The organism is Actinomadura rifamycini DSM 43936, from assembly GCF_000425065.1.
GTDB classification, from domain to species: Bacteria; Actinomycetota; Actinomycetes; order Streptosporangiales; family Streptosporangiaceae; genus Spirillospora; species Spirillospora rifamycini.
Map to the genome: position 1 here is coordinate 1 of NZ_AULB01000043.1, position 43,507 is coordinate 43,507.

Annotated in this window: 42 protein-coding genes and 1 riboswitch; of the genes, 16 read left to right on the plus strand and 26 right to left on the minus strand. The window is 72.1% G+C overall.

The annotated features are described in order from the left end of the window. Nucleotides 1-662 precede the first annotated feature (662 nt). From H505_RS0131280 to H505_RS0131290, 3 genes are read right to left on the minus strand one after another with little or no spacing between them, the layout of a single operon-like run. Nucleotides 663-1,022: a hypothetical protein gene (locus H505_RS0131280; RefSeq protein ID WP_125621307.1), complete on the minus strand. Its 360-nt coding sequence runs from the start codon at nucleotides 1,020-1,022 to the stop codon at nucleotides 663-665. A 6-nt stretch (nucleotides 1,023-1,028) separates the two neighbouring features. Then, nucleotides 1,029-1,862, minus strand: coding sequence for a polyphosphate polymerase domain-containing protein (locus H505_RS45470; protein ID WP_051301372.1), 834 nt, complete (start codon nucleotides 1,860-1,862; stop codon nucleotides 1,029-1,031). Beyond that, a complete protein-coding gene (locus tag H505_RS0131290; protein ID WP_026405122.1) occupies nucleotides 1,859-2,485 on the minus strand; it encodes a DUF4956 domain-containing protein in 627 nt (208 codons plus the stop codon). The genes H505_RS45470 and H505_RS0131290 overlap by 4 nt, the downstream gene beginning before the upstream one ends. A gap of 184 nt (nucleotides 2,486-2,669) precedes the next feature. On the opposite strand from H505_RS0131290, the gene H505_RS45475 reads away from it, so the two are divergent. The 3 genes from H505_RS45475 to H505_RS0131305 are packed head-to-tail and all read left to right on the plus strand — an operon-like array spanning nucleotide 2,670 to nucleotide 5,177. Continuing rightward, nucleotides 2,670-3,074: a hypothetical protein gene (locus H505_RS45475; RefSeq protein ID WP_157433202.1), complete on the plus strand. Its 405-nt coding sequence runs from the start codon at nucleotides 2,670-2,672 to the stop codon at nucleotides 3,072-3,074. After that, nucleotides 3,064-4,521, plus strand: a complete 1,458-nt coding sequence (locus tag H505_RS45480; protein WP_051301374.1) for a sensor histidine kinase — start codon at nucleotides 3,064-3,066, stop codon at nucleotides 4,519-4,521. The genes H505_RS45475 and H505_RS45480 overlap by 11 nt, the downstream gene beginning before the upstream one ends. Then, the gene (locus H505_RS0131305; protein WP_026405123.1) at nucleotides 4,518-5,177 is read left to right on the plus strand and encodes a response regulator transcription factor; all 660 of its coding nucleotides are present in this window, start codon (nucleotides 4,518-4,520) and stop codon (nucleotides 5,175-5,177) included. Before H505_RS45480 ends, H505_RS0131305 begins: the two co-directional genes overlap by 4 nt. 25 nt (nucleotides 5,178-5,202) lie before the next feature. Here H505_RS0131305 and H505_RS0131310 read toward each other — a convergent pair whose 3' ends face one another. The 5 genes from H505_RS0131310 to H505_RS50275 form a co-directional block, all read right to left on the minus strand. Beyond that, complete coding sequence (locus H505_RS0131310) at nucleotides 5,203-5,790, minus strand: LURP-one-related family protein (protein WP_026405124.1); 588 nt, start codon at nucleotides 5,788-5,790, stop codon at nucleotides 5,203-5,205. 140 nt (nucleotides 5,791-5,930) lie between these two features. Further along, nucleotides 5,931-6,518, minus strand: coding sequence for an LURP-one-related family protein (locus H505_RS45485; protein ID WP_051301375.1), 588 nt, complete (start codon nucleotides 6,516-6,518; stop codon nucleotides 5,931-5,933). A gap of 27 nt (nucleotides 6,519-6,545) precedes the next feature. Next, the gene (locus H505_RS45490; RefSeq protein ID WP_051301376.1) at nucleotides 6,546-8,744 is read right to left on the minus strand and encodes a DUF4132 domain-containing protein; all 2,199 of its coding nucleotides are present in this window, start codon (nucleotides 8,742-8,744) and stop codon (nucleotides 6,546-6,548) included. 147 nt (nucleotides 8,745-8,891) lie between these two features. Next, nucleotides 8,892-10,520 carry a chaperonin GroEL gene (groL, locus tag H505_RS0131325; RefSeq protein WP_026405125.1) on the minus strand — a complete coding sequence of 543 codons (1,629 nt, stop codon included), beginning with the start codon at nucleotides 10,518-10,520 and terminating at the stop codon, nucleotides 8,892-8,894. Nucleotides 10,521-11,405: 885 nt separating this feature from the next. Next, complete coding sequence (locus H505_RS50275; RefSeq protein WP_157433203.1) at nucleotides 11,406-12,002, minus strand: DUF6193 family natural product biosynthesis protein; 597 nt, start codon at nucleotides 12,000-12,002, stop codon at nucleotides 11,406-11,408. A 787-nt stretch (nucleotides 12,003-12,789) separates the two neighbouring features. On the opposite strand from H505_RS50275, the gene H505_RS49420 reads away from it, so the two are divergent. After that, nucleotides 12,790-13,029 carry an Lsr2 family DNA-binding protein gene (locus H505_RS49420; RefSeq protein WP_245592673.1) on the plus strand — a complete coding sequence of 80 codons (240 nt, stop codon included), beginning with the start codon at nucleotides 12,790-12,792 and terminating at the stop codon, nucleotides 13,027-13,029. 975 nt (nucleotides 13,030-14,004) lie between these two features. Beyond that, nucleotides 14,005-14,853 carry a DUF6881 domain-containing protein gene (locus H505_RS50280; RefSeq protein WP_051301378.1) on the plus strand — a complete coding sequence of 283 codons (849 nt, stop codon included), beginning with the start codon at nucleotides 14,005-14,007 and terminating at the stop codon, nucleotides 14,851-14,853. A gap of 339 nt (nucleotides 14,854-15,192) precedes the next feature. Here the strand turns inward: H505_RS50280 and H505_RS0131340 are convergent, their stop codons facing one another. Further along, a complete protein-coding gene (locus tag H505_RS0131340; RefSeq protein ID WP_157433204.1) occupies nucleotides 15,193-15,444 on the minus strand; it encodes a hypothetical protein in 252 nt (83 codons plus the stop codon). 117 nt (nucleotides 15,445-15,561) lie between these two features. Between H505_RS0131340 and H505_RS0131345 the strand changes: the two genes are divergently transcribed. Next, nucleotides 15,562-16,035 (plus strand): NUDIX hydrolase, encoded by a 474-nt coding sequence (locus H505_RS0131345; RefSeq protein WP_026405127.1) that lies wholly within the window; start codon nucleotides 15,562-15,564, stop codon nucleotides 16,033-16,035. Between the two features lie 156 nt (nucleotides 16,036-16,191). Here the strand turns inward: H505_RS0131345 and H505_RS0131350 are convergent, their stop codons facing one another. From H505_RS0131350 to H505_RS45505, 5 genes are all read right to left on the minus strand, one after another. Continuing rightward, nucleotides 16,192-17,127, minus strand: a complete 936-nt coding sequence (locus tag H505_RS0131350) for a hypothetical protein (protein WP_157433205.1) — start codon at nucleotides 17,125-17,127, stop codon at nucleotides 16,192-16,194. A gap of 314 nt (nucleotides 17,128-17,441) precedes the next feature. Continuing rightward, the gene (locus tag H505_RS0131355) at nucleotides 17,442-17,825 is read right to left on the minus strand and encodes a hypothetical protein (protein ID WP_026405129.1); all 384 of its coding nucleotides are present in this window, start codon (nucleotides 17,823-17,825) and stop codon (nucleotides 17,442-17,444) included. Nucleotides 17,826-17,901: 76 nt separating this feature from the next. Further along, nucleotides 17,902-18,180 carry a MoaD/ThiS family protein gene (locus H505_RS0131360; protein ID WP_026405130.1) on the minus strand — a complete coding sequence of 93 codons (279 nt, stop codon included), beginning with the start codon at nucleotides 18,178-18,180 and terminating at the stop codon, nucleotides 17,902-17,904. Nucleotides 18,181-18,200: 20 nt separating this feature from the next. Continuing rightward, on the minus strand, nucleotides 18,201-19,448 hold the full coding sequence (gene thrC, locus H505_RS0131365; protein ID WP_026405131.1) for a threonine synthase: 1,248 nt from the start codon (nucleotides 19,446-19,448) through the stop codon (nucleotides 18,201-18,203). 16 nt (nucleotides 19,449-19,464) lie between these two features. Beyond that, a riboswitch (SAM riboswitch) is annotated at nucleotides 19,465-19,607 on the minus strand. A 123-nt stretch (nucleotides 19,608-19,730) separates the two neighbouring features. Next, nucleotides 19,731-20,693: a cation diffusion facilitator family transporter gene (locus H505_RS45505; RefSeq protein ID WP_051301380.1), complete on the minus strand. Its 963-nt coding sequence runs from the start codon at nucleotides 20,691-20,693 to the stop codon at nucleotides 19,731-19,733. A 110-nt stretch (nucleotides 20,694-20,803) separates the two neighbouring features. Between H505_RS45505 and H505_RS0131375 the strand changes: the two genes are divergently transcribed. Continuing rightward, on the plus strand, nucleotides 20,804-22,282 hold the full coding sequence (locus H505_RS0131375; protein WP_034520774.1) for an alpha,alpha-trehalose-phosphate synthase (UDP-forming): 1,479 nt from the start codon (nucleotides 20,804-20,806) through the stop codon (nucleotides 22,280-22,282). A gap of 36 nt (nucleotides 22,283-22,318) precedes the next feature. Here the strand turns inward: H505_RS0131375 and H505_RS0131380 are convergent, their stop codons facing one another. Together H505_RS0131380 and H505_RS0131385 are read right to left on the minus strand one after the other, a co-directional pair. Then, nucleotides 22,319-23,347: a sulfotransferase family protein gene (locus H505_RS0131380; protein WP_026405133.1), complete on the minus strand. Its 1,029-nt coding sequence runs from the start codon at nucleotides 23,345-23,347 to the stop codon at nucleotides 22,319-22,321. A 160-nt stretch (nucleotides 23,348-23,507) separates the two neighbouring features. Then, nucleotides 23,508-24,059 carry an RNA polymerase sigma factor gene (locus tag H505_RS0131385; RefSeq protein ID WP_026405134.1) on the minus strand — a complete coding sequence of 184 codons (552 nt, stop codon included), beginning with the start codon at nucleotides 24,057-24,059 and terminating at the stop codon, nucleotides 23,508-23,510. 11 nt (nucleotides 24,060-24,070) lie between these two features. On the opposite strand from H505_RS0131385, the gene H505_RS0131390 reads away from it, so the two are divergent. Both H505_RS0131390 and H505_RS0131395 read left to right on the plus strand, forming a co-directional pair. Further along, nucleotides 24,071-26,182 (plus strand): serine/threonine-protein kinase, encoded by a 2,112-nt coding sequence (locus tag H505_RS0131390; protein ID WP_084551036.1) that lies wholly within the window; start codon nucleotides 24,071-24,073, stop codon nucleotides 26,180-26,182. A 178-nt stretch (nucleotides 26,183-26,360) separates the two neighbouring features. Beyond that, nucleotides 26,361-26,987 (plus strand): PadR family transcriptional regulator, encoded by a 627-nt coding sequence (locus H505_RS0131395; protein ID WP_051301381.1) that lies wholly within the window; start codon nucleotides 26,361-26,363, stop codon nucleotides 26,985-26,987. Nucleotides 26,988-27,051: 64 nt separating this feature from the next. Here H505_RS0131395 and H505_RS48240 read toward each other — a convergent pair whose 3' ends face one another. The 3 genes from H505_RS48240 to H505_RS52095 form a co-directional block, all read right to left on the minus strand. Further along, nucleotides 27,052-27,870: a hypothetical protein gene (locus H505_RS48240; RefSeq protein WP_051301382.1), complete on the minus strand. Its 819-nt coding sequence runs from the start codon at nucleotides 27,868-27,870 to the stop codon at nucleotides 27,052-27,054. Between the two features lie 1,078 nt (nucleotides 27,871-28,948). Further along, the gene (gene otsB / locus H505_RS0131410) at nucleotides 28,949-29,752 is read right to left on the minus strand and encodes a trehalose-phosphatase (protein WP_026405138.1); all 804 of its coding nucleotides are present in this window, start codon (nucleotides 29,750-29,752) and stop codon (nucleotides 28,949-28,951) included. A 61-nt stretch (nucleotides 29,753-29,813) separates the two neighbouring features. Further along, nucleotides 29,814-30,059 (minus strand): DUF3263 domain-containing protein, encoded by a 246-nt coding sequence (locus H505_RS52095; RefSeq protein WP_051301387.1) that lies wholly within the window; start codon nucleotides 30,057-30,059, stop codon nucleotides 29,814-29,816. 665 nt (nucleotides 30,060-30,724) lie between these two features. Here H505_RS52095 and H505_RS45520 point away from each other — a divergent pair. Then, nucleotides 30,725-31,336 (plus strand): MarR family winged helix-turn-helix transcriptional regulator, encoded by a 612-nt coding sequence (locus H505_RS45520; RefSeq protein WP_034520776.1) that lies wholly within the window; start codon nucleotides 30,725-30,727, stop codon nucleotides 31,334-31,336. Between the two features lie 3 nt (nucleotides 31,337-31,339). Here the strand turns inward: H505_RS45520 and H505_RS0131425 are convergent, their stop codons facing one another. The 4 genes from H505_RS0131425 to H505_RS45530 form a co-directional block, all read right to left on the minus strand. Then, nucleotides 31,340-31,645 (minus strand): SHOCT domain-containing protein, encoded by a 306-nt coding sequence (locus tag H505_RS0131425; RefSeq protein ID WP_051301384.1) that lies wholly within the window; start codon nucleotides 31,643-31,645, stop codon nucleotides 31,340-31,342. Nucleotides 31,646-31,826: 181 nt separating this feature from the next. Next, complete coding sequence (locus H505_RS48245; RefSeq protein ID WP_169528879.1) at nucleotides 31,827-33,878, minus strand: S8 family peptidase; 2,052 nt, start codon at nucleotides 33,876-33,878, stop codon at nucleotides 31,827-31,829. 210 nt (nucleotides 33,879-34,088) lie between these two features. Then, complete coding sequence (locus tag H505_RS0131435; protein WP_245592674.1) at nucleotides 34,089-35,747, minus strand: solute symporter family protein; 1,659 nt, start codon at nucleotides 35,745-35,747, stop codon at nucleotides 34,089-34,091. Further along, nucleotides 35,744-36,277: a DUF485 domain-containing protein gene (locus H505_RS45530; protein WP_064743749.1), complete on the minus strand. Its 534-nt coding sequence runs from the start codon at nucleotides 36,275-36,277 to the stop codon at nucleotides 35,744-35,746. The genes H505_RS0131435 and H505_RS45530 overlap by 4 nt, the downstream gene beginning before the upstream one ends. Nucleotides 36,278-36,468: 191 nt before the next feature. On the opposite strand from H505_RS45530, the gene H505_RS45535 reads away from it, so the two are divergent. Genes H505_RS45535 through H505_RS0131455 form a run of 3 tightly spaced genes read left to right on the plus strand, consistent with a single transcriptional unit; the run spans nucleotide 36,469 to nucleotide 39,592 of the window. Continuing rightward, the gene (locus H505_RS45535; RefSeq protein WP_034520778.1) at nucleotides 36,469-37,119 is read left to right on the plus strand and encodes a TetR/AcrR family transcriptional regulator; all 651 of its coding nucleotides are present in this window, start codon (nucleotides 36,469-36,471) and stop codon (nucleotides 37,117-37,119) included. Continuing rightward, nucleotides 37,116-38,009 carry an ABC transporter ATP-binding protein gene (locus H505_RS0131450; RefSeq protein ID WP_026405141.1) on the plus strand — a complete coding sequence of 298 codons (894 nt, stop codon included), beginning with the start codon at nucleotides 37,116-37,118 and terminating at the stop codon, nucleotides 38,007-38,009. Before H505_RS45535 ends, H505_RS0131450 begins: the two co-directional genes overlap by 4 nt. Then, nucleotides 38,006-39,592, plus strand: coding sequence for an ABC transporter permease (locus tag H505_RS0131455; protein WP_026405142.1), 1,587 nt, complete (start codon nucleotides 38,006-38,008; stop codon nucleotides 39,590-39,592). The genes H505_RS0131450 and H505_RS0131455 overlap by 4 nt, the downstream gene beginning before the upstream one ends. 186 nt (nucleotides 39,593-39,778) lie before the next feature. On the opposite strand, the gene H505_RS0131460 is transcribed toward H505_RS0131455, so the two are convergent. Then, entirely contained in the window at nucleotides 39,779-40,360 is a 582-nt protein-coding gene (locus tag H505_RS0131460; protein ID WP_341849576.1) for a GNAT family N-acetyltransferase, read from the minus strand. Continuing rightward, a complete protein-coding gene (locus tag H505_RS45540; RefSeq protein ID WP_034520781.1) occupies nucleotides 40,350-40,676 on the minus strand; it encodes a hypothetical protein in 327 nt (108 codons plus the stop codon). The genes H505_RS0131460 and H505_RS45540 overlap by 11 nt, the downstream gene beginning before the upstream one ends. Nucleotides 40,677-40,926: 250 nt before the next feature. Here H505_RS45540 and H505_RS0131470 point away from each other — a divergent pair, with 250 nt between their 5' ends. Continuing rightward, entirely contained in the window at nucleotides 40,927-41,355 is a 429-nt protein-coding gene (locus tag H505_RS0131470) for a hypothetical protein (RefSeq protein ID WP_026405144.1), read from the plus strand. A gap of 74 nt (nucleotides 41,356-41,429) precedes the next feature. Next, complete coding sequence (locus H505_RS0131475; RefSeq protein ID WP_026405145.1) at nucleotides 41,430-41,768, plus strand: Imm51 family immunity protein; 339 nt, start codon at nucleotides 41,430-41,432, stop codon at nucleotides 41,766-41,768. Nucleotides 41,769-41,789: 21 nt separating this feature from the next. On the opposite strand, the gene H505_RS0131480 is transcribed toward H505_RS0131475, so the two are convergent. Continuing rightward, nucleotides 41,790-42,215 carry a MerR family transcriptional regulator gene (locus H505_RS0131480; protein WP_034520783.1) on the minus strand — a complete coding sequence of 142 codons (426 nt, stop codon included), beginning with the start codon at nucleotides 42,213-42,215 and terminating at the stop codon, nucleotides 41,790-41,792. Nucleotides 42,216-42,261: 46 nt separating this feature from the next. On the opposite strand from H505_RS0131480, the gene H505_RS0131485 reads away from it, so the two are divergent. Next, nucleotides 42,262-43,233: an SDR family NAD(P)-dependent oxidoreductase gene (locus H505_RS0131485; RefSeq protein WP_026405147.1), complete on the plus strand. Its 972-nt coding sequence runs from the start codon at nucleotides 42,262-42,264 to the stop codon at nucleotides 43,231-43,233. The last annotated feature ends 274 nt before the right edge of the window (nucleotides 43,234-43,507 follow it).

Consider the following 43,507-nt stretch of genomic DNA (forward strand, 5'->3'; position numbering starts at 1 on the left):
TTCGTCCTGAGCCAGGATCAAACTCTCCATTAAGGTCTTACCGACCCTTCGGGGGCGAACCCGAAGAGCCAAACCTTGGAAACAATCCCGGCAATGCACCACTCGGGTGCTTGCCTCAAAGAAATCCCCAGCCTCACATCCCCTGACGGGGATGCAGGGCCTCGGGGGTGATCCGGCCTGCCGGCCGAATCGTTAAAGGCACTGGCTTTTAACACGCTGTTGAGTTCTCAAGAAACGGACACCCACCGTGCTCGACCGGCTTTCGCTGGTCTCGCCCCGGGGCGACTGTTCTTACTTTATCGGTTCCGGCCGGCTTGTCAATTTCCGGCTTTTCCCGATGCCTTTCGGGTTCCGCTTGCGCGGTTCCTTCCGGGCGGTGGTGCTATTTCATCAGATCCGGCCGGTTTGTCAAAATCGGCTGTTTCCGACCCACCACCGATCGGCGGACACGGCGGAGCCGCATCTGCTTGGTCGGGTGTGGTTCCCCTTCGGGCCGGCCGCCTCTCGGCGTCCTGGCTCCCCTGTGGGGCGGAGAGAACATTATGCCCCCGGGGTCGGAACGTCAAACCAGCGCGCGGGGATTTTTCTCCGGGCCGGTCGGCGGGTGCCGGAAAAGTCCCGGAGGCGGGCCGCTCACCTGCGCTGATGCCCGAAAACGGGCGTCAGGCGGACTGGGCCAAGTAGCCGCCGAGGAACAGGATCCCCTCGGCGCCCACCCAGAGGAACGCGGCGGCGGTCAGCATCATTCCGAGCCGGTCCGGGTGACGCCGGACACGCGGCAGCGCCAGCGCGGCGAGCGTGATGGCGACCGCAGGGATCACGACGGCGAGCGACGCGAGGACGGAGTTCTGGAAGCTCGTCGCGCACGCGGGGTCGTGGACGCCCCCCGCTTCGCAGAACGCCTGCTCGCCCCAGCCGCCGAACGCGGTGAACGTCCAGAGCGCGGCGAGCACCACGTCGGCCACCGCGGGGATCGCGGGCGAGATCCACCACTCGCCGGTACGTCTCGGAGCGACTTGCACGTCGCCTTATCTACCCCGCCACGGCCTGTTCCAAAGGGGGTGCGCGGCACCGAAATAGGCCCGTATCGCGGGCCGCCACGGGTTCGCCGGGACGCCCGGGTAGAGGACGGCCACGGCCACGCAGTACTTGCTGATCCTCACCGGACGGACGCCCTGGTCACGCAGGATCCGGTCCACCGGGGCCTCGCCGCCCGCGGACTTCGACTCGATGAGGACGACGCCCGGATCGGCGGCCATCGTGGTGCCGGCGCCGTCGGCGCACGTGAGGGCGGTGTCGAAGGTCACGCGTCCCGGACCGGACAGCTGGACGAGCGTCGAGCGCAGGTAGTCGGTCGTCGCGCTGGTGACGACGGCCCGGGGCGGGTTCGTCCGGTACGCCGACAGCAGGACGTCCTGCAGGAAGGCGCGCGCGGTGCCGTCGAGGGTCGCGCGGCGGGCGGCGTCGTAGGGCATGCGGCGCTTGTCGGTGGCGTTGCGGGCCCCCGACAGCTTCACCTCGAACATGCACTCGCCGCTGTCCATGTAGGTGCGGGTCCGCATCTTGTAGCGCTGCCGGCGGCCCTGCCGGTGCTGGCGGAACGTGAGGAGGTTCGGGGTGTCGAAGTAGGTGGAGGAGTAGCGGAAGGCGCGGCGCCCGTCGATCTCGAGGGCCGCGTACTCGCCGTCGAGGCGCGGGAGCATCGCGGCGCACAGCTCGGCGGGCACCAGGTACTTGCGGTCGACGCGGGTCTGGAGTTCGGCGCGGTCGAGGACCTGGGCGAGGGACATGGACGGCAGCGCCCCGGTGAGGCGCGCGACCGCGGCGGTCCCGTCGACGGCCAGGTCGGTGAGGACGGTCATCGCGCTTCGCCTCGGACGGACCACGCGGGACGCGTCGGGTACGGGGTGGCGACGTCGGCGGGGCGCGGCTTCTGCTCCGCCCGCCGGTACCGGACGTCGACGATCGAGACGTCGCGCACGTAGTCGACCTCGGTCACGGTGCAGGACAGGACGGTTCCGCCGAGGCGGTGCTCGAGGTCGGCGTGCAGGGCGGCGGGGTCGGCGTGGACGACGTCGAGCGTCACGACCCGGCGCTGGGTGCGGGGCGCGAGGCGGGGGTGGTCGGCGACGTACATCATCGCGAGCAGCACCGCGTCGAGCAGGACGGCCAGCCACGGGATGACGGCGGCGATGCCGTTGACCAGGCCGAGGGCGAGGGCGACGAAGTAGTAGCCGACCTCCTCCTGGGTGATGGCGTCCGAACGGAGCCGGATGATCGACAGGACGGCGAAGAGCCCGAACCCGACGGCGACGTCGGCCCGTTCGGCCAGCAGCAGCGAAACCACCGTGAAGACTCCGACGTTGACCGCTATGTAGGCCAGCCGCAGGTCCTTGCGGTGGTGCCGGCGGAAGTAGATCACGTGCGCGAGCACGGTGATCGCGGTCAAGTTCGCGGCGAGGCCGTACAGGACGTGTTCAGCCACAGGTTCCTCCTGATTGCGGTCCGGTTCATGGAGTACGGTCCCCGGCCGCGATGGGAGTCGGGTGAGAGCTGCATGAAAGAGCGTTCATGGAGCGCGTGGCCTGCGGGGCGGCGCCTCGGGCGGATGAAAGCCTTTTCATGCGCGCTTAACCGTGGGTTCGGCGGCCGCGTGCGAGGTTGGCACCATGTCGGTTTCAGTACGCAGGTGGTGCCTGGGCGCCGCGGTGGGCGGGGTGCTGCTCCTCGCGGCGCTGGTGGGGGTCGTCCAGGCGCGGGAGAGCACGCCGCCGTCGCTCGGCGGGACGATCGAGGTCAGCAGGTCGCCGGGGACGACGGGCGGGCCCGCCCCGTCCGGCCCGGCCGGGGCGTCCGGCGGCGGGGGCGGCGGGGGTTCGGGGACGTCGCCGGGCGGGGGCGCGGTGCCGGTGCCGGGCGAGGGGCCCGGCGGGGGGCCGGGCGGGCAGGCGGTGTCGCCGCCGCCGGTCCAGCCGAGCGACGACGATGACGACGGGCCCCACGGGGACGACGGAGCGAACGGGGCCAATGGGGACGACGGAGTCAACGGGGACGACGACCGCGATGACGGGTGAGGTTCGGGCGACCGCGCGGGCGCGGATCGTCGGCTGGATGCTGCTGCTGGTCGGGCTGGCGCTGGCCGGGTCGGTGACGGTGACGTGGTCGGTGCTGTCGGCGCGGTTGAACGACCGGGTGAACAACGAGCTGACGCACGAGGCGAACAAGCTGCGCAGCTACATGAAGAACGGCGTCGACCCCGCCACGGGGCGGCGGCCGGCGAACCTCACCGAGCTGCTGCGGGACTACCTCGTCCACAACCTGCCGGACGGCTACGAGACGTTCTTCTCCGTGGTGGACGGGCGCACCGAGAACCGCAGCGCGCAGGCGCCGCTGGCGCGGCTCGACCTGGACCCGGCGTTCGTCGCGAAGGCGGCGCGGGCGAAGCAGCCGACGTACGGGTGGGCGGAGTCGAGCGCGGGCGACGTCCGGTACGCGGTGCTGCCGGTGCGGATGGCGGACGATCCGCGGCAGGCGGCGCTCGTCGTCGTCGAGTTCCGGGACGCGCTGCGCGAAGAGGTGAACGAGACGACGCGGGTGCTCGGGTTCACCGCGTTCGGGGCGCTCGCGGTGGCGGGCGTGGTCGGGTGGCTCATCGCGGGGCGGGTGCTCGCGCCCATCCGGCTGGTGCGGCAGACCGCCGAGCAGATCGGCGAGTCGGACCTGACGCGGCGGCTGCTGGTGCGCGGCAACGACGACGTCGCGGCGCTCGCGTCGACGTTCAACCGGATGCTGGACCGGCTGGAGTCGGCGTTCGCGGCGCAGCGGCGGTTCCTGGACGACGCGGGCCACGAGCTCCGCACGCCCATCACCGTCATCCGGGGGCACCTGGAGCTGATGGGCGACGACCCGGACGAGCGCGAGGAGACGCGGGCGCTGCTGATGGAGGAGCTCGACCGGATGAACCGGATGGTCAACGACCTCATCATGCTCGCGAAGGCGGACCGTCCGGACTTCCTGGACCTCGGCGAGATCGACCTCGCCGACCTGACGGTGGACGTCGTCGCGAAGTCGCGGGGGCTCGGCGACCGGCGGTGGCGCGTCGGCGCGGTCGCGGAGGTGCGGGTGCTCGGCGACGCGCAGCGGCTGACGCAGGCGCTGATGCAGCTGGCGTCCAACGCGGTGCGGCACACCGGCGACGGCGACACGGTCGAGGTGGGGTCGGCGGTGCGGGACGGGTCGGTGCTGCTGTGGGTGCGCGACACCGGGCCGGGCGTCCCCGCCGAGGACCGCGAGCGGATCTTCGAGCGGTTCGTCCGGGCGGGGTCGGGGCCGCGGCCGGCGGAGGGGTCGGGGCTGGGACTCGCGATCGTCGCGTCGATCGCGAAGGCGCACGGCGGCGCGGTGAGCGTGCACAGCCCGCTGGAGGGCGGCGCCCAGTTCGTCCTCGACATCCCGCTGCGCCCGGTGGTCGACGCGAGCGCCACCACGGTCGTCATGGCGGCGCCGGAGGTGACGCGGTGAACCGGATCCTGATCGCCGAGGACGAGCGGCGCATCACGTCGTTTCTGGAGAAGGGGCTGCGCTCGAACGGGTTCACGACGTCGGTCGTGGCGGACGGGCTGTCGGCGTACGAGCACGCGCGGACGGGCGAGTTCGACCTGATGATCCTGGATCTGGGCCTGCCGGTGCAGGACGGCTTCACGGTGCTGCGGCGGCTCCGCGGCGAGCGCGTCACGATGCCGGTGATCATCCTGACGGCGCGGGACACGGTGGCGGACACCGTCGCGGGCCTGGAGGGCGGCGCGGACGACTACATCGCCAAGCCGTTCGCGTTCGAGGAGCTGCTCGCGCGCGTCCGGCTGCGGCTGCGCACGGAGCGGATCCCGGAGGCGACCGTGCTGCGCGCCGGGGACCTCGACCTCGACCTGCGGACCCGGCGGGCCCGCATCGACGGGCGGACCGTCGAGCTGACCGCGCGCGAGTTCGCCCTGGCCGAGGTGTTCTGCCGGCACCCCGACCAGGTGCTCACCCGCGAGCAGCTCCTCAGCCAGGTGTGGGGGTTCGACTTCGATCCGGGGTCGAACATCGTCGACGTCTACATCCGGTACCTGCGGCGGAAGCTGGGCACGGCCCGGATCGAGACGGTCCGCGGCGTCGGCTACCGGCTGCGCCCCTGACCGCGCGCCGCCCGGAGGCGCGCGGTCAGGTGATGTCCTTCGACTCGTGCAGGTTCATGTCCATGACGATCGCGGTCACCGCGGCCATCGTGCGCAGCGGCTCCGGCACCGGGTCGAAGATCTCGACGTCGTACTTGTCGGCCGTCGTCAGCAGGTGGGTGACGACCCCCGCCCACTTCTTGCGGACGTGCGCGACCTTCTTCCCGTCCTTGTCGCGGACCTGGAAGTTGTTGCGCGGGATGTCCACCTCGACGTCGCCGACCACCGTCCCGTCCTTGTCCCGGACGGCGTAGAAGCGGCCGACGCGGCGGGTGGCGAACGCCCCGACGACGTCCCCGTCGGGGCGGCGCACCTCGGTGAGCGAGCGCCCCTTCTGCTTGTCGACGACGAGGACCGGCTCGCCGTCGGGCGTGCTCAGCAGCACCGCGCGGGCGTCCAGGTCCGACTTGCCGGGGAAGGCGGTGCGGAGCGCCTCGCCGCGCCGCCGGTCGGTCTCGTCGGCGACGGCGACGGTCGTCCCGTCGCCGTCCATGACCCGGTACTTCGACTTCGCGAACGGGCCCCTGCGGGGCTGCTCGACCCTGAACACCGGGGAGCTGAACACTTCGCTCACGCGTCCTCCCGCCTTCCCGGCCCGCGGACGCGGGCCGCTTCCGTGGCGGACGGCGCGCGGCCCGCGCCGTCCAAGCGGCGATCCTGCCAAGGGCCGCGCGCCAGGGAAAGTCCCGGACGGTCCACGGTTCCGTGCGGGGGTCAGCCGGGGAGCCAGTCCTTGCCCTCGTAGAGGATCAGGTCGATCGCCATCGGCGACATGACGACCAGGGTGCGCAGGGGGTCGGCGGACGGCCGGTGGATCTCCAGCCGGTACTTGTCCGCGCTGAGCGCCATTTCGGTCGCGAACCCCTTCCATTTCTTGTCCATCTGCGCGACGTGCGTCCCGTTCGCGTCGACGATCCTGAACTTGCGCTGCCACGGGCCCGCGTCCATCCCGCCGATCGGGCGCTCCGCCGCGTCCAGGATGTCGAAGGCGTGCCGGCGTTTCACCGTCCTCCGGAACATCCCGACCGGGGCGCCGTCCGGCAGCGCCACCTGCGCCCAGTCGAACCCGGCCTGGACGGTGAGCAGCGGGTGCCCGTCCGGGGTCTCCACGTAGACGACGCGGCCGGAGCCGCCGTCGCCGAGGATGACCCGGAACGTCTTCTTGAGCGTCGAGACGTCGTCCTCGGCGGCGCGCGCCACCAGCGTGCCGTTGCCGTCGAACACCTTGTACTCGGAGCGGGCGGACGGGGCCCGCCGCGGCTGGTCCACGGTCAGCACCGGGGAGTCGAAGAGCCGGTACACGGCCGGTACTCCTTCACGTAGGGGACGTCACCCCAGGCCGGCGATGTCGGCCAGGAGTTCGGAGGCGGTGACGGGGTCGAGCGTGTCGCGCGGCGGCGCGGTGAACCGCACCTCCCGCAGCGTCTGCTCGGGGAAGACGTCGACGGAGCCGACCGCGATGCCCGGGGTCAGCTCGACGACCAGGCCGCGCGCGTCCCCGGGGAGGCGGCGGACGACCGAGTGGAAGACGCCGCCGTCCTCGGCGGGCCCGCGCTCCCAGCCCTTCCGCAGCAGCCCGAGGATCGCGCCGGTCGGGACGGTCGCGCCCGCGAAGCGCTCCAGCCGCCCGGTGTCGCGCTCGCTGCCGGCGAGTTCGTCCACGTGCCGTCCGAGCTGCGGGAACGGCTGGACGATCTCGTAGTCGGCGAACAGCTCGGCCCACGCCGCGACCGCGTCGCCGAGGTCGAGCGGGTGCGCGATGCCGATCCGCGCGTCCGCCGGGAGCCGCACCGGCGCGTCGGCGGCGTCGGCGAACGTCCGGTCCTCGGCGATCCGGAACGCCGTCCCGCCGGTCGTCCAGACGAGCCGGCGGGCGATGTGCCGCAGCAGCGGATGCTCGACGAAGTACTGCTCGAACTCGCCGGCGGTCCACCGGCGTCCGGTCGCCATCGCGCGTTCGAGGCGGCGGATCTGGTCGCCGGCGAGGCCGCGCACGTCCTTCTTGAGCGCCGCGAACCGCCGGTACGCGGCGGGGGCGAGGTCGGCGTCGTCCTTCGCGCCGGGCTTCGGGAGGGCCGTGCGGTGCTTGCCGGCCTCGTCGATCACGAACGGCCGCAGCTCCTCGTCGAACCCGACGGTGAAGCGGCGGGGGCCGTAGTCGAGGACGAGCGTCCCGGCGTCGTCGAGGCCGAGGTCCGGGACGAGCCGGTCGGCGAGTTCGTCCGCCGACAGCCCGCGCGCCTTCGCCACCATGGCCAGGCACTTCTCGGCCGTCTCGCGGCGGCCGGGGGCGGACGCGCGCTGCGCGACGCGGTGCAGCTGGGTCAGCGCGGTGTCGGTGCCGATCGCCCGCAGCACCTGGACGGCGTGCTTGTCGCTGCCCGCTCCCGGCCACTTGAGCAGCAGGGTGCCGAGCCGCCGGACGGCGTCGTCGTCGGCCAGCAGGCAGAGCTGGTCGAGCACCCAGCCGCTGCGGGACGGCGTGCGCTCGGCGATCCAGCGCTCGAAGACCGCCCGTCCGAAAGCGGCCAGCGACGCGCGGTCGCACCGCTCCAGGACCTCGCCGAGCTCGGCGTGCGTCCGCAGCTCCCCGTACCACGGGAGGGTCGAGAAGGTGAGGGCGCCGATGAGGTTCTCGACCGCCTCCGGCGGCAGCACCCGTCCGTCCAGCAGCCGGACCTCGGGCAGCGCGTCCCGGTCCAGCCAGCTGGCCTTCGGCGGCCTGACGGGCTTGGCGGGCTTCGCGGACGGCTCGTCCCGCGGGGCGTCCTCGGTGAGGAACCCCTCGACGGCCTCGGCGGCACGGTCGCCGTACGGGCGGGCGGCGTCCACCACGGCGGGGACGCCCTGCCGGGACGCGATGTGGGCGAGCGCCGCGCGGGCCTTGTCGCGCGGGATGCGCGCCTTGCCCAGCGCGCCCGGCACCAGGAACGGCACCGCGTCGGCGCCGTGCCGGGCGAGCCACTCGGCGGCGAGGCGGCGGCCCGACCCCTGGGAGAACCAGTGCGCCATCAGCACGGCCGTGTCCAGGTCGAGCAGGGGCAGCAGCGCGTAGGAGCCCCGGCCGCGGTCGACCTTCGCGTGCGGGAACACGACGTGGTGGACGTCGAGTTCGAAGCGGGCCAGCAGCGCCTTCAGATCCTCGCCCCGGGGGCCCCAGCCGCCCTTGGGGCTGGTGCCCCAGTCGGCCAGCAGCGGCCGGACGAGTTCCTCGGGCCCCCGCTTGAACATGTACGACTGGTTCGGGGTGTAGGTGACCGTCCCGTCCTTATACGCCTGGACGAATCCCTCCCACCCTTCGCTTTCCAGGATCGCTTTCTCTTTGTCGGAGAGATAGGACTGCCGGTCGCACAACTGCAGCCATTCCTCCCGCTCGCCCTCCGCCCACACGAGGCGCCGGTCGGCGGGCGGTTCCAGTCCCGGGACGAGCGTGACCGCCTTCTCTGCGGCCTTGGTCGCCTCGCGGTACGCGCGGGCGTCCCTCTCCCAGGGCGGGTCGACCAGCAGCCTGGGCAGCGCGTCGCTCATCCCGATCCTTCCGACGTCGGTGAATGTGAGGATCGGACGCACGTGTTCGAAGATCGGTTCACTGGTTTTCGGGGACGCGAAAGGGGGCGGTCCCGCAGGACCGCCCCCTTGGCGCCGTTCACCCGGTGCGGGCGGACGTGGACCCGATCAGAAGTCCATGCCGCCGGCGTCGGGCATGCCGCCCGCCGGGGCCGCGTTCTTCTCGGGCTTCTCGGCGATGACGGCCTCGGTGGTCAGGAACAGCGCGGCGATCGACGAGGCGTTCTGCAGCGCGGACCGGGTCACCTTGGCCGGGTCGAGGATCCCGGAGTCGAACATGTTGACGTAGTCGCCGGTGGCGGCGTTCAGGCCCTCGCCCGGGGTCAGGTTGCGGACCCGCTCCACCACGACGCCGCCCTCGAGGCCGGCGTTCACGGCGATCTGCTTCAGCGGCTCCTCGAGAGCGCGCTTGACGATGTTGGCGCCGGTGGCCTCGTCGCCCTGCAGCTCGAGCTTGTCGAACGCCTTGGTGCCGGCCTGCAGCAGCGCGACGCCACCGCCGGGGACGATGCCCTCCTCGACCGCGGCCTTGGCGTTGCGGACGGCGTCCTCGATGCGGTGCTTGCGCTCCTTGAGCTCCACCTCGGTCGCGGCGCCGGCCTTGATGACGGCGACACCGCCCGCGAGCTTGGCCAGGCGCTCCTGGAGCTTCTCGCGGTCGTAGTCGGAGTCGGTGTTGTCGATCTCGGTGCGGATCTGGTTGACCCGGCCCGCGATCTCGTTGGCGTCACCGGCGCCGTCCACGATGGTGGTCTCGTCCTTGGCGACGACGACCTTGCGGGCGCGGCCCAGCATGTCGAGCGTGGTGTTCTCGAGCTTGAGGCCCACGTCCTCGCTGATGACCTGGCCACCGGTCAGGGTGGCGATGTCGCCCAGCATGGCCTTGCGGCGGTCGCCGAAGCCCGGGGCCTTCACGGCCACGGACTTGAAGATGCCGCGGATCTTGTTGACGATCAGCGTCGCCAGTGCCTCGGCCTCGACGTCCTCGGCGATGATCAGCAGCGGCTTGCCGGACTGCATGACGCCCTCGAGGACCGGCAGCAGGTCCTTGTTCGCCGACACCTTCCCCTGGACGATCAGGAGGTACGGGTCCTCGAGGACCGCCTCCATCCGCTCGGGGTCGGTCACGAAGTAGTGCGAGATGTAGCCCTTGTCGAAGCGCATGCCCTCGGTCAGCTCGAGCTCCAGACCGAAGGTCTGGCTCTCCTCGACCGTGATGACGCCTTCCTTGCCGACCTTGTCCATCGCCTCGGCGATCATCTCGCCGATCTGCTGGTCGCCGGCGGAAATGGAGGCGGTGGAGGCGATCTGCTCCTTGGTCTCCACGTCCTTGGCCAGCTTGGACAGCTCCTCGCTGACCCGCTCGACCGCGGCCTCGATGCCCCGCTTCAGCGACATCGGGTTGGCGCCCGCCGCGACGTTGCGCAGACCCTCGCGCACGAGCGCCTGGGCCAGCACGGTCGCCGTCGTGGTGCCGTCACCGGCGACGTCGTCGGTCTTCTTCGCTACTTCCTTGACGAGCTCCGCGCCGATCTTCTCCCAGGCGTCCTCGAGCTCGATCTCCTTGGCGATCGACACACCGTCGTTGGTGATCGTGGGGGCGCCCCACTTCTTCTCCAGCACGACGTTGCGGCCCTTGGGGCCGAGCGTCACCTTCACCGCGTCGGCGAGCTGGTTCATGCCCCGCTCGAGACCGCGACGGGCGTCCTCGTCGAACGCGATCATCTTTGCAGCCATAGGCTCCAAGTCCTCCCGGAACAAGGTGGCTTAGACGGATCGAGCCGACGCCCGCGACGGACGACCCCGGCCGACGACTGCCATTCCGCCGCCGCTCCGAGACCTCATCGTCCCGACCCAGACTGTGAAGTTGTCACTCTCCACAGTGGAGTGCCAACCGTTTTTTAGCACTCTACCCTGTCGAGTGCAAGCAACGCGCACCCTCGCCGGGGGAAGGTTCATCTACCTCCCGAAGCCCGCCCTGACCAGTGCTGGAGCCCCTCGAAGAGCCGTCCGGAGTGTGCCGTGATGCTCCACTATGCGCGGCCGTACGCCGGTATTCACGGAACCGCTGTTCCGCCAGAGCGACAGGCACGCATGACGCAGGTCGTACGAACGCCGAGCCAGCGGCGTAGCCAGTCGGGCAGGTGTCAGGACGTGTTCCCGAGCCCGCCGCCAGACGTTCTCGTAACTGACCGACACGAGCCGGTTGCCCCGCTGACTGCGGAACAACCGACCGTCCTCGGCCGTCCCGAACCGCTCGACATGCGCCCGCAGGACGGCCACCAGCTCAGACGCGGCCGGAACCGGACGCTTCACCCCCTCGGCCCGAGCCTTGAGGCCCCGCGGTTGGTGAAACCGGCCGTCGTCCGTCCACTGCTTACCGGCCGCAGGACTCGACCCGCCCAGGAGGAGCCGCCCCCATCCGGTTGCCGGAAGTTCGCAGTCCCTCAACCTGAGGTCCACCGCCTCCGAGGGCCGCAGGCCAGCGAAGTACAGGCAGGCGAAGAACCCGAAGAGGTGCCGGCCCACCCGAGGCGCCACGACCGGAACCGCCGCGATCAGCACCCGCGCTTAGTCAGGGTTGCATTGAGAGTTGCTCGCCCCAACCCCTCACCGGTCGCCTTACCCAAGATCCTTCGGAAGTCGGGCTACGGCCATAGCGACCGCCTCCGCAGGTGTGGCAACCCGGGCAAGTTCTGGGCCGTTCAACCGTTTCCGGACCGTGTAGCCGCCGTCCCGGGAAGCGATCAGGGTGACAAAGCTTCGGGTGAACGGGTACGGGGTGGCTGAGAAGCATAGTGCCCAGTGGCTGGTGTAGGGATAGAGTCTGCGTATTTTTGGTTCGGCGTAGGCGACCTCGATGAGTGCCCGATACTCAGGCCAGTCGATTTGCCGGGACTCCTTGAGCATAAACTGCCATTCTGCAGCGATGACGTCAGGGAGATTGCCGTCAGGCACCTCGCCGCGCCCGGTGAGTATGTCAATGGGAACACCATTGGCAATCTCATTGAGACCGGCACCTTTTGCCCAGCCCTCTATGACCTCGAGAAGTTGATCCAGGTCATCAGTGACCCCGTTGATCAGATTACCGTTGTTCGCCGAGCCAACGACCCACCATCTGCGCTCAAAATGCCAGGCACTTACGGACAGTTCGCCGCGATGTGAGAGGACGCTTTTGATTGTGGCGTGACGTAGCGGATCACGCTCGGAGGTCATCATGTCAAGCGACAGACCTATAGCGGCCGCAGCGGCGTTGAGGGCAGCCGCGAGCCCCCCAGCGCGGCCACCTCCGGATACAATTTCGCCGGGTCCGGTTCTTTTCTCATTACTACTCCGATCACCACACGATCGAGGAGAGCCCAGTCTAGATGCCCGCCCCCTTCCGACTCCCGTTCGCTCCCGGACAACCGACGGCGTGCCCGTTGCGTGCCCGTCGGAGCGGACGATCACGGGCGCGTGCGGTCGCCAACGGGGTTGAGGGAGCGCAAGGGCAGGTCAGCGGGTTGGCTTGTGATTGCTGATCAAAGGATGAGACATCCCAAGCTGGCGACGCGGAGCAATCACGGAACGGACGGCGCCGGAGGTGGGGTCCCGGGCCGCCCGTTTGCTGGTCAGAGGCGTCTAGTCGTCTTCTTGTTCACTCACCCTGGCGACTGCAAGCAACGCGCCACCCTCGGCCGGGGGAAGATTCCAGCACCACCCTGACCAGCCCCGAAGCCCCCACCAGGGCCGTTCTCGTGTGTCGCCGGGGCACGCATGACGCAGGTCATACGGACGCCGAGCCAACGCCGTAGCGAGCTGGGCCAGCGGCGTCAGCCCCTACCTCGTCCACGACATGTGCGACGACATTGGGGTTGGCGCTCCAGAGCCCGACCGCAACGAAGGGCAGCGCGTTCACAAGCCTTTTCTTCCGCTGCACACCCTCCGCCTGCAACGACGCCGGCTTCCGCACCGTAACCCCAGCCGAAACCTTGCGCGCCCCGCTGAACATGCAATGCTGATCACCATGTCTGACGTCTACGAACGAGACGAGCAGGAAACCGATCTTTCCTATGCCCGCCGTATCGCACATGTCGAGTACGGGAGAAGGCTGCGCGCGTGGGCGAAAGAAAAAGGGCTCAGCGTGAATGAGAGAGGTCGTATCCCTAGCGCCGTCATGGCCATGTATACCGAAGCCACTGGGGACGACCTCACTGCAACGCTTGCACGAATCGACCGGGAACACGGGCAACCCGGCACCGACTGACTGACAAGCAGCCTCCGGCTACTCCGGCGTTTGACGTCCGCAGCCTGCCGAATTGCGCCTATTGAGATCGAGGCGGCGCCGCTCCGCGCCGCCGCAGGCCCGGCGGCTACGCCGCCCGGGGCGTGCGGCGTGGACCCCCGCGCGCCGAAGTACTCATTCGCGCGATGCCGCCCTTGCCGGGTTGAGGCCGTTCGCGCGAATAAGCACTTCGGAACGTCATGCGTCCATGCAGGAGGCGGCGCAAATGCCGCCCAAGAGCACGGTGCTGGTAAAGGTTGAGGTGGAGCCGTTCTAGAGAGTCAGTCGAGACCTGATCAGGTCGCGGACTGCACGTTGGCCTCTGGCTTCTTCCCAGTGCTCGATGCTGTTCGCCACCTGGGACCAGTCATCCAGGACCGAGGCAACCCACCTCCACTGACCGCGTGTCAGCTTCACGGAGACGATCTCGTCATTGGGCGGCCAGGCCCCAGACCCGGGGGCTCCCGGCGTCCAGTGTGCGACTTGGTCCCAGCCAGCCTCACGGACGCTGTGTCCTATGGCCCTGACGTTTTCAGTGTCCGGCTCCTCCGCCCGCGTACCTACTTCGTTGTCCACTGTGCCGTCAACGTAGTGCCATTGCCACATGGGCATGCTGATCGCCATCTCGACGTCATCTGGGGGGCAAGTCCATGGCCGGTCATCGTTGCCGCCCGGTCGATCGGCGTCAACGGCGAGCCGCGGCGCGGAGCAATCACGGAACGGACGGCACCGGACAGGGGGTACGGGCCGTCCGTTCGCTGGCCAGGGGTGTCTGCGCGCCCCCTCTCCGAAGGAAGGTTCGTCTACCGACCGCACTGGCCAGCGCGGGCCGGCTCCCGCACCACGGTGCGAGCCCCCGAAGGCGGCGTTCGTCCTCGCTCGGACGTGTTGCGGTGCGGCGTCGTCGCGTCCAAGATCTGCTGACCGCCATCGCGACAGGAAACGGAGCTGATCGGAATGCCCAGCGACGAGAGCCCCGCGTCGATCAGGCGGCACGAGTTGATACGGGAGATCGGCCAAGGGATCGTCGGTCGGGCGCCGGCGGGGTGGACCCGTATCGATGCGGTGTACATGGCCGCGGGAGACTGGCTTCATCGCCGCATCGACATTCGGACGGAGGCGGGCCCGTACGACGGCTCGCCCGGTCGTATCGATGCCGGGCCGGTGCGGGAACTGCGAGACGTCATGTCCGCACCGGGTGCGGGGACCTGGTTCACGATGTACCTGACCATCGAGCGTGGCGCCGATGTGGACGCGAGGTTCGATCGGGACGGTCGGCCGCCCATCGATGTCCCGATCGGGTCGGCGCTCGCGGTCGATCTCGAGAGGTATCCCCGGTCGGTGGTCCCGCAATGGATGCGTGACGACATCGCGGAAGCGGAGCGCCGGAGATCCGAGGGGGCGCGTCACGCTGCCGCCTCGGGCGTCCCTGCGCCAGAGGTCGTCGCCGCGGTGCTGGAGCGGATCGCCGGTGGTGCGCGACGTGTCGTCGACGCGGACGTTGATTCGATGGTCGATGAAATGCGGTACATCCGGATTGAGCGTAATGGTGCTCCGGTTGAGGGGCCTGTGGTCGCGTTCTGTGAGATCGATGAGGACGGGTACGAGAACCGCAAGGTCGAGGTCTTTCCCGACGGCGTCCTCGATTACGCGGGCGGGTTCGTGGAAGGCGAGACGACGCGGCTGGGCGATGACCCGGTGGGCACCGTAGCCGAGATTTCCCGACGACCCGGATTCACGGCGCACGAGATCACATCGGCAGAGTTTCGAGCCGCTTGGGCGGCGGCAGGCGGGTTCGAGGACTGATACTGCGGCGGTGTTGGCGCGGAGGCGGCCGCCGACCGGGCATGTCGGGGGTGTTCCGGGTCGGCGGGCCGCCCAGGACGTGGTGGACGACGCCGTTGCCGTGGTCGTCCGTGAAGTCGATCAGGTGCGGCACATCGCGATCGGTCATCGCCGCATGCCGGACAGCGAACGGCCGCCCCGGATTCGGTTCGGGGCGGCCGTCGGGAGTCGCTCTGCGCGCGTAACGCGGGACGCGCTCGGCCGCTGCTTGCCGCTGGCGTCCTGCTCGGAGCCATCGCGGAACGGACGGCGCGGGGGGCGGGGTCCCGGGTCTTTCGATTGCGGAGTGTGTCGATGCGCTCACGGGTGGGGGGTGTCGCTGTTTTCGAAGGTTCGCGCCACCCTTTCATGGACCTGCTGCCACAGGGTTTCGTGGGGTTCCGCGTCCATGCCCTCGGCTCGGAAGACCGCCTCCGTGAACGCGTCGACGTCCGGCGGCGGTGAGGCGCAGAGGGCGGCATGGTCCTCTGGCGGCAGGCAGAACCCGAGTTCGATGCACAGGTCGCGCAGCAAGGAGGCGACGTCCTCAGGGGGCAGCTGTTGAGCGCTCACGGTCCCCATATTGGCCGACATCGGGCCGGGCGGTCGGCTTTGCGGATTGTGGCCGCTTCTCGGGTCGCTGGGCGGGATGATGTCGTTGGAAACGCGGCGACGGTTCGGAGGGTCGGGGTGAGTTTTCGGCTGGGGGCTTATGGCGTGTGCATCGAGGACGGGCGGGTGCTGCTCGTCCGGTATGTGCCGCCGAAGGGGGCGACCGTGTGGACGCTGCCGGGGGGCGGGGTGGAGCACGCGGAGGACCCGTTCGACGCGGTCGTTCGCGAGGTCGCCGAGGAGACCGGGTACAGCGTGGTGGTCGAACGGCTGCTGGGCGTGGACTCGAGGGTGATCCCGGCGGCGGAGCGTGCCGTTCCGGGCGGGCCCGAGCACCAGAACGTCGGCGTCTTCTACCAGGTCCGCGTCACCGGCGGACGGCTCCGGCCCGAGCCGAACGGGGACACCGACGAGCCGGTCTGGACCCCGCTGCGGGACGTCGCGGGCCTGCAGCGGTCGTCGCTCGTCGATGTCGGGCTCGAACTGGCGCGGACGCTGCCGCCGACCGGCCATGTCGATCCCGTCCCGGTCGGCGGGCCGGTCCGGCACTGAGGCGGCATGGGAACGGCCGCTCCGGACGAGGCCGGAGCGGCCGTTCGAGATCATCCCCCGCCGACCCGGCTGGGACGGTCGCCCGCACTGCTCTTCTGCGGTCGGTGGCCGTGATCGGCACGTTGAGCATCTGCCACCGTTCGGCGGGGCGGCGGACTACTTGATGGAGTCCTGCTCGGACCCCTCCACCTCGTTGACCGCGGTGTTGCCCTTACCGCCCTTGAGGCTGGTGTGGAAGTCGCCGGTCTTGACCGACTCGTTCCCGACCTTCGGCGACGCCGCCGGCGAGCCGGTGACGTTGCTGAAGGAGAGGTCGCCCGGGCCGGACTCGGCGACGATGGTCGGGCCGTTCACGCCCACCTTCGAGTGCTTCGCGGCGAACACGTTGTCGAAGCCACCCTTCTTGTGGTCGCCCTTGTCACCGTGGCCGCCCTTGTCACCGTGGCCACCCTTGTCACCGTGGCCGCCGGTGCGGGCACCCTGCTCGGGGGTGCCGGCCTCCTCGACCAGGGCCTCGTTCTGCACGGCCTCCTGCTGCGCGGCCTCGGGCTTGGCGTCCTGGGCCTGGGCCTGGTGCTGCATGGCCTCGGGCTTGGCGTCCTGAGCCTGGACCTCCTGCTGCGCCGCCTCGGGCTTGGCCTCCTGCTGCGCGGCCTCCGGCTTGGCCTCCTGGGCCTCGGCCTGGGCCTCCTGCTGCGCGGCCGCCGGCTTGGCCTCCTCGGCCTTGGCGTGGGCGCCCGCCTCCTCGGCCTGCCCCTTCACCGAGTCCTGCTCGGTGCCCTCGATCTCGTTGACGACGGTGTTGCCCTTGCCGTCCTTGAGGTTCGTCTTGATGTCGCCGGTCTTGACCGACTCGTTGCCGACCTTGGGCGACGCCTTGGGCGAGCCGGTGACGTTGCTGTACGAGAGGTCACCAGGGCCGCTCTCGACGACGTAGACCGGACCGTTGTGGCCGACGGTCGCGTTCTCCACGATGAAGATGGTGATGTCCTTCTTCGCCGTGGTCTCCACCGCCATGGCCGACGGCGCCAGGAGCATGGGCGCACCCATCGCGATCCCGCCGATCACCGCCGCACGAGCAATGCGATTCATGCCTTTCCCTTCTGTTTGCGAAGCGACGCACTCCCTGCTGGAGCACTAAGACCCACTCTTCCAGGAAAGAAATGACGCAACACTCAAGTCCCGAGCCAGCATTCTCCAAGATCATCCCAGCAAAACCGCATCGGAAAAAAGCGCTCCTCCCCTCCGGGGCGGCACTCAGGAAAAGCGATGATCACTGAATTTGACCCGATTATGTCCCGCTATTCACCACTGTGGACGGTCGACATTTTCCCGCAAATCGCCCGGCAAACTTCGCGTGGGCGGCACTGTCACCCGACACCGGGACCGAGTGCGAGCGAGCCGGGTCAGCCGACGCCGCAGGGGCTGGTTCCGACGGTCGAGATGTCGGCGCCCGGGAACCGGAAGTAGCCGTCGGCGGCCAGGCCCGCGGGGACGAGGAGGAGCAGGGCGACCGGGAGCGCGAACGCGCTCGCCGCGCGGGCGGGGCCGCGGCGGCCGAGGAGGAGGACGGTGGCGAGGACGACGGCGGCGACGCCGAGCGCGAGGGTCGCGAGCGGCAGCCAGGCGTCGTAGCCGTGGCTCCAGTGCGCGGACGGACGGTCGTGCGCGCACGCGTGCTCGCGGGCCTCGTCCGCGCGGGCCTGGAGGCGGCCCATGAGGACCAGGCCGCCGGCGCACAGCCCGGTCAGGACGGGCGGGAGGAGGCCGAGCGGCGGTCGGGGGGGCATCGGCGGCGATTGTAGACCCGCCCGGCGCACGTCGGACGTGCGCCGGGCGGGCCGGGACGGGCGGGGCGGTCGGGCGTCAGCCGCCGGCGACCGCGGGGATGATCGAGATCTGGGCGCCGGCCGGCGTCGGGGTGTCGAGGCCCTCGGCGAACCGGACGTCCTCGTCGCCCACGTACACGTTGACGAACCGGCGGATCTTGCCGGCGTCGTCGAGGATGCGGGCGGAGATCCCGGAGTAGCTGGCCTCCAGGTCGGCGACGACGGCGCGCAGGGTCGCGCCCTCGGCCTTCACCTCCGACTCGCCGCCGGTGTAGGTGCGCAGGATCGTCGGGATCCGCACGGACACGCTGCTCATTGCTCGACTCCTCTTCGTTTTCAGGCGAGGCCCGCGGCGCGGAACGCGTCCAGGGACGGGGCGATGTTCGCGCTCGGCGCGACCACGGGGGCGACGGCGTCCAGGGTCTTCAGCCCGTCCCCGGAGTTGATGATCACGGTCTCGGCGGCCGGGTCGAGGACGCCGCCCTCGACCAGCTTGCGGAGGGTGGCGACGGTGACGCCGCCGGCGGTCTCGCCGAAGACGCCCTCGGTGCGGGCGAGCAGCCGGATGCCCTCGACGACCTGCTCGTCGGTGACGTCCTCGATGGCGCCGCCGGTGCGGCGGGCGACGTCCAGGACGTACGGGCCGTCGGCGGGGTTGCCGATGGCGAGGGACTTGGCGATGGTGTCGGGCTTGACCGGGCGGACCACGTCGTGCCCGGCCTTGAACGCGGCGGACACCGGGGAGCAGCCTTCGGCCTGCGCGCCGAACACCTTGTAGGGGCGGTCCTCGACGAGGCCGAGCTTGATGAGCTCCTGGAACGCCTTGTCGATCTTGGTGAGCTGGGAGCCGGACGCGATCGGGACGACGATCTGGTCGGGCAGCCGCCAGCCGAGCTGCTCGGCGATCTCGTAGCCGAGGGTCTTGGAGCCCTCCGCGTAGTACGGGCGGACGTTGACGTTCACGAACGCCCACTCGTCCTGCTCGCCGGCGATCTCGGACGCGAGCCGGTTCACGTCGTCGTAGTTGCCGTCGACCGTGACGAACGTGCCGCCGTACACGGCCGTCGTGATGATCTTCTGCGACTCGAGGTTGGACGGGACGAACACGGCGGAGCGGATCCCGGCGCGGGCCGCGGCGGCGGCGACGGCGTTCGCGAGGTTCCCGGTGGACGGGCAGGCGAGCACCTTGAAGCCGAGTTCGCGGGCGGCGGCGAGCGCGACGGCGACGACGCGGTCCTTGAACGAGTGGGTCGGGTTGCCGCTGTCGTCCTTCACCCAGAGCTTCTGCAGGCCGAGGGCCTCGGCGAGGTTGTCGGCCCGGACGAGCCGGGTCAGGCCGGGCTCGGTGTTGGGGGTGGACGCGACGTCGGACGGGACGGGCAGCAGGCCGCGGTACCGCCAGATGTTGCGGGGCCCGGACTCGATGTCGGCGCGGGTGATGCCGCCGAAGTCGTACGAAATCTCGAGGGGGCCGAAACACTCCTCGCACGCGTAGTGCGGGCCGAGTTCGCGGGATGCGCCGCATTCGCGGCAGACGAGGGCGGTAGCGGGGCCGAGGTCGGCGGTGGCAGACGTGGTTGCCATGAGGGCGAGCCCTTTCTCCCCATCTTTCCTGCGCCACCTTGGTCGCAGGCCGGAGTTGGCACCTTCTCCCGGCGGGCCTCGCGGGGGTCGCGAGCGCACACGAGCCGGGTGGTTGCCGGGGCTTCGCAGGGCCGGTCCCTCCACCCCTCTGGATGAGCGTTATTCAGTTGTTCGAGCGCTCTTTGGGCTCGTATGCGTGACTTTACATCACCTGACCGGATCGCAGACAGGCGGGTTCCACGCTTTGAGACGTTACCCCCACGTGCTCTTGATCACGCTCCCTCACGGGCGGGCGCGGGCGACGGGCGGGACGCCGTCCGCGGGGCCGCCGGGCGCCTGGGTGGGGTCGAGGAACACGTGCCGGACGAGCGGGTACCGCTCGCGCAGCCGGCGGTCGATGGCGCCCGCGACGTCCTCGGCCTCGTCGGCGCTGATGTGGTCGGAGAAGTGGACCTTCGCGGCGACGAGCAGCTCCTCGGGGCCGAAGTGCATGGTGAGCAGGGACTCGACGCCGGTGACGCCGGGCGCCCCGGCGATCTCGGTCCGGATGCCGCGCTGCACGGCGGGGTCGGCGGCGCGGCCGATGATGAGCCCCTTGCTCTCCCGGCCGATGACGAACGCGAGCCCGGCCAGCAGGACCCCGATCAGGACGGACGCGAGGCCGTCCCAGAACTCGGACCCGGTGAGCTCGCGGAGGACGAGCCCGGCGGCGGCGAGCACGAGCCCGATCATCGCGGCGGAGTCCTCGAACAGGGCGGTCTTGAACGTGATGTCGGGCGACCGGCGGACGTGCTCGACGATGTCGTGCTCGCTGCGGCGGGTCTCCATGCGGGCCTGGTGGAAGGCGCGGATCCACGACGTCCCCTCGAGGACGGCCGCGAGGCCGAGGACGGCGAACGCGAGCCCGGCGCTGCTGTCGTCCCGGCTGCGGCCGGTCATGGTCAGCACGCCCTCGAAGATCGAGTAGCCCGCGCCCGCGACGAAGATGGCGCCGGCGGCGAGCAGGGACCAGAAGTACCGCTCGTTGCCGTAGCCGAAGGGGTGGCGCCGGTCGGGCCGGCGCGCGCTCCGCCGCAGGGAGATCAGCAGGAAGACCTGGTTGAGGGAGTCGCCGACGGAGTGGGCGCCCTCGGCGAGCATCGCGCTGGACGCCGACACCAGCCCGGCGATGATCTTCGCGAAGGCGAGGAGGAGGTTCGCGGTCAGCGCGACGAGCACCGTTTTCGTCGTCTCGGTCCGGCTCATCCGAGCCGGTTACCCGTCGCAAACCCCCTTAATCCAGGCGCTCGCGCCACCTTCCCCCTACCTCCCGGGTCACGTTGAAGCGCCGCGTCCCCAGCTGAGATTCTGCGGGTATGAGCCAAGTGCTGGTGGCGTCGAACCGCGGCCCGGTGTCGTTCTCGCTGTCCGACGACGGCGCGCTGGCGATGCGCCGCGGGGGCGGCGGCCTGGTCTCGGGCCTCGCCGCCGTCACCGGCGCGGCGCCCGGCGGCCCGCTGGACGAGGCGTCCGGACGGGCCGCGGACCCGGCCGTCCTGTGGGTGTGCGCGGCGCTCGGCGACGCGGACCGGACGGCCGCGCGGCGGGCCCCCGACGGGCGCATCGACCTCGCGGGCCACGACACCGGCGGCGCGGCGGTGCGGATGCTCGACATCCCCGCGTCCACGTTCCACCGCGCGTACAACGAGATCGCGAACTCGACGCTGTGGTTCGTCCACCACCTGCTGTACGACACTCCGCGCCGCCCCCACTTCGACGCCCGCGCGCGCCGGGACTGGCAGTCGTACGAGGCGTACAACGCGGCGTTCGCGGACGCGCTGGCGCGGGACGCGGCGCCCGGCGCGAAGGCCGCCGTGCAGGACTACCACCTGTCGCTGGCCCCGCGGATGCTGCGCGAGCGGCGCCCCGACCTGAAGATCGTCCACTTCTCGCACACGCCGTGGGCGCCGCCCGAGTACTTCCGGCTGCTCCCCGACGACATCGCCGAGCAGCTCCTGCTGGGCGTGCTCGGCGCCGACCACGCGGGGTTCCTGACCGAGCGGTGGGCCTCGGCGTTCCTGGACTGCTGCGCGCTGCTGCCCGGCGCCCGCGTCGACCGCGCGGCCCGGACGGTCGCGTGCGGCGGGCACGTCACGCGGGTCGGCGTGCACGGGCTCGGCGTGGACGGGCCCGCCCTGCTGGAACGCGCGGCGGAACCGGACGTCGGGGAGCGGGCGCGCGCGCTGCGCGAGCAGGTGGGCGACCGCCGGCTCATCGTGCGCATCGACAGGACGGAACTGTCGAAGAACATCGTGCGCGGGCTCGCGGCGTACCGGGAACTGCTCGTGAACCATCCGGAGTGGCGCGGACGCGTGGTGCACCTGGCGTTCGCGTACCCGTCGCGGTACGACCTGCCCGAGTACCGCGAGTACACGGCGGCGGTGCGGCGGGAGGCGGAGCGGATCACCGAGGAGTTCGGCACCGCCGCGTGGGAGCCGCTGATCCTCCAGGTGAACGACGACTACCCGCGCTCGCTCGCGGCCTACGGGCTCGCGGACGTCCTGCTGGTGAACCCGATCCGGGACGGGATGAACCTCGTCGCGAAGGAGGGCCCGGTGCTGTCGCGGCGCGACGGCGCGCTCGTCCTGTCGCGGGAGGCGGGCGCGGCGGCGGAGCTGTCCGGCGACGCGCTCATGGTGAACCCGTACGACGTGACGCAGACGGCGGAGGCGCTGCACCGGGCGCTGCTGATGCCGCGGGACGAGCGCGCGGCGCGCCGCGCCCGGCTGGCGGCGGCCGCGACGGCGCTGCCGCCGCAGCGCTGGTTCGCCGACCAGCTCGCGGCGCTCGACTGACGCGCCGCCGGACGCCCGTCCGGTCCGGCGGGCCGGTCACACGTCGGACGTGAGCCGGGCGCGTTCGGGCGGCAGGAGGCATTCGACCGGGTTCGGCTCGTGGTGGCGGCGCCACCGCTCCCGGACGGCCTCCTTGCGCTGCGCCATCCGCCGGTGCGCGCCGACCCTGGCGTACCGGGCGAGGTGCGCGGCGGCGGGCCGGGGCAGGCCGCTCGGCTCGTACCCGTACTCGGCGAGGCGGTCGCCGAAGGCGGCCTCGGCCAGGCTGATCTGCCAGGGGTCGAGCCGCTGCGCCCACGAGCCGACCTGGGTGGACGTGACGGCGTCGTGCGTGCGGCCGTGCCAGCGCTTGCGCAGCGGGACGGTCCGGCGCGCGAGGCCCTGGGGGCTCGTCATCGCGGGGTCGAAGTCCTCGCCGAGGAACGCGCAGAGCCGGATCAGCTCGTCGGCGGGGTCGGCGACGAGCCGCTCGTACTGCAGCTCGTAGTACGTGTCGGGGCCGAGCCGGGACGCGAGGCGGCGGCCCTGGTCGATCGCCTCCCGCCACGCGCAGATCGCGTGGTGGATGTCGCCGTCGTACCACGGCATCTCCTGCAGCGACGCGATGCAGTCGCGGCCGTCCCGGACGAGGTGGACGAACTGGGCGTCCGGGAACATGCGCAGCAGCGGGCCGGTGTACCGCGCGTAGCTCGGCCGCTTGTCGCCCCAGCGCGGCTTGCCGAACCGGCGGGCGTACGCGCGGAACACCGCCCCGTACGCGGAGCCGAGCGTGGGCGGCGCCGCGACGATCCCGGCGGCGGTCTCGGCGGCGTCCAGGCCGAGCTCGTGGAACTTCGTCTGCCGCCGATCGGTGATCCACTCGGCGAGCGCCCGCCTGTTCGAACTGTCCGTGAGGTCACCGAACTCGCACCGTTGCGCATAGCCGGGGAGGACGAACCGGGTCTCGGGGGCGACCGCGATGCGCCGGTGCGAGTGCAGCATGAGCTGGAGCATCGTCGTCCCCGAGCGGGGGCAGCCGATGACGAAGATCGGTCGCTCGGAACGGGCGGCGGGACCTGGTGACATGCACGGAATGCTCGCGGCGGCGCGCGCGCCGCGCCCGCCGCATCGACGGATCGTTGCGGCGCGATGACCCAGCCTTGACGCCCCCGGCCCGTAGATGTCCGGACGTTTCGCGGCACGTCGCACTACGCGCGTCCGGTACCGGCCCGGGCCCGGCGGGGGCTCAGGTGTAGGACTCGCCGAGCGTCTGCCGCACCTGGCGCCGCGCCTCGTGGATGCGCGACTTGACCGTCCCGAGCGGGAGCTTGAGCTGCTCGGCGATCTCCGCGTACTCGAGCTGGGAGACGTCCCGCAGGACGAGCGCCTGGATGAGGTCGGGCTTGCGGGCCTCCAGGTCCTCCATGGCGTCGAGGATGTCGACGCGGGAGCCCGCGATGACGCTGGTGCGGCGCGGGTCGGGGCGCTGCTGCGGCAGCTCGCCCGCCTGCTCGACCGAGCGGCGCTTCAGCGACCGGTAGGTGGAGCGCGCCGAGTTCGCGACGACGACGTGCAGCCACGTGCTGAACCGGGAGCGTCCCTCGAAGCGGTGGATGTTCCGCGCGACCTGGAGCAGCGCGTCCTGGCACGCCTCCTCGGCGTCCTGCCGGCAGGGCAGGAACCGGGCGGCGTGCCGCAGCACGTCCGGCTCGATCTTGCGGAGGAGGTCGTTGAGGGCGGCCTGGTCGCCCTGCGCGGCCCGCAGGGCCAGCTCCTCGGTCCGTTCATCGAATGCCATGCCGTGCCTCAATGCTCGATCGCACACTCACCCCGTTTGTTGGGCATGATACGGGAGTGTCCTTCCCACCGAACGTCGACCGTTACCGAATCGATCGCGCCCTGGGTTCCGGGGCGTTCGCGTCCGTGTGGCTCGGGCACGACGACGCCTTGGAATCGCCGGTGGCCATCAAAGTCCTGTCCGGCAGCCTCGTCGACGACCTCGACGTGCGCAACCGCTTCCTCGAGGAGGCGCGCATCCTGCGCCGGGCCGACTCCGAGCGTCTCGTGCGAGTGCACGACATCGGCGAGCTCCCCGACAGACGCCCGTACTTCGTCATGTCGTACGCGGACCGCGGGACGCTCGCCGACCGGATGCGCGAACGGCCGCTTCCGGTCAACGAGGCCGTCGCCCTCGCCGAGGAGATCGCCTACGGCGTCGAGGTGATCAACGCGCTCGGCGTGATCCACCGCGACCTCAAACCGTCGAACGTGCTGTTCCAGTCGACCCCGGACGGCGGCGAGAAGCTGCTGATCGCCGACCTCGGGCTGGCGAAGGCGCTGGCGCACGCGTCCGGCGCGTTCACGCTGCCCGTCGGCACCCCCGGCTACATGTCCCCCGAGCAGGCCCGCTTCGGCGGCGGCCTGGACGTCCGCGCGGACGTCTACGGGCTCGGCGCGCTGACGTTCCACATGCTCGCGGGGCGCGCCCCCGGCCCGGCGCCGGTGAAGTCGCCGCCGAGCGAGCTGCGCGAGGGCGTGACCGCCGCGATGGACCAGGTCGTCCTGCGCGCGCTGGAGGTCGACCGGGAGAACCGCTGGCCGACCGCCGAGGCGTTCGCCGAGGCCCTCTCCACCCTCATCCCGCCGTCCGCGCGGATCGCCGCGTCGCGGTCCTCCGCGCCGGCCGCGCCGCCCTCGCCCCCGCCGGCTTCGGCCGCTCCGGCTGCTCCGGCTGCTCCGGCTGCTCCGGCTGCTCCGGTGACGATGTTCGACGAGGCGCCGCCGTCCGTCCCGGCCGCGTCCGAACCGGCCGCCCCCGCCGAACCGCGGATCGACCCGGACGCCACCGTGCTGGACTTCCGCGGCGACGGGACGCCCGCGCCTTCGTCGTCCGCGCCGTCGTCGCCGTCGTCGGCCGGGGCGGTGCCGCCGGGCATGCGGACGCGGTTCGACCCGCCGCCCGCCGCGGACGGCGACCAGACGATCGTCGACCACCCCGGCCCGCGTCCGGGCGACGGCGGCGCGTTCGGCGCGGGGCCGCCGCAGCCGTCGCAGCCGTCGTCGGGCGGGCTCGCCGACGGCGCCACCGTGGCGATCCCCTCGCAGCACCCGTCGTCCGCGCCGAACACCGACGACCAGCGCACCGCGGCGTTCCCCGCCGGGCAGCCGCCCGGGCCGGTGCCGCCCCCCGGCGGCCACGGGCCGCCGCCGACCGGCTTCCAGCCGCCCCCGCCCGTCCAGGGGCAGGGGCAGGGCGGTTCGGGCGGCGCCGGCGGCGGGCCGCTCGGGCGGCTCAAGGGCGCCGGCGGCCGGTACGGGACGCCGCTGGTGATCACGGCGGTCGTGCTCGCGGTCGCGGTCGTCGCGGGGCTCCTGCTCGGCACCCTGTTCTCCGGCGACGGCGGCGGGTCGGGGGACGACGGCGAGAAGAAGAACGCGATCCCGAAGGACTTCGTCCAGCTCTCCAACAACGGCGGCAAGATCAAGGTGGCGGTGCCGAAGGCGTGGCCGCTGCAGCAGGAGCAGACCTGGGCGCCGTCGATCGTCGGGCTGAACGACCCGCAGGAGCGTCCCGTCCTCCGGGCGACCACGAGCGTGGACGGCTTCCAGGGCAACGGGGCCGTCCCGGGCGTGTTCATCGGCGTCACCACCGACATGCGGGAGGGGCAGCTCCCGCCGCCCACCGCCGCGCGGCACCCGCAGTGCAAGCAGGCGGGGCCGGAGAACTACACGTCGCCCGACAAGGCGCTCACCGGGACGATCACGCGGTTCACCGGCTGCGCGTCCGGGACGGCGTCGGTCACGGAGGTCGGGCTGCGGCACGAATCCGGCAAGTTCGGGCTGTGGATCCGGGTGAAGGAGACCGACGACCGCAAGGCGACCACCGACATCCTCGACCACCTGCAGGTGACCGGCCCCTGATCCCGGCCCCGCGCCGGTTCCCCCCGACGTCCGTCGGCACGTTCGCGCCCGGGCCCGCTCGTCCTCGACGAAGCGGGCCCGGGCGCTTCTTCCTGCGCCCGTCCGGTCCGGTGCTTGCCAACGACAGTCTGCCGATATATCGTTAATGCATCGCAACCGATCATAGAAGGAGCAAGCGATGCATGCACACGACATGGGGGCCCCGGACCCCTTCCAGCATTTCGAACACCGCGCCCGGCGCGGCGGCCCCTTCGGCCCCGGCGGGCCGGGCGGCCCGATGGGTCCCTTCGGCCAGGGCGGACCGGGCCCCTGGGGGCACGGCCACCGGGGCGGCGGGCGCGGCGGCCGCGGCGGACGGCGCACCCGGCGCGGCAACGTCCGCGCGGCCCTGCTCGCGCTGCTCGCCGAGCGCCCCATGCACGGCTACGAGATGATCCAGGAACTGGACGAGCGCACCGGCGGCGTCTGGCGTCCGAGCCCCGGCTCGGTCTACCCCACCCTCCAGATGCTGGAGGACGAGGGCCTCGTCACCAGCCGCGAGGACGGCGGCAAGCGGCTGTTCGAACTCACCGACACGGGCCGCGCGGAGACCGCCAAGCAGACCACCGCCCCCTGGGAGGAGGTCACCGACGCCGCGGGCGAGAACGTCCTGCGGGGCCGCGAGGCCGTCGGGCAGCTCATGGGCGCCCTGCAGCAGGTGATGGCGGTCGGCAGCGAGACGCAGAAGGCGCGCGCGCTGGACGTCGTCAACGACGCCCGCCGCCGCATCTACGGGATCCTCGCCGATGACCCCGAAGCGGAGTGACCCCGGGGAGCCGCCCCGGCCGGGGGCCGTCGCACGGCGCGACGGCCCCTTCTCCACGGCCCGGTCAGCTCGGGAAAGGCGCCGGCTTGGCGAGCTGGTCGTTCACGTAGAGCTGCCGCCAGATGAACAGGCCGAGATCGGTGCCGTCGATGCGGCGGTCCACCGGCACGGTGACCGTCGCCCGCACCAGGTACGACGAACCGGGCGGCATCCACTTGTCGCCGCCGTCCCCCGCGATCGGCTCCCCGCCCGCCAGGGTCTTGACCACCCGGCTCTTGGTCGGCGGCGTGCACATGTCCTCGGGCACCCCCGCCTGCGGCATGCAGCGCCCCCGCGCGTCGTCGGCCACCAGATCCGCCTTCACGAACACGTCCCCCGGGAAGTCCAGGAGGACCTGCTCGTCCTTCGGGTTCGTCAGCAGGTACTCGATGTACGGGTAGGACGTCCCGGACGGCGCCGCCGACTGCGCCGACGGCATCGCCCCGTCGCTCACGCCCGCGGTCACCGCCGCGATCCGGTAGCGCGACCCGTCCGCCGTCCCGACCTCGACCGGCTTCCCCGCCTCCGGCAGCGGGACGGACGCCGTCCCGTTCGGCCGCTCGGCGCCGCCGAGCGCCGCGTTCCCGGCCTCGTCCTCGCGCGTGCTCGACGACAGGACGACCCCCGCCATCACCAGCCCCGCGAGCGCGACCACCCCGGCCGCGACGACCCCCGCACGCCGGCCCGCACGCTTCCCGGACCGTCCGCCGGGCCCGTCCCCCGGGTACCCGCCCGGACGCGACCACTCGTCCGCCGCCCGCTCGGCGCGGGCCCGCTCCCGGCGAGCCCGCCCGCCCCGCGCCCCCAGCCGGACCTGCACCCCGCTGGTCTCCCGCGTCCCCATCGGCCCACCCGCCGACGCCACGTCATCGCCGGGGGCGGGTCCGGGCGCGGGTGCGGGCGGCTGCGCGGCGCCGTGCGTGAAGGCCGCCTCGTCCCCAGGCGCGGGTGCCTGCGCCGCGCGAGATCCGAAACCCGGTTCGCCCCCGGGCGCGGGCGCCGACTCGTCGCCCGGCGCGAACACACGCCGGTCACCAGGCTCAGGCAACTGGCCCGCACCAGGCGCAGACGCCTGCCCCGAGCCAGGCCCGAACGCCGACTCGCCACCCGACGCGAACACCCGCCGGTCACCGGGCGCGGGCGGCCCCACCGTCCCGTGCCCGGACGGCCCCGCCGCACCAGGCCCGAACGCCGACTCGTCGCCCTGCGCGACAGTCGGCCGGTCCCCCCGCGCGGACGACTGCCCCGCACCGTACGCCGGGCCCGCCGTCCCGTGCCCGGACGGCCGCGCCGCACCAGGCGCGGCACCTGGCCGGTCGCCAGGCGCCGAAGCTCGCGCCGCACCGGGCGCCGACGGCCCCGCCGTCCCGCGCCCGGACGCCGACTCGTCGACCGGCGTGAACACGCGCCGGTCACCGGGTTCGGGCGTCCGCTCGCCGGGGCCGGGGCCGGGGGCGGAGGCCGGGAAGCCGCCGGGGGGCGTGGACGGGCGGTCGCCTCGGTAGACGCCGTCCGTCCGGTACGGGCCCGCCACGTCGACGGGCGGGCGCATGCCGGACGTTGCCGGGGCGTCCGGTGACGGCGGCACGGAGGCGGACGGCGTCCAGCCCGGCGGCGGTCCGTGGACGATCGGGCTCGTCGGCGCGCCGGGCGGGATCGGGGTGCCGGGCGAGGGCGGCGCGGATCCTCGGAACGGGGTCGGCGGCGCCGTCCCGTCGGGACGACGCGGCACCGTCGGGTCCATGTTCACCGTCCAGCCTCCCCAAAGCCTCGAGCGATTTCCCCCTGTGAGCACCATATTTTGACCTAATCGTCACCAGAATCCACAGGCGGCCCATAGTCGAGCGAGATCCAACAAAAGCGGACGAGGCTCTTATCACTCGCAGATAGCCCGGGGCGGGGAGGCGCGCGGGGCCGCGGGGTCAGGCCGGATCGTCCAGCAGGGCGCCGAGGAGGTCGATCACGCCGGACGGCCCGTCCACGACGACGTCGGCGCGTTCGGCGAGCTTCGTGACCTCGTTCGACCCGCTGCACACCGTCACGCCGGGCACGCCCTCCGCGCGCAGCGCCTCGACGGCGTCGAAGGCCGCGAGGTCGCCCAGGTCGTCGCCCGCGAACAGGACCGCGGACGGGCGTGCGCCGCGCTCGTCCACGAAGGCGCGGAGCGCGACGCCCTTGTCCATGCCGGGCGGGCGCAGTTCGAGGACGAACCGGCCGGGTTCGAGCGCGAGGCCCGTCCGCTCGGCGAGGGCCGCGATGATGCCGCGGAGCCGTTCGAGCGCCACCTCGGGCTCGGCGCAGCGCCGCGTGTGGACGACGAGCGCGTGCTGCTTGTCCTCGACGAACGTGCCGGGGGGCGCCCCGGCCGCCGCGAGGACGCCGGGGAGCTTCGCGCGGGCCTCGGCGACGCCCGGGAGCGGCTCGGGGGTCGTCAGTTCGCCCGACTCCCACCGTTCCATCCCGTACTGCCCGAGGACGACGAGGCCGTCGATCCCGGCGAACCCGCCGTACTCGACGGCGACCGCCGCCGGACGTCCGGTGATGATCGCGACCGCCCCGGCGCGCGCGGCGAGCCGGGCCAGCATTCCGGCGGCGCGCGGTTCGGCGCGCGCGTCGGCGGGGTCGGGGACGATCGGCGCGAGCGTGCCGTCGAAGTCGAAGGCGAGCAGGGCCCGGTCCGGGGCGCGCCGGAGCGCGTCGATCCCCTCGGCGCCGGCGGGCGTCACGGGACGTTCGTCGAGTCGCTTCGCAGAGCGGGGAGTAGTCACGCGGACCAGTGTCGCCGGGTCAGGGCCGGATGCCGAGGCGGCGCGCGGCGCGCTTGCGCTGCCGCTGCGACCGCATCCGGCGCAGCCGCTTGACCAGCATCGGGTCGCACTCGAGCGCCTCGGGCCGGTCGATCAGCAGGTTCAGCAGCTGGTAGTACCGGGTCGCCGACATGTCGAACAGCTCGCGGATGGCCTGCTCCTTGGCGCCCGCGTACTTCCACCAGCGCCGTTCGAAGGCGAGGATCTGGCGGTCGCGCTCCGACAGGCCCCCGGACGGGAACGCGGCGTCGTCGTCCGGGAGGGCATCGTCCGCGAGGGCATCGTCCGCGAGGGCACCGGGCTCGGCGTCGGCGGGCTCCGCCGCCTCGTCGGCGGCGCCGTCCGCCTCCGGCTCGGCCGCCGCGGCCCGCTCGGGTTCCGGGGCCCGGGGCCCGGGCACGCCGGCCTCCGGCGCGCCGCCCCTCCGGGACGTCCCGGACTCGGGGGCGCGGGGGCGGGGAACGCCCGCGTCGGCTTCGGGGGAGGCGGCTTCGGGGGAGGCGGCTTCGGGTGAGGCGGCTTCGCCGTCGTCGGTCACGGGTCGCCGGGGGGCGCCTTCGTCCATGCTCACGTCCAGTCGGAGGGCGTCTCGGGGGGTGTCTGCCGCCGACATGAGATCCCCTCTGTGGTCACTGATCCCGGGTCGTCCGGTTCGGCAGGGTGCCATGGTACGCGCCCGGACGGACGGCCACCGGTGGTTCGCGGGGAACGGGACGCCGCCGTTTCAGTGCATCACAACCCCGCTCACCTGGAGATCTTCATTTGCCCCGTGTCCCGGGACCGTGCCGCCGCCCCAGTGGAAACACCCGGCGAGATAAGCCTCATATAAAGATCGTGTGCACGGTACACCGGTTAGGGTGGGAGGACGCCGACCGAACGGGAGACAGCTGCATGGCGACGGAGACCAGCGCAACCGAACGGCCCGCCGAGTCGTCCGAACGCGACGTCCCCGACGAGACCCTGTCCGAGATCGCCACCGCGCTGTTCCACCTGCGGCGCGTCTGGGCCAAGCCCGACCTGATGAAGCGGGTCCGCGCGCAGACCGCCGCCGGACCGGACGGACGGCCCCTGCAGTTGTCGAACCTGATGGTCGTCCAGGCCGTCGCCGCGCTCCTCGCCGCCGCGGACGACCGCGCGGGCGACGGCTGCGACGCCCCCGAGATCACCGTCGGGGCCGTCGCGGACCGGCTGGAGGTCGACCCGTCGACCGCCAGCCGGCTGGTCGGGCACGCCATCGACGCCGGCCTGGTGTCGCGGCGCCCGTCCCCCGTCGACGCGCGCCGCGCCAACCTCGGGCTGACCGACGCGGGCACCCGCGTCAAGCAGGTCGCCGACCGCTTCCGCCGCACGTACTTCGAGGAGCTGATGTCCGGCTGGACGGACCGGGAGCGCGCCGAGTTCGCGCGCCTGATCACCCGGTTCGCCGACGCGGCCGCCGCCCGGGAACCCCTGTACCCGGACGGCGGCGTCGGACGGATCTTCGAAGAGGCCGGCGCGGACTGACCGTCACGCGTCGGCGCGCAGCGCCGACATGCGCCTCAGGTACTCGTCCTCGTCGATCTCGCCGCGCGCGAACCGCTCGGCGAGGACCGACCGCGCCTTGCTCAGCGGGTCGCCGCCGCCGTGCGTCCCGCCGCCGTGCCGCCTGCCGCCGGCCAGATGCCGGCGGACGAAGTAGAACCCGGTCGCCAGCACGGCGAGCCAGAACAGCCCGAACATGACGGGGAACACGGGCCAGAACGCGGGCGCGTCCCCGCCGTCGGACCAGCCGCCGGGGTGCAACTGCGTCGCGAGCGTCGTCCACATGGTCATCGACCTCCTGTTTTCCTCGGATGGTTCGATGCTCGGCGACGGGTCCGGGGGGCGTCATCGGCCGCCCGGAGACTCCCGCGCTACGCCCGCCGGAGTACCGCGCGGGGCGGGGACGTGCGCCCCGCGGCGCCCGTCCGTCCGGGCGGGACGGACGGGCGGCGGCGACGGCTCACCACCCGGCTCACCACCAGGGCGGCCGGTACTCCTCTTCCTCGCCCGGGGTCGTCTCGCCCCGCGCGGCCGGGGCGTCCGAGGCTGCGGGCGCCGGGCCCGCGCCGTCCTGCGGGGACTCGCCCGGCGCCGCGGGCGCCCCGGCCGGCTCCGGGCGCCCGGCGGGCTGCGGCGCCGGGACGGCCGGGCGAGGCTCGGCGTCGGGGATGCCGGTGCCTTCGAGGGCGCTCCGCCGGAACCGCTCCCACGCCTCGTCGTCGAAGATCGGGATCTCGCCGGTCGCGGGGGCGTCGCCGCCCGCACCGTTCGCGGGCGTCCCGTTCGCGGGCGTCCCGCCGCGCGCGGCGCCGTCGAGGGCGTTCGCGTCGATCCCGAAGTCGCGGCCGTTCGCCGCCGGAGGGACGTCCCGGCCCGCCGCGGCCCCCGGCGGGGACGGGCGCGGCTCGAACCGCACCGTGGGCGGTGCGGCGTCCGGCGGCCGCCCGCCCGGCACCGCCGGATGGGGCTCGAACCGCACCGGGGCGCCCGGGTCGGCGTATCCGGGCGGCGGCTGCACATGGGTGTTCTGCCACAGCGGCGCGTCGACCGGGGCCATCGGCGGCCCGCCGCCCTCGGCCGGGGGCGCCGCGGCGGCCCCGGCGGACGGGCGGACCGGGGTGCGCGGCACCGGCTCGGGGGGCGGCCCGGGCAGCCCGTACTCGGGCATCGTCTCCGCGTCCTCGTCGTCCTCGCGCCGCCCGCGCTGCCGCCAGCCGAGCGCCACCCCGAGCAGGATCAGCGCCCCGCCGCCGCCGAGGACGAGCGGCAGCAGCAGGCCCGTGCCCGCGTCCTCCGGTTCGGCGACCGGCTCGGGCGTCGGCACCGGCGTCGGGGTCTGGACGGGGCCGGTCGACACCTTGTTCAGGGCGTGCGCGGCGAGCAGGGTGCGGACGGCGTCCACGGTCCCCGGGCAGCCGGCGAACCCGGTCGGGTGCCCGGCGCGGGCGGGCGACCCCTCGACGAGCGCCCGCCGCACCTCGTCCGGCGTCAGCTTCGGGTAGCGGGCGCGGACGAGCGCGGCGACGCCCGCGACGATCGCCGACGACGCGCTCGTGCCCGTCCCGACGACGTAGCCCTTGCCGTTGTCGGCGCTGACGATGTCCACGCCGGGGGCGCACACGGACACGTGCGAGTGCCGGTTGCTGTCGTCCCACAGGCGCATGTACCGGTCGAGGGCGCCCACCGCGATGACGCCCGGGTAGGCGGCGGGGAAGTTCTTCCGGTTCGCGGTGGAGCCGTCGTTGCCGGCGGACGCGATCAGCACCACGCCCCGGTTCAGCGCGTACCGGATCGCGCTCGCCTGCGCCGGGGTGCCGTTGTAGTACTGCTGGCCGCCGCCGAGCGACATGTTGATGATGTCGGCGCCGTTGTCGACGGCGTACCGGATGCCCTGCGCGATCGCGTCGCCGTCCCCGGCCTGCCGCCGCTGCTCGCGCCGCATCGGGTCGTCGTTCTCCAGCGTCACCCGGATCGACAGGACGCGGCTCTGCGGCGCCACCCCCATGATCCCCTGGGAGCCGCCGCGGCCGTGCCCGTGACCGGCGATGATGCTGGCCATCGAGGTGCCGTGCAGCCCCCAGTAGCGGGTGCCGGGCGGGCGCCCGCCGCCGGTCAGGTCGGGCCCGTTCACGACGCTGCCGACGAGGTCGGGGTGGTTCGCGTCGACGCCGGTGTCGAGCACCGCGACGGTGACGTCCTGGCCCGTGGACCACTTCCACGCCCGCTCCGCGCGGACCGTCTCCAGGTGCCACTCGCGGGCGCGGATCTGGTCTGCGGCGGCGATCGGCGCGCCGGCCGCGGCGCCGCGGACGGGACGGGACGCGCCGTCCGCGCCGTCGGGCGCCATCACGATCGGGACGGCCGCGGCGGCCGCCAGCGACACGACGGCGAGGGCGGCGGTCGCCCGCGCCGAGCGCGGGACCGGACGCCGGGCCGGGCGCGGTGCGGGGCGCGGGAACGGGGTCCGGCGGGGGCGCAGGGCCGGACGAGCACGCCGGGAACGGTGCCGACCGGCTTGGGACACCCTGCCGCACCTCCTCCCGGTGTCGACCGTGCTCCACGGCGAGCCACATTGTGCCACGGGATCATCAGGCGGCCCGGGCACACGGAACATTAAGGCACGCTCCGGGCGGTGCGGAACGTCCCGCCCGCGATGCCCCGCTGTGGGCTTCGCCTCACCGGCCGGACACGGCCACGCCGGCCCCGGGCGTCCGGGCCGTCCGGTCCCGGGGCGTCAGTGCGAACCGGCCCCCGTGAGGGCCCGCACCGACAGGTCGTCGTAGCGCAGCGGGTCGGCTTTCTCGCGGGCGAGGAACGTCCCGGCGACCGCGCACGCGAACCCGATCGGGACCGACACGATCCCGGGGTTCTCCAGCGGGAACAGGTGGAAGTCGACGCCCGCGGGGAACAGCGACAGGCTCCGCCCGGTCACCGGATCGGCCTTCCCCGACACGACCGGCGAGAAGAACACCAGCACCAGCGAGCTGCCGAGACCGCCGTAGATCCCCGCGACCGCGCCCGTCGAGTTGAACCGCCGCCAGAACAGCGACAGGACGATCGCGGGCAGGTTCGCCGACGCGGCGATCGCGAACGCCAGCGCCACCAGGAACGCCACGTTGAGGTCGCGCGCGACGACGGCCAGGACGACCGCGAGCGCCCCCACCAGGAACGCCGCGACCCGCGCCACCGCGACCTCCTGCGACTCGCGCGGACGCCCGAACATCAGCACCTGGCCGAAGTAGTCGTGCGCCAGCGACGTCGACGACGCCAGCACCAGGCCCGACACCACGGCGAGGATCGTCGCGAACGCGACCGCGCCGGTGAACGCGAGCAGCACGTCCCCGCCGACCGGCCCGGCGACGTGCGCACCGACCGCGTGCGCGAGCTGCAGCGCCGCGGTGTTGCCGGACGGGTCCTGGGCGACGATCTTTTCGCGCCCGACGAGCGCCGCCGCGCCGAACCCGAGCGCGAGCGTCATCAGGTAGAACGCGCCGACGAGCCCGATCGACCACGACACGGACGTGCGCGCGGCGCGGGCGTCCGGCACGGTGAAGAACCGGGTGACGATGTGCGGCAGGCCGACCGTGCCGAGGACGAGCGCGAGCGCGAGGCTGAAGAAGTCGAGCTTGCCGACGATCGTCCGGTAGGCGTCGCCCTCGACGTCCGGGCCGTAGTGCAGCCCGGGGCGCAGGAACGCGTCGCCGCGGCCGCTCGCGTCGGCCGCCGACCCCAGCATCGCGCTGGGGTCGAACCCGAACCGGCCCAGCACCAGCACCGTCAGGACGACCGTGCCGCCCATCAGCAGCACGGCCTTGACGATCTGCACCCAGGTGGTGGCCTTCATCCCGCCGAACACCACGTAGCCGATCATCAGCAGGCCGACCACGACGATCGTGACCGTCTCCGCGACACCCGCCGACATCCCCAGGAACCGCTCACCCGGGTGCACACCGAGCAGCATCGACACGAGCGCCCCGGCCCCGACCATCTGGGCGAGCAGGTAGAAGACCGACACCGTGACCGTGGAGACCACCGCCGCGCGCCGCACCGGCGGCTGCCGCCGGACCCGCTGCGCGAGGACGTCCGCGAGCGTGAAGCGTCCGGCGTTCCGCAGCGCCCCGACCAGCAGGAGCGCGAGCAGCCACGCCACGAGGAACCCGATCGAGTACAGGAACCCGTCGTACCCGGACAGCGCGATGAGCCCCGCGATGCCGAGGAACGACGCCGCCGACATGTAGTCGCCCGCGATCGCCATCCCGTTCTGCGGGCCGGAGAACGTCCGGCCGCCCGCGTAGAAGTCGTCCGCTCCCCGCGTGTTGGCGCGCGCCCACACCGTGATCCCGAGGGTGATCAGCACGAAGACGACGAACACCCCGAACGTCAGCTCCGTCACCGCGCCTCCCCCATCCGGACGTCCCAGCGCCCGTCCGACGCGCGCGGCGCGACCGGCGCGGCGGGCCGCGGCACGCCGGCCGCCGGACGTCCCGGCGGTGCGGGACGCGCGGCCGGCGCGGGCCCCGGGGGCACGTCCCGGCCGAACGCCGCGGGCGCGGCGGCGGCCGGCGGGCCGTCGGCCTCGGCGCGCAGCTCGTCCGCGAGCGGGTCGAGGCGCCGCCGCGCGTAGGCGGCGAACGCCGCGGCGAGCGCGAACGTCGAGACGAACTGCAGCACCCCGAGCAGCATCGCGACGTTGACGTTCCCGGCGACCGGCCGCGCCATGAACCCCCGCGCGAACGCCGACAGGGCGACGTACAGGAAGTACCAGCCCAGGAAGCCTCCCGCGATGACGGCGACCGTCCGGCGGAACCGGCGGTCCAGCCGCCGGAACCGCTCGTCCCCGGCGACCGGCGCGTACCGCCCCGGAGGGACCCTTCTGCCCCGTTCCGCCCCCAGGCGTCCCGTCGGGTCCGTTCCCCCGACCATCCGGCCCCCTATCCGCGTCATGACTCTATGTATCGATTTGGCAACACCATGAGACCAAAGGAGCAAGATCGCCGATGCGGAATTGACGAGAATCAGAACAATCCCTTGCCCGTCCGCCTTGCCGAGGCGACTGTACAGACGTACAGTGTACAAACGTACAGGTTGCTGAACATGCGTACAGGGGGGCCGCGGTGGGCGGGCAGCGAGAACCGGAAGACCTGACGACACGCGCACGGATCAGGGACGCGGCGATGCTCGAGTTCGCCCGGCTCGGCGAGAAAGGCGCCACGATCCGCGGGATCGCGAAGGCCGCCGGGGTCTCGCCCGCGCTCGTCCAGCACCACTTCACGAACAAGGCCGCGCTCCGGCGCGCCTGCGACACCTACGCCATCGACGCGATCCGCCGGGTCAAAGAAGAAGCGCTGTCCGGCGGCATGGAGAACCCGAACTTCCTAGCCATCGCGATGCAGACGGCCTTGCCCGTCCAGCACTACGTGGCGCGCGCGCTGGCGGAAGACTCCGACGCCGCGCGCGCGCTGTTCGAGGACGCGGTGCAGTTCAGCGAGGACATCCTGTCGCGCGGCACCCCCGGCATGCGCAAGCCCACCACCGACGACCTGCACGCCTACGCGGCCGTGATCACCGCCATGAACTTCGGCATCGTCGTCCTGAACGGGCACCTCTCCCGCGCGCTCGGCACCGACATCCTCACCCCCGAGGGCTACCCCCGCCTCGCCATGGCGCTCATGGACATCCACACCGACAACCTCATCACCCCGGAACTCGAGGAGCAGACCCGCGCGGTCCTGCGGACCATGCTGGAGAACAAGGAGAACCGGTGAAGCAGACGAACCCCGTCCAGGTGTCCGGCCTGGTGAAGACCTTCGGACGGACGCGCGCGCTCGACGGGCTCGACCTCGACGTCCGTCCCGGCGAGGTGCACGGCTTCCTCGGCCCGAACGGGGCCGGGAAGTCCACCGCCATCCGCGTCCTGCTCGGCCTGCTGCGCGCCGACGCCGGCAGCGTCCGGCTCCTCGGCGGCGACCCCTGGCGGGACGCGACCGACCTGCACCGCCACCTCGCCTACGTCCCCGGCGACGTCACGCTGTGGCCGAACCTGTCCGGCGGCGAGGTCATCGACCTCCTCGGCCGGATGCGCGGCGGCCTCGACAAGGCCCGGCGCGCCGAACTGCTCGACCGCTTCGAACTCGACCCCCGCAAGAAGGGCCGCACCTACTCGAAGGGCAACCGGCAGAAGGTCGGGCTGGTCGCCGCCCTGTCGTCCGACGCGGACCTCCTCATCCTGGACGAACCCACCTCGGGCCTCGACCCCCTGATGGAGGAGGTCTTCCAGGAGTGCGTCCGCGAGGAGCGCGCCAAGGGCCGCACCGTCCTGCTGTCCAGCCACATCCTCTCCGAGGTCGAGGCGCTCTGCGACCGGGTGACGATCATCCGCAGGGGCGCCGCCGTCGAGACCGGCACCCTCGCCGACCTGCGCCACCTCACCCGCACGTCCATCGACGCCGACCTCGCCGCGCCGCCCGACGGCCTCTCCCGCCTCCCCGGCGTCCACGACCTGCGCGTCGACGGCGCGCGCGTCCGCTGCGAGGTCGACACCGACCGGCTCGACGACGTCCTCAAGCACCTCACGTCCGCCGGCGTGCGGAGCCTCACCAGCCGCCCGCCCACGCTCGAGGAGCTGTTCCTGCGCCACTACAAGGACGCGGCATGACCGCGCTCGTCGGCACCGGCGGCATGATCCGCCTCATCCTCCGCCGCGACCGCTTCCTGCTGCCCCTCTGGGTGCTGATCGTCTCGGTGCTCCCGGCGAACTTCGTCGCCACGTTCCAGGGCCTCTACCCCACCGCCGCCGACCGCCTCGGCTACGCGAACACCAGCGGGACGAACCCGACGTTCCTCGCGATGTACGGCCCCCTGTACGACACGAGCGTCGGCGGACTCGTCACCCAGCGGTCCGCGTTCGTCCCCGTCGCCCTCGCGCTGATCTCCGCGCTCGCCGTCATCCGGCACACCCGCGCCGAGGAGGAGGCGGGACGGCGCGAACTGCTCGGCTCCACGGTCGTCGGCCGCCAGGCCGCCCTCGCCGCCGCGCTCACCGTCACCGCCGCCGCCAACCTCGCCGTCGCCCTCCTCACGGCCGCCGCCGTGGCCGCGCAGGACCAGCCGCTCGCCGGCTCCCTCGCGCTCGGCCTGCAGACGGCCGCGGCCGGCATCGTCTTCGCCGCCGTCGCCGGCGTCACCGCCCAGCTCTCCGAGAACGCCGGCACCGCCCGCGGCACCGCGCTGGCCGCGCTCGGCGGCGCGTTCGTCCTGCGGATGGCCGCCGACACCGGCGGCGAGGGCAACGGCCTCACCTGGCTCGGCTGGCTGACGCCCCTCGGCTGGGTCCAGCGCATGCGCCCCTTCGGCGACGAGCGCTGGTGGCTGCTCGTCCCGACCGCCGCCCTCGCCCTCGCCCTCACCGCCGCCGCGTGGCGCCTGTCGAAGCACCGCGACGTCGCCGCCGGCATCCTCCCCGCGCGCCCCGGCCCCGCCGAGGCGTCCCCCCGCCTGAACGGCCCGTTCGGACTCGGGTGGCGCCTGCAGAGCCGTCCGTTCTACGGCTGGCTCGCGGGCTTCGCCGCCCTCGGGCTCGTCTTCGGCGGCGTCGCGGGCGGCATGAACGACCTGATCAACGACAACCCGGACCTCGAAGACATCATCGCCGACCTCGGCGGCGCCTCCACCATCACCGACGCCTACTTCGCGATGGTCATGAACATGCTCGGGCTCCTCGCCGCGGGCTACGCCGTCTCCGCGGTCCTCAAGCTCCGCGCCGAGGAGTCGGCCCTCCACGCCGAGTCCCTCCTCGCCACCCCGACCGGCCGGCTGCACTGGGCGTCCAGCCACCTCCTGTTCGCCCTCGCGGGCCCCGTCGCCGGCCTCACCACCGGCGCCCTTCTCGCCGGACTCGTCCACGACCCCGGCGAACTCCCCGCCCTCCTGCCCGCCGCGCTCGCCCGGCTCCCCGCCGTCTGGCTCATCGCCGCGCTCGCCCTCGCGCTGTTCGGGCTCGTCCCCCGCCTGACGTCCGCGAGCTGGGCCGCCGTGGCCGTCGCGGTGGCCGTCACCCTCATCGGCCCGATGCTGGACGTCGGCCAGTGGGCCCTCGACCTCTCCCCCTTCACCCACATCCCCAAGCTCCCGGGCGCCGACCCCACCGCGACCCCGTTCGTCTGGCTCCTGGCCATAACCGCGACCCTCACCGCAACCGGCCTGACCGCCTTCCGCCGCCGAGACCTCTCCCTCAACTGACCCGCAGTGGCATCACCTCCTCGACGACCCCGCCCCGGAGCACCGCCGACAAGACGAAGCGGCATCACGCCTGGTACGAGCCGCCGAACACCAATCGGCCACCATCTGCGAAGCCTGCGGCAACCCCGGCGAGCTCCGCCACCGGGCCTGGCTGAAGACCCTCTGCACCCCCTGCAGCACCCGCACCTAACGCTGCGGCAGCGTCGAATGCGGAACGGTGAGCCCACCGTTCACGATCGCCCACCTCTCATGGTCCCGCCAGGCCCCATCAATGAACAACAACTCGGGCGAGTACCCCTCATACCGAAACCCGACCCGCCGAACCAACGCCAACGAAGCACGATTCTCCGGCTGTATCTGAGCCTCAAGCCGGTGCAGCCGCAACTCCTCGAAGGCATACCGCACCACCAACCCCACCCCTTCGGCCATATACCCCCGCCCAGCCGAAGGAGCAAAAGCAGCATAAGCCACCGACGCAGACTGCAACCTACCCCGAATAACACTGTTCAGATTAACAACACCAGCAATTTCCCCGCCATCCCGAAGACAGACCAGCAACGCCTCTTCATCCGCCCCCTCATACCGATCAAGATAATCCCGAAACTCCCCCGGACCCGACGGCAGCGAAATCCAGGGCGCATGCAGTTCCGCACTGACCCTGACCAGCCTGAGAAACTCCCCTTCGTCCCCGGCACCCAGCCGACGCAAAGCCACCCGCCCAGAGCCCTTCGACCGCCCACCCGAGCCGGCCCCCACCTCACTCACCACCCACAACGCCCCCGGACCTGCGAAACTCGTCTACAAGCTGGAAGAACCGATCGAGCGGCGCTTCACCGTCCGCATGACTCTCGATCGCGGCAGCCCACCCAAGCGCCGTCGACCAACCGTAGTGCCACCCCAACCAGTCGGTGAAAGGACCCCTGGGCCCGAACGCGAAACCCTCATCGACCCCATGAACCATCAGCGCGATGCCGTACCCGCACAGCAGAACCTCCAACTCGCGCAGCGACCCCCCACGAATCCACATCCCCGGCCGCTTCCGAATATGCTCGAGCAACTCATAAGCATCCTCCACCTCCCCCACCGGACGAAGTTTCGACCGATCCCTTTCCCCGTCAGCCATACTCACACCCCCAAGCCACGACAGAAAAAGCGACCTCTACAAAACAGCCGTCCACTGACAAGAACGCGCTCGGCTCCGCAACCAACCGAGGATCGCGGGACCGGCACCGCAGGCTACACCTCCCGAGCCGCACTCCCCCGACTCAGCGCGTAGGCCGCGTTCGTCCGCGCCGGGACGTATATGATCTTCGGATCGAGTCGAGTGAGGTCGAATGCCCACGCACGAATGGACTCTCGCCCAGGACCCCCACGGCCCGGGCGGGCGACGCAGGCCGAAGAGTTCGTCCATCATCGGCGCCGCCATCATCGGCGTCGTCGCCTTGACCGCCGTGCTCGGCCTGCTCGTCCCCGCACTTTCCGGCGAAGGAGTCCCTCGCCTCGGCAGCAAGTCCTACGAAGCCGAAGTCGACTGCCAGGTGAGCACCGCAGGAGGCATCGGGATGGTCACGATCAACGGCACCATCGAAGGCGACGCCTCCCGATACAAGGTGACCGTCGAAGTACTCGACGCCGAAACGAAGCAGCGCATCGCAGAGCAAACCTTCGACGTCCGCGACACCGCGACATTCGGCGGCACAACACCGTCCCGAATTTCGGCCAGCCCCACCGGCATCGAATGCCGAATCACGAAGGTGCTCTAAGCGACAACACGAATCCCCCATCGCCTCACCACTGCCGGTTGCCTCGGCGCTGGGATCGGTGCCATGCTCCGCTGGTGACTCCTCTGCGGCTCCTAGAGACCACCCCCGGAAAGTTCTCCCTCCTCCTGGACGCTGGGACGACGAAGGTCGACGAGCTCGTCGAGCAGCTTGGCCACGAGCCGAACGGCTACTTCTGGGAAGGCGTCGCGCAGTTCCTCGTGAGCACGCAGGCGAAAAACCTCGAAGAGCACGTCTCATACGACCCCGAAGGGGGCATGTTCTGCGCGTACGGCGATGACCGGACCGCGCTCGAAGAGCTGGGAACTCTGATGGCCGCCGTCGCCGGAGACGGCGACCGAATGCGATCCCTGATCGAGTCCGCCGAAGCCGCCGGCTTCGAATTCGACGACTGACCAGCGCCGTACCCGTCCTCCTCAGACTGTCGGATCCCAGAGTCCGCCGGCCTCTCCGCGGGATAGGTGCTCGGCGTAGACGCCGACCTTCCAGGCAATGACCGAACGGCATTCCTCCAGCGCCTGTATCTGCGCCTCGACCCGCTGCTGATGGACGTCGAGGAGCTGCAGACGTTCGGCCTCATTGCCCGGACCATGCCGCACCAGCTCCGCGAACCGTTTGAGTTCGGCGAGCGGCATACCGGATTCGCGCAGCTTGACGCAGATCAGCAGCCAGCCGACATCGGCGGCGGCGTATCGCCGCCGACCCCCCGCCGTGCGCCGGACCGGCCCGACCAGCAAGCCCTCGCGCTCGTAGAAGCGCAGTGCGTGCACGCTGAGCCCCGTCCGCTCGGCCACCTCGCCGATACTCAGCGGGCGGCTTTCGGTAGTCGCCATGCCGCCCAACCTAGGACTTGATCTAGACCTCGCTCTAGTTCCTAGCATCGCCGGCATGACCACCACCGACCAGCAGCCGCTCGGCTCGCCCTTCTCCGCCGCCGCCACCGTCGAGGACGTCATGGCCGGCGTGGACCTGTCCGGCATGACCGCCGTGGTGACCGGGGGCTACTCCGGACTCGGTCTGGAGACCACCCGGGGCCTGACTGCCGCCGGGGCCCACGTCATCGTTCCGGCACGCCGTCCCGCCACCGCCCGCGTCGCTCTTCAGAACATAGAAGGCTGCGAGGTCATAGCCATGGACCTGGTCGACCTCGACAGCGTGCGCGCCGCCGCCGCACAGATCAGCGCCCACCTCGACCGCCTCGACATCCTGATGGCCGTCGCCGGCGTCATGGCCACCCCAGAGCGACGGGTCGGGCCCGGCTGGGAAGGCCAACTCGCCGCCAACCACTTCGGGCACTTCGCACTCACCAGCGAGCTCTACCCGCTCCTAGCCGCCACCGACAGCGCACGCGTCATCGTCAACAGCTCCGCCGGCCACTCCCTCACCGACATCCGCTGGCACGACCCGCACTTCCGCACCGGCTACGACAAGTGGCTGGCCTACGGCCAGGCCAAGACCGCCAACGTCCTGTTCGCCGTGCACCTCGACACCCTCGGACGCCACCACGGCGTCCGGGCGTTCGCCCTCCACCCCGGCAAGATCATCACCGGCCTCCAGCGGGAGATGAGTCTCCAGGAACAGATCGACCGAGGCTGGGTGGACGAGCAAGGCAACGTGATCGGCGCCGACTTCAAAACCCCCTCCCAGGGCGCCGCGACCGGCCTGTGGGCAGCCACATCGCCCCTCCTCAACGGCCGCGGCGGGCTCTACCTGGAGGACTGCGAAGTCGCCTCCGTCTCCACCCCCGAGCAGCCCATGGACGACGGAGGCGTCCGGGAGTACGCCATCGCCCCCGACGCCGCCGCCCGCCTTTGGAACCTCTCCCTCGCAGCAACCGCCACCACCCCCATCACCCGATAACCCCGCCCAGCGCCCCCACGCCGACGATTCGCGTGCGGCACACGGCACACCAGTGCTCTCGCCTTCACACGCGGACACCTCGTCCGACCGGGGAGCAGAACATCGCCCAAACCGTCACAGCACGCCGACGTCAAGACCAGGACACAACACCCGGCACAGCAAGTCCGGCTCACAATGGAGATTCACTGACGCGGAGGCCCCTTCCGGGGTGGAAGGGGCCTTGACCTGGGAGCCGGCGAGGGGACTTGAACCCCTAACCTTCTGTTTACAAGAC

Bases quoted from the DNA above. Each gene is read 5' to 3' on its own strand.
- H505_RS45470 (WP_051301372.1), bottom strand. From the start codon at position 1,862: ATGACCGTCCTCACCGACCTGGCCGTCGACGGGACCGCCGCGGTCGCG.
- H505_RS45475 (WP_157433202.1), top strand. From the start codon at position 2,670: ATGTCGGTTTCAGTACGCAGGTGGTGCCTGGGCGCCGCGGTGGGCGGG.
- H505_RS45480 (WP_051301374.1), top strand. From the start codon at position 3,064: ATGACGGGTGAGGTTCGGGCGACCGCGCGGGCGCGGATCGTCGGCTGG.
- H505_RS45490 (WP_051301376.1), bottom strand. From the start codon at position 8,744: ATGAGCGACGCGCTGCCCAGGCTGCTGGTCGACCCGCCCTGGGAGAGG.
- groL (WP_026405125.1), bottom strand. From the start codon at position 10,520: ATGGCTGCAAAGATGATCGCGTTCGACGAGGACGCCCGTCGCGGTCTC.
- H505_RS50275 (WP_157433203.1), bottom strand. From the start codon at position 12,002: ATGATGACCTCCGAGCGTGATCCGCTACGTCACGCCACAATCAAAAGC.
- H505_RS49420 (WP_245592673.1), top strand. From the start codon at position 12,790: ATGTCTGACGTCTACGAACGAGACGAGCAGGAAACCGATCTTTCCTAT.
- H505_RS50280 (WP_051301378.1), top strand. From the start codon at position 14,005: ATGCCCAGCGACGAGAGCCCCGCGTCGATCAGGCGGCACGAGTTGATA.
- H505_RS0131350 (WP_157433205.1), bottom strand. From the start codon at position 17,127: ATGAATCGCATTGCTCGTGCGGCGGTGATCGGCGGGATCGCGATGGGT.
- H505_RS0131355 (WP_026405129.1), bottom strand. From the start codon at position 17,825: ATGCCCCCCCGACCGCCGCTCGGCCTCCTCCCGCCCGTCCTGACCGGG.
- H505_RS0131360 (WP_026405130.1), bottom strand. From the start codon at position 18,180: ATGAGCAGCGTGTCCGTGCGGATCCCGACGATCCTGCGCACCTACACC.
- thrC (WP_026405131.1), bottom strand. From the start codon at position 19,448: ATGGCAACCACGTCTGCCACCGCCGACCTCGGCCCCGCTACCGCCCTC.
- H505_RS45505 (WP_051301380.1), bottom strand. From the start codon at position 20,693: ATGAGCCGGACCGAGACGACGAAAACGGTGCTCGTCGCGCTGACCGCG.
- H505_RS0131375 (WP_034520774.1), top strand. From the start codon at position 20,804: ATGAGCCAAGTGCTGGTGGCGTCGAACCGCGGCCCGGTGTCGTTCTCG.
- H505_RS0131380 (WP_026405133.1), bottom strand. From the start codon at position 23,347: ATGTCACCAGGTCCCGCCGCCCGTTCCGAGCGACCGATCTTCGTCATC.
- H505_RS0131385 (WP_026405134.1), bottom strand. From the start codon at position 24,059: ATGGCATTCGATGAACGGACCGAGGAGCTGGCCCTGCGGGCCGCGCAG.
- H505_RS0131390 (WP_084551036.1), top strand. From the start codon at position 24,071: ATGCTCGATCGCACACTCACCCCGTTTGTTGGGCATGATACGGGAGTG.
- H505_RS0131395 (WP_051301381.1), top strand. From the start codon at position 26,361: ATGCATGCACACGACATGGGGGCCCCGGACCCCTTCCAGCATTTCGAA.
- H505_RS48240 (WP_051301382.1), bottom strand. From the start codon at position 27,870: ATGGGGACGCGGGAGACCAGCGGGGTGCAGGTCCGGCTGGGGGCGCGG.
- H505_RS45520 (WP_034520776.1), top strand. From the start codon at position 30,725: ATGGCGACGGAGACCAGCGCAACCGAACGGCCCGCCGAGTCGTCCGAA.
- H505_RS0131425 (WP_051301384.1), bottom strand. From the start codon at position 31,645: ATGACCATGTGGACGACGCTCGCGACGCAGTTGCACCCCGGCGGCTGG.
- H505_RS45530 (WP_064743749.1), bottom strand. From the start codon at position 36,277: ATGGTCGGGGGAACGGACCCGACGGGACGCCTGGGGGCGGAACGGGGC.
- H505_RS0131455 (WP_026405142.1), top strand. From the start codon at position 38,006: ATGACCGCGCTCGTCGGCACCGGCGGCATGATCCGCCTCATCCTCCGC.
- H505_RS0131470 (WP_026405144.1), top strand. From the start codon at position 40,927: ATGCCCACGCACGAATGGACTCTCGCCCAGGACCCCCACGGCCCGGGC.
- H505_RS0131485 (WP_026405147.1), top strand. From the start codon at position 42,262: ATGACCACCACCGACCAGCAGCCGCTCGGCTCGCCCTTCTCCGCCGCC.